This window comes from Escherichia sp. MOD1-EC4550, assembly GCF_963876935.1.
In the GTDB taxonomy this organism is placed as follows: domain Bacteria; phylum Pseudomonadota; class Gammaproteobacteria; order Enterobacterales; family Enterobacteriaceae; genus Escherichia; species Escherichia coli_F.
The window spans coordinates 461,372-514,755 of the sequence record NZ_CAWNSE010000001.1; the positions used below are offsets into that span (position 1 = coordinate 461,372).

At 52.0% G+C, this 53,384-nt stretch carries 47 protein-coding genes (1 of these 47 cut by a window edge); 27 read left to right on the forward strand and 20 right to left on the reverse strand.

Annotated features, from left to right (window positions below):
* A protein-coding gene (locus AACU19_RS02110; protein WP_032303367.1) for a YeiH family protein crosses the window boundary here: on the reverse strand, positions 1-947 show its 5' portion. The gene continues 103 nt to the left of window position 1, outside the view; only the first 947 of its 1,050 coding nucleotides appear in the window; it begins with the start codon at positions 945-947; the stop codon falls past the left edge of the window.
* A 98-nt stretch (positions 948-1,045) separates the two neighbouring features.
* Here AACU19_RS02110 and yieE point away from each other — a divergent pair, with 98 nt between their 5' ends.
* The 3 genes from yieE (at position 1,046) to cirA (ending at position 5,873) form a co-directional block, all read left to right on the forward strand.
* On the forward strand, positions 1,046-1,927 hold the full coding sequence (yieE, locus tag AACU19_RS02115; RefSeq protein ID WP_000548294.1) for a DNA-binding transcriptional regulator YeiE: 882 nt from the start codon (positions 1,046-1,048) through the stop codon (positions 1,925-1,927).
* A gap of 204 nt (positions 1,928-2,131) precedes the next feature.
* Complete coding sequence (lysP, locus tag AACU19_RS02120) at positions 2,132-3,601, forward strand: lysine-specific permease (RefSeq protein ID WP_000253276.1); 1,470 nt, start codon at positions 2,132-2,134, stop codon at positions 3,599-3,601.
* Between the two features lie 292 nt (positions 3,602-3,893).
* Positions 3,894-5,873 carry a catecholate siderophore receptor CirA gene (gene cirA / locus AACU19_RS02125; protein WP_032303366.1) on the forward strand — a complete coding sequence of 660 codons (1,980 nt, stop codon included), beginning with the start codon at positions 3,894-3,896 and terminating at the stop codon, positions 5,871-5,873.
* 30 nt (positions 5,874-5,903) lie between these two features.
* On the opposite strand, the gene yeiG is transcribed toward cirA, so the two are convergent.
* Entirely contained in the window at positions 5,904-6,740 is an 837-nt protein-coding gene (yeiG, locus tag AACU19_RS02130; protein ID WP_039020526.1) for an S-formylglutathione hydrolase, read from the reverse strand.
* A 257-nt stretch (positions 6,741-6,997) separates the two neighbouring features.
* Here yeiG and folE point away from each other — a divergent pair, with 257 nt between their 5' ends.
* From folE to mglC, 6 genes are all read left to right on the forward strand, one after another.
* Positions 6,998-7,666, forward strand: coding sequence for a GTP cyclohydrolase I FolE (gene folE / locus AACU19_RS02135; protein ID WP_001139613.1), 669 nt, complete (start codon positions 6,998-7,000; stop codon positions 7,664-7,666).
* Between the two features lie 16 nt (positions 7,667-7,682).
* Positions 7,683-8,840 (forward strand): DUF418 domain-containing protein YeiB, encoded by a 1,158-nt coding sequence (gene yeiB / locus AACU19_RS02140; RefSeq protein WP_105278017.1) that lies wholly within the window; start codon positions 7,683-7,685, stop codon positions 8,838-8,840.
* 141 nt (positions 8,841-8,981) lie between these two features.
* The gene (gene galS, locus AACU19_RS02145; protein ID WP_000628667.1) at positions 8,982-10,022 is read left to right on the forward strand and encodes an HTH-type transcriptional regulator GalS; all 1,041 of its coding nucleotides are present in this window, start codon (positions 8,982-8,984) and stop codon (positions 10,020-10,022) included.
* Between the two features lie 279 nt (positions 10,023-10,301).
* Positions 10,302-11,306 (forward strand): galactose/glucose ABC transporter substrate-binding protein MglB, encoded by a 1,005-nt coding sequence (gene mglB, locus AACU19_RS02150; protein ID WP_105278018.1) that lies wholly within the window; start codon positions 10,302-10,304, stop codon positions 11,304-11,306.
* A gap of 54 nt (positions 11,307-11,360) precedes the next feature.
* Positions 11,361-12,881 (forward strand): galactose/methyl galactoside ABC transporter ATP-binding protein MglA, encoded by a 1,521-nt coding sequence (gene mglA / locus AACU19_RS02155; protein WP_000255032.1) that lies wholly within the window; start codon positions 11,361-11,363, stop codon positions 12,879-12,881.
* Between the two features lie 15 nt (positions 12,882-12,896).
* Positions 12,897-13,907, forward strand: a complete 1,011-nt coding sequence (mglC, locus tag AACU19_RS02160) for a galactose/methyl galactoside ABC transporter permease MglC (RefSeq protein WP_001275118.1) — start codon at positions 12,897-12,899, stop codon at positions 13,905-13,907.
* Between the two features lie 70 nt (positions 13,908-13,977).
* Here the strand turns inward: mglC and preA are convergent, their stop codons facing one another.
* The 8 genes from preA to AACU19_RS02200 form a co-directional block, all read right to left on the reverse strand.
* Positions 13,978-15,213, reverse strand: coding sequence for an NAD-dependent dihydropyrimidine dehydrogenase subunit PreA (gene preA, locus AACU19_RS02165; RefSeq protein ID WP_105278019.1), 1,236 nt, complete (start codon positions 15,211-15,213; stop codon positions 13,978-13,980).
* Positions 15,207-16,445 carry an NAD-dependent dihydropyrimidine dehydrogenase subunit PreT gene (gene preT, locus AACU19_RS02170; protein WP_105278020.1) on the reverse strand — a complete coding sequence of 413 codons (1,239 nt, stop codon included), beginning with the start codon at positions 16,443-16,445 and terminating at the stop codon, positions 15,207-15,209. The genes preA and preT overlap by 7 nt, the downstream gene beginning before the upstream one ends.
* 286 nt (positions 16,446-16,731) lie before the next feature.
* Positions 16,732-16,971, reverse strand: a complete 240-nt coding sequence (locus AACU19_RS02175; RefSeq protein ID WP_000383089.1) for a DUF2542 family protein — start codon at positions 16,969-16,971, stop codon at positions 16,732-16,734.
* Between the two features lie 2 nt (positions 16,972-16,973).
* Positions 16,974-17,693, reverse strand: a complete 720-nt coding sequence (sanA, locus tag AACU19_RS02180) for an outer membrane permeability protein SanA (protein ID WP_000920073.1) — start codon at positions 17,691-17,693, stop codon at positions 16,974-16,976.
* Between the two features lie 189 nt (positions 17,694-17,882).
* Positions 17,883-18,767, reverse strand: coding sequence for a cytidine deaminase (gene cdd / locus AACU19_RS02185; RefSeq protein WP_000553553.1), 885 nt, complete (start codon positions 18,765-18,767; stop codon positions 17,883-17,885).
* A gap of 129 nt (positions 18,768-18,896) precedes the next feature.
* Positions 18,897-19,592: a CidB/LrgB family autolysis modulator gene (locus tag AACU19_RS02190; protein WP_000968208.1), complete on the reverse strand. Its 696-nt coding sequence runs from the start codon at positions 19,590-19,592 to the stop codon at positions 18,897-18,899.
* On the reverse strand, positions 19,589-19,987 hold the full coding sequence (locus AACU19_RS02195; RefSeq protein ID WP_001353095.1) for a CidA/LrgA family protein: 399 nt from the start codon (positions 19,985-19,987) through the stop codon (positions 19,589-19,591). The genes AACU19_RS02190 and AACU19_RS02195 overlap by 4 nt, the downstream gene beginning before the upstream one ends.
* A 130-nt stretch (positions 19,988-20,117) precedes the next feature.
* Positions 20,118-21,026, reverse strand: coding sequence for a LysR family transcriptional regulator (locus AACU19_RS02200; protein WP_032184600.1), 909 nt, complete (start codon positions 21,024-21,026; stop codon positions 20,118-20,120).
* Between the two features lie 126 nt (positions 21,027-21,152).
* Here AACU19_RS02200 and mhbT point away from each other — a divergent pair, with 126 nt between their 5' ends.
* From mhbT to dusC, 6 genes are all read left to right on the forward strand, one after another.
* Positions 21,153-22,511, forward strand: coding sequence for a 3-hydroxybenzoate transporter MhbT (gene mhbT, locus AACU19_RS02205; RefSeq protein WP_105278021.1), 1,359 nt, complete (start codon positions 21,153-21,155; stop codon positions 22,509-22,511).
* An 11-nt stretch (positions 22,512-22,522) separates the two neighbouring features.
* Entirely contained in the window at positions 22,523-23,551 is a 1,029-nt protein-coding gene (gene gtdA / locus AACU19_RS02210; RefSeq protein ID WP_000131613.1) for a gentisate 1,2-dioxygenase, read from the forward strand.
* Positions 23,552-23,566: 15 nt separating this feature from the next.
* On the forward strand, positions 23,567-24,268 hold the full coding sequence (locus AACU19_RS02215) for a fumarylacetoacetate hydrolase family protein (RefSeq protein WP_000196046.1): 702 nt from the start codon (positions 23,567-23,569) through the stop codon (positions 24,266-24,268).
* 8 nt (positions 24,269-24,276) lie between these two features.
* The gene (gene maiA, locus AACU19_RS02220) at positions 24,277-24,921 is read left to right on the forward strand and encodes a maleylacetoacetate isomerase (RefSeq protein ID WP_000781200.1); all 645 of its coding nucleotides are present in this window, start codon (positions 24,277-24,279) and stop codon (positions 24,919-24,921) included.
* A gap of 14 nt (positions 24,922-24,935) precedes the next feature.
* Positions 24,936-26,129, forward strand: a complete 1,194-nt coding sequence (locus AACU19_RS02225) for a 3-hydroxybenzoate 6-monooxygenase (RefSeq protein ID WP_105278022.1) — start codon at positions 24,936-24,938, stop codon at positions 26,127-26,129.
* Between the two features lie 159 nt (positions 26,130-26,288).
* Positions 26,289-27,239: a tRNA dihydrouridine(16) synthase DusC gene (gene dusC / locus AACU19_RS02230; protein WP_001264872.1), complete on the forward strand. Its 951-nt coding sequence runs from the start codon at positions 26,289-26,291 to the stop codon at positions 27,237-27,239.
* A gap of 385 nt (positions 27,240-27,624) precedes the next feature.
* On the opposite strand, the gene yohP is transcribed toward dusC, so the two are convergent.
* A complete protein-coding gene (gene yohP, locus AACU19_RS23665; RefSeq protein ID WP_000691708.1) occupies positions 27,625-27,708 on the reverse strand; it encodes a small membrane protein YohP in 84 nt (27 codons plus the stop codon).
* Positions 27,709-27,931: 223 nt separating this feature from the next.
* Between yohP and mdtQ the strand changes: the two genes are divergently transcribed.
* Both mdtQ and AACU19_RS02240 read left to right on the forward strand, forming a co-directional pair.
* Entirely contained in the window at positions 27,932-29,368 is a 1,437-nt protein-coding gene (gene mdtQ / locus AACU19_RS02235) for a multidrug resistance outer membrane protein MdtQ (protein ID WP_105278023.1), read from the forward strand.
* A gap of 52 nt (positions 29,369-29,420) precedes the next feature.
* A complete protein-coding gene (locus tag AACU19_RS02240; RefSeq protein WP_000079552.1) occupies positions 29,421-30,182 on the forward strand; it encodes an SDR family oxidoreductase in 762 nt (253 codons plus the stop codon).
* 128 nt (positions 30,183-30,310) lie between these two features.
* Here AACU19_RS02240 and AACU19_RS02245 read toward each other — a convergent pair whose 3' ends face one another.
* Complete coding sequence (locus AACU19_RS02245; RefSeq protein WP_039020538.1) at positions 30,311-30,889, reverse strand: DedA family protein; 579 nt, start codon at positions 30,887-30,889, stop codon at positions 30,311-30,313.
* Between the two features lie 169 nt (positions 30,890-31,058).
* On the opposite strand from AACU19_RS02245, the gene AACU19_RS02250 reads away from it, so the two are divergent.
* Together AACU19_RS02250 and pbpG are read left to right on the forward strand one after the other, a co-directional pair.
* Positions 31,059-31,646 (forward strand): Yip1 family protein, encoded by a 588-nt coding sequence (locus tag AACU19_RS02250; protein WP_032238975.1) that lies wholly within the window; start codon positions 31,059-31,061, stop codon positions 31,644-31,646.
* 173 nt (positions 31,647-31,819) lie between these two features.
* Positions 31,820-32,752, forward strand: a complete 933-nt coding sequence (pbpG, locus tag AACU19_RS02255) for a D-alanyl-D-alanine endopeptidase (RefSeq protein ID WP_032184587.1) — start codon at positions 31,820-31,822, stop codon at positions 32,750-32,752.
* 210 nt (positions 32,753-32,962) lie between these two features.
* On the opposite strand, the gene dld is transcribed toward pbpG, so the two are convergent.
* A complete protein-coding gene (dld, locus tag AACU19_RS02260) occupies positions 32,963-34,678 on the reverse strand; it encodes a D-lactate dehydrogenase (RefSeq protein WP_000097375.1) in 1,716 nt (571 codons plus the stop codon).
* Between the two features lie 195 nt (positions 34,679-34,873).
* On the opposite strand from dld, the gene bglX reads away from it, so the two are divergent.
* The 5 genes from bglX to yehW all read left to right on the forward strand — a co-directional run bounded on the left by bglX (position 34,874) and on the right by yehW (position 41,180).
* The gene (bglX, locus tag AACU19_RS02265) at positions 34,874-37,171 is read left to right on the forward strand and encodes a beta-glucosidase BglX (protein ID WP_000871482.1); all 2,298 of its coding nucleotides are present in this window, start codon (positions 34,874-34,876) and stop codon (positions 37,169-37,171) included.
* Positions 37,172-37,443: 272 nt separating this feature from the next.
* The gene (gene osmF, locus AACU19_RS02270; protein WP_032303355.1) at positions 37,444-38,361 is read left to right on the forward strand and encodes a glycine betaine ABC transporter substrate-binding protein OsmF; all 918 of its coding nucleotides are present in this window, start codon (positions 37,444-37,446) and stop codon (positions 38,359-38,361) included.
* 6 nt (positions 38,362-38,367) lie between these two features.
* A complete protein-coding gene (gene yehY / locus AACU19_RS02275; protein WP_032303354.1) occupies positions 38,368-39,525 on the forward strand; it encodes a glycine betaine ABC transporter permease YehY in 1,158 nt (385 codons plus the stop codon).
* Positions 39,518-40,444, forward strand: a complete 927-nt coding sequence (gene yehX, locus AACU19_RS02280; RefSeq protein WP_105278024.1) for a glycine betaine ABC transporter ATP binding protein YehX — start codon at positions 39,518-39,520, stop codon at positions 40,442-40,444. The genes yehY and yehX overlap by 8 nt, the downstream gene beginning before the upstream one ends.
* A gap of 4 nt (positions 40,445-40,448) precedes the next feature.
* Complete coding sequence (gene yehW / locus AACU19_RS02285) at positions 40,449-41,180, forward strand: glycine betaine ABC transporter permease YehW (RefSeq protein ID WP_105278025.1); 732 nt, start codon at positions 40,449-40,451, stop codon at positions 41,178-41,180.
* Here yehW and AACU19_RS02290 read toward each other — a convergent pair.
* Entirely contained in the window at positions 41,161-41,268 is a 108-nt protein-coding gene (locus AACU19_RS02290) for a protein YohO (RefSeq protein ID WP_001216963.1), read from the reverse strand. The two genes, yehW and AACU19_RS02290, sit on opposite strands and share 20 nt — an antisense overlap.
* A gap of 59 nt (positions 41,269-41,327) precedes the next feature.
* The gene (gene mlrA, locus AACU19_RS02295) at positions 41,328-42,059 is read right to left on the reverse strand and encodes an HTH-type transcriptional regulator MlrA (protein WP_001240401.1); all 732 of its coding nucleotides are present in this window, start codon (positions 42,057-42,059) and stop codon (positions 41,328-41,330) included.
* A 221-nt stretch (positions 42,060-42,280) separates the two neighbouring features.
* Here mlrA and btsS point away from each other — a divergent pair, with 221 nt between their 5' ends.
* From btsS to AACU19_RS02310, 3 genes are read left to right on the forward strand one after another with little or no spacing between them, the layout of a single operon-like run.
* On the forward strand, positions 42,281-43,966 hold the full coding sequence (gene btsS, locus AACU19_RS02300) for a two-component regulatory system sensor histidine kinase BtsS (protein WP_024212152.1): 1,686 nt from the start codon (positions 42,281-42,283) through the stop codon (positions 43,964-43,966).
* Positions 43,963-44,682, forward strand: a complete 720-nt coding sequence (btsR, locus tag AACU19_RS02305; RefSeq protein WP_001353101.1) for a two-component system response regulator BtsR — start codon at positions 43,963-43,965, stop codon at positions 44,680-44,682. Before btsS ends, btsR begins: the two co-directional genes overlap by 4 nt.
* A gap of 46 nt (positions 44,683-44,728) precedes the next feature.
* Positions 44,729-45,199: a YehS family protein gene (locus tag AACU19_RS02310; protein WP_105278026.1), complete on the forward strand. Its 471-nt coding sequence runs from the start codon at positions 44,729-44,731 to the stop codon at positions 45,197-45,199.
* A 42-nt stretch (positions 45,200-45,241) separates the two neighbouring features.
* Here the strand turns inward: AACU19_RS02310 and AACU19_RS02315 are convergent, their stop codons facing one another.
* From AACU19_RS02315 to AACU19_RS02335, 5 genes are all read right to left on the reverse strand, one after another.
* Entirely contained in the window at positions 45,242-45,703 is a 462-nt protein-coding gene (locus AACU19_RS02315; protein WP_001353103.1) for a YehR family lipoprotein, read from the reverse strand.
* Between the two features lie 131 nt (positions 45,704-45,834).
* Positions 45,835-47,826 carry an SWIM zinc finger family protein gene (locus AACU19_RS02320; protein WP_105278027.1) on the reverse strand — a complete coding sequence of 664 codons (1,992 nt, stop codon included), beginning with the start codon at positions 47,824-47,826 and terminating at the stop codon, positions 45,835-45,837.
* Complete coding sequence (locus AACU19_RS02325; RefSeq protein ID WP_105278028.1) at positions 47,823-48,959, reverse strand: VWA domain-containing protein; 1,137 nt, start codon at positions 48,957-48,959, stop codon at positions 47,823-47,825. The genes AACU19_RS02320 and AACU19_RS02325 overlap by 4 nt, the downstream gene beginning before the upstream one ends.
* Positions 48,952-51,231, reverse strand: a complete 2,280-nt coding sequence (locus AACU19_RS02330; RefSeq protein WP_105278029.1) for a DUF5682 family protein — start codon at positions 51,229-51,231, stop codon at positions 48,952-48,954. Before AACU19_RS02330 ends, AACU19_RS02325 begins: the two co-directional genes overlap by 8 nt.
* Before the next feature lie 10 nt (positions 51,232-51,241).
* Complete coding sequence (locus AACU19_RS02335) at positions 51,242-52,330, reverse strand: ATP-binding protein (RefSeq protein ID WP_000074861.1); 1,089 nt, start codon at positions 52,328-52,330, stop codon at positions 51,242-51,244.
* Between the last annotated feature and the right edge of the window lie 1,054 nt (positions 52,331-53,384).

Consider the following 53,384-nt stretch of genomic DNA (forward strand, 5'->3'; position numbering starts at 1 on the left):
TTCAGCGCGCTGACGTGAGTGGTCAGACCCAGCGCCGCCATCGCCATTGCCAGCAGGAAGGTATCCAGCGTTACCAGCATATTCACTACGCTCTGCGGTAACAGGTGGAACGAGTTAAAGATGGCAACTACGATGAACAAGATGGCAAACCACGGAATAGTGATTTTGCTTTTCTCGCCGCTGTTCGCCCCAGACAGCTGTTTAACACGCGCCGCCAGCAGGATGAGGAACGGAGCCAGCATCATCACGCGCAGCATTTTGGAAATAACTGCTGCGTTTTCTGCATCCGGGCTGATGGCATGACCTGCCGCCACCACCTGCGCCACTTCGTGCACAGTAGAACCAATGTAGATACCGAAAGTTTCCGGACTAAACCATTGAGACATCAGCGGATATATCGCCGGGTAGAGGAAAATCGCGACGGTCCCGAAGATAACAACGGTTGCAACAGCCACGGTTACTTTACTGGCTTCCGCTTTCACTACCGGCTCAGTCGCCAGTACCGCGGCAGCACCACAGATACTGCTACCGGCACCGATCAACCAGCTGGTGTGCTTATCCAGACCAAACACTTTCTGCCCCAGGAAACAAGCCAGCAGGAAGGTACTGGACAGCGTCAGCACGTCAATGATGATCCCACTGATACCGACATCGGCAATTTGCGAGAACGTCAGACGGAAGCCATAAAGAATGATACCCAGACGTAATAAATATTGCTTGGCAAACAGCACGCCACCGTCACAGCTTTTCCAGATGCGCGGATAGATGGTGTTGCCTAAAACCATCCCCAACAAGATTGCGAGGGTGAGGGCACTAAACCCGGCACCCGCAACCGCGGGAATGGAACCACCCCACAGGGCGACCCCGGTGATAACTGCACTCAGGGCTAACCCCGGAATAAAATGCCACAGTGTACGATGTTGTTTCTGTAAGGTGATATTCGTCATAACCCTCTCCTTTAACCGGGTATAAGGTTACGACTAACTGGTTTAAAAATAAAATTGATTATATATTTATAATCAATCTTTATAAGTGGTAAGCGACTATGCACATCACCCTCCGGCAGTTGGAAGTTTTTGCAGAAGTATTGAAAAGTGGATCAACCACCCAAGCGTCGGTGATGCTGGCGTTGTCGCAATCAGCAGTGAGCGCAGCCTTGACTGACCTGGAAGGGCAGCTTGGCGTGCAACTGTTTGATCGCGTGGGGAAAAGACTGGTTGTTAATGAACACGGGCGGCTGCTCTATCCGCGAGCGTTGGCACTGCTTGAACAGGCGGTTGAAATCGAACAACTGTTTCGCGAAGACAACGGCGCGATTCGTATCTATGCCAGTAGTACTATCGGTAACTACATTCTGCCTGCAGTTATCGCCCGTTATCGCCATGATTATCCGCAGTTGCCGATTGAACTTAGCGTTGGGAACAGCCAGGACGTGATGCAAGCGGTGCTGGATTTCCGCGTTGATATTGGCTTTATTGAAGGCCCGTGCCACAGCACTGAAATCATCTCTGAACCGTGGCTGGAAGACGAACTGGTGGTTTTCGCCGCGCCGACTTCGCCGTTGGCTCGTGGTCCGGTCACCTTAGAGCAGCTGGCCGCTGCGCCGTGGATCCTGCGTGAACGCGGTTCCGGCACGCGGGAGATTGTCGATTATCTGTTGCTGTCACATTTACCGAAGTTTGAGATGGCGATGGAGTTAGGTAACTCCGAGGCAATCAAACATGCGGTGCGTCATGGATTGGGAATTAGTTGCCTGTCGCGACGGGTCATTGAAGATCAATTGCAGGCAGGCACGTTAAGTGAAGTTGCGGTCCCTCTGCCGCGCTTGATGCGCACGTTGTGGCGTATCCATCATCGGCAAAAACACCTTTCCAACGCGCTTCGGCGCTTTCTGGACTATTGCGATCCCGCGAATGTACCGCGTTAAGTTGCTGTACAAGAACATGCTGGTGCTGTGTCGATTTCGTGACGCAGCGCCCGCAGCATGCATTCGCCAGAAAAGAGATTGGCTGCTTTACTTATAATCCCGGGGCGATCATGAAGGTGTCTTATAACCGTGTATTTCTGCCGGAAGGATTGCCAATCGTCTGCTACAATCGCGCCTCATTTTTAAGATGGATAGCATTTTTGTATGGTTTCCGAAACTAAAACCACAGAAGCGCCGGGCTTACGCCGTGAATTAAAGGCGCGTCACCTGACGATGATTGCCATTGGCGGTTCCATCGGTACAGGTCTTTTTGTTGCCTCTGGCGCAACGATTTCTCAGGCAGGTCCGGGCGGGGCATTGCTCTCGTATATGTTGATTGGCCTGATGGTTTACTTCCTGATGACCAGTCTCGGTGAACTGGCCGCATATATGCCGGTTTCCGGTTCGTTTGCCACTTACGGTCAGAACTATGTTGAAGAAGGCTTTGGCTTCGCGCTGGGCTGGAACTACTGGTACAACTGGGCGGTGACTATCGCCGTTGACCTGGTTGCTGCGCAGCTGGTTATGAGCTGGTGGTTCCCGGATACACCCGGTTGGATCTGGAGTGCGCTGTTCCTCGGCGTTATCTTCCTGCTGAACTACATTTCGGTCCGTGGCTTTGGTGAAGCAGAATACTGGTTCTCACTGATCAAGGTTACGACGGTTATTGTCTTTATTGTTGTCGGCGTGCTGATGATTATCGGTATCTTCAAAGGCGCACAGCCTGCGGGCTGGAGCAACTGGACAATCGGCGAAGCACCGTTTGCTGGTGGTTTTGCGGCGATGATCGGCGTAGCTATGATTGTCGGCTTCTCTTTCCAGGGAACCGAGCTGATCGGTATTGCTGCAGGCGAGTCCGAAGATCCGGCGAAAAACATTCCACGCGCGGTACGTCAGGTGTTCTGGCGAATCCTGTTGTTCTATGTGTTCGCGATCCTGATCATCAGCCTGATTATTCCGTACACCGATCCGAGCCTACTGCGTAATGATGTGAAAGACATCAGCGTCAGTCCGTTCACCCTGGTATTCCAACACGCGGGTCTGCTCTCTGCGGCGGCGGTGATGAACGCTGTTATTCTGACGGCGGTGCTGTCAGCGGGTAACTCCGGTATGTATGCGTCTACTCGTATGTTGTACACCCTGGCGTGTGACGGTAAAGCGCCGCGCATTTTCGCTAAATTGTCGCGTGGTGGCGTGCCGCGTAACGCGCTGTATGCGACGACGGTGATTGCCGGTCTGTGCTTCCTGACCTCGATGTTTGGTAACCAGACGGTATACCTGTGGTTGCTGAACACCTCTGGTATGACAGGCTTTATTGCCTGGCTGGGGATTGCGATTAGCCACTACCGCTTCCGTCGCGGTTACGTATTGCAGGGACACGACATTAACGATCTGCCGTACCGTTCAGGCTTCTTCCCACTGGGGCCGATCTTCGCATTCATTCTGTGTCTGATTATTACTTTGGGCCAGAACTACGAAGCGTTCCTGAAAGACACCATTGACTGGGGCGGCGTAGCGGCAACATATATTGGTATCCCGCTGTTCCTGATTATCTGGTTCGGATACAAGCTGATTAAAGGAACTCACTTCGTACGCTACAGCGAAATGAAGTTCCCGCAGAACGATAAGAAATAAGTTTCCTCCCTTCTTTGCTAAGCCCTCTCAACCGAGAGGGCTTTTTTAATTCTATTTCCCTGACAAATCATGCGGATATAAATTTTAACATTTGGATTGATAATTGTTATCGTTTGCATTATCGTTACGCCGAAATCAAAAAAGGCTGACAAATCAGGGGCTGTTCCGGCTTTCTGGGATGATCACCTGCATACAAATAAGTCCACCGCGATGCTGCCGTACGCAAGGGGACGTGAAGAAGATGTGAGCGATAACCCATTTTATTTTCGTAGTTACCTCATGGAGATATGGAATGTTTAGGTTTAACCCCTTCGTACGGGTCGGGCTGTGTTTGTCCGCTATTTCTTGTGCATGGCCTGTGTTAGCGGTCGATGATGATGGCGAAACGATGGTTGTCACTGCATCTTCCGTTGAGCAAAACCTTAAAGATGCACCCGCCAGTATCAGCGTCATTACCCAGGAAGACCTGCAGCGAAAACCGGTACAGAATCTGAAGGATGTCCTCAAAGAAGTGCCTGGCGTACAACTGACGAACGAAGGGGATAACCGTAAGGGCGTTAGTATTCGTGGTCTTGACAGCAGCTACACCCTGATTCTCGTCGACGGTAAACGCGTTAACTCCCGCAATGCCGTCTTCCGCCACAATGATTTCGATCTGAACTGGATCCCGGTCGATTCCATCGAACGTATTGAAGTGGTCCGTGGCCCGATGTCGTCGCTGTACGGTTCCGATGCGCTCGGCGGTGTCGTGAATATCATCACCAAAAAAATCGGTCAGAAATGGTCGGGTACCGTTACTGTCGATACCACCATTCAGGAACATCGCGATCGCGGTGATACCTATAACGGTCAGTTCTTTACCAGCGGACCATTAATTGACGGCGTGCTGGGAATGAAAGCTTACGGCAGCCTGGCAAAACGTGAAAAGGATGACCCACAAAACTCAACGACCACCGATACCGGAGAAACGCCGCGTATTGAAGGATTCTCCAGCCGCGACGGCAATGTGGAATTTGCCTGGACACCGAATCAAAATCACGATTTTACTGCCGGATACGGTTTTGACCGTCAGGATCGTGATTCCGACTCGCTGGACAAAAACCGCCTGGAACGTCAGAACTACTCCGTCAGCCATAATGGGCGTTGGGATTACGGCACCAGCGAACTGAAATACTACGGTGAGAAAGTCGAAAACAAAAACCCTGGCAACAGCAGCCCGATTACTTCCGAAAGCAATACGGTCGATGGTAAATACACGTTGCCACTGACGGCGATTAATCAGTTTGTTACGGTTGGCGGTGAATGGCGTCACGACAAACTTAGCGATGCGGTGAACCTGACCGGGGGAACCAGCTCCAAAACGTCTGCCAGCCAGTACGCGCTGTTTGTGGAAGATGAATGGCGGATCTTCGAGCCGCTGGCGCTGACGACCGGCGTACGTATGGACGATCATGAAACCTACGGTGAACACTGGAGTCCACGTGCCTACCTGGTTTATAACGCCACCGACACCGTAACGGTGAAAGGGGGCTGGGCGACGGCCTTTAAAGCACCTTCTCTGTTGCAACTTAGCCCTGACTGGACGAGCAATTCCTGCCGTGGCGCATGTAAGATTGTGGGTAGCCCGGATCTGAAACCAGAAACCAGCGAAAGTTGGGAGCTGGGGCTTTACTACATGGGTGAAGAAGGCTGGCTGGAAGGGGTTGAATCCAGCGTGACCGTTTTCCGCAACGATGTAAAAGATCGTATCAGCATCAGCCGTACGTCTGACGTCAATGCTGCTCCGGGCTACCAAAACTTTGTCGGTTTTACAGCGGACGGTGTGCCAGTATTCAGCTACTACAACGTTAACAAAGCACGTATTCAGGGCGTGGAAACCGAACTGAAAATTCCGTTCAACGATGAATGGAAACTGTCGATCAACTACACCTACAACGATGGTCGTGATGTCAGCAACGGCGAAAACAAACCGTTGTCCGATCTGCCGTTCCATACCGCTAACGGTACGCTGGACTGGAAACCGCTGGCGCTGGAAGACTGGTCATTCTATGTTTCTGGTCACTATACCGGGCAGAAACGCGCCGACAGCGCGACGGCTAAAACTCCGGGCGGTTATACCATCTGGAATACCGGCGCGGCCTGGCAGGTGACCAAAGACGTCAAACTGCGTGCGGGTGTGCTGAACCTTGGCGACAAGGATCTCAGTCGTGACGACTACAGCTATAACGAAGACGGACGTCGTTACTTTATGGCAGTGGATTATCGCTTTTGATGAGAAGATGCCCGGCGAACCGGGCAGACTTTACTTCAGTAAATACTGCGCATGGAAGCGCAGATGATCCTCTATATAAGAGGCAATAAAGTAGTAACTGTGATCATATCCCGGCTGAATACGCAGCGTCATCGGCCACGCTTTTTGACGCGCGGCTTCTGCCAGCACTGCGGGTTGTAGCTGGTCGGCAAGAAACTGATCATTATCGCCCTGATCAATCAGTGTCGGGATCGCATCCTGCGCATTACTCGCATACATCAGCGCGCAACTGTCCCATTCCATCCAGTCATTTTTATCCTCACCCAGATAAGTGCGAAACGCTTTGATTCCCCACGGGACGCTGCACGGATTCACAATCGGCGCAAAGGCAGAAACACTGGTGTATTTGCCAGGATTTTTCAGCGCCATAATCAATGCGCCGTGACCACCCATGGAATGACCGCTAATAGCGCAGCGATCGCTGACGTTAAATTGCGATTGAATGAGAGTCGGTAATTCATCGCGCAGATAATCGTACATCCTGTAATGCGTCGCCCACGGTTTTTGTGTGGCGTTGAGATAAAACCCCGCGCCTTGACCTAAATCGTAGCCGTCGTCGTTGGCTACTTGTTCGCCGCGCGGACTGGTGTCTGGCATCACCAGTACAATCCCCAGTTCCGCCGCTACGCGTTGGGCCCCCGCTTTGGTGGTGAAGTTCTCGTCATTGCAGGTTAATCCGGAGAGCCAGTACAGCACCGGCGGCGGGGTGTGATCGCGAGGCGGTGGAAGAAAGATGCTGAACGTCATCGGGCAATTTAAGGTACTGGAGTCGTGCCGCCAGCGTTGTTGCCAGCCTTCAAAACAGCGGTGCTCTTCGAGCATTTCCATGCGTGGCTCCTTGTTGTGTTGTTTGCAATTTCTTCATCATACCGTTTATTCAATGTGCTGTGAGTAACTTTCACTTCCGTATATACATAACGATGTTTTAACATCTGCTGATGAAAGGCAGCGGCAATTACAATAATTATCGCTGTGAATACTGGATTATGTGCGCCGCCTCACGCACAATAATCAGGCTGTAAATCAGCTTAATAACTTTGCCCCCACGCAGGGCGGAGGCGTCACACCTGCAGGAGAAATCATAAATGCCATCACTCAGTAAAGAAGCGGCCCTGGTTCATGAAGCGTTAGTTGCGCGAGGACTGGAAACACCGCTGCGCCCGCCCGTGCATGAAATGGATAACGAAACGCGCAAAAGCCTTATTGCTGGTCATATGACCGAAATCATGCAGCTGCTGAATCTCGACCTGGCTGATGACAGTTTGATGGAAACGCCGCATCGCATCGCTAAAATGTATGTCGATGAAATTTTCTCCGGTCTGGATTACGCCAATTTCCCGAAAATCACCCTCATTGAAAACAAAATGAAGGTTGATGAAATGGTCACCGTGCGCGATATCACCCTGACCAGCACCTGTGAACACCATTTTGTTACCATCGATGGCAAAGCGACGGTGGCTTATATCCCGAAAGATTCGGTGATCGGTCTGTCAAAAATTAACCGTATCGTGCAGTTCTTTGCCCAGCGTCCGCAGGTGCAGGAACGTCTGACGCAGCAAATTCTCATTGCGCTACAAACGCTGCTGGGCACCAATAACGTGGCTGTCTCTATCGATGCGGTACATTACTGCGTGAAGGCGCGTGGCATCCGCGATGCAACCAGTGCCACGACAACGACCTCTCTTGGTGGATTGTTCAAATCCAGTCAGAATACGCGCCACGAATTTCTGCGCGCTGTGCGTCATCACAACTGATTAAAAGGCAGGAACCATGGAGCGCAACGTCACGCTCGATTTTGTTCGCGGCGTCGCCATTCTGGGGATCCTGCTATTAAACATCAGCGCCTTTGGGTTACCAAAGGCGGCTTATCTCAATCCCGCCTGGTACGGCGCTATTACGCCGCAGGATGCATGGACCTGGGCATTACTCGATCTCATCGGTCAGGTGAAATTCCTCACGCTTTTTGCGTTGCTGTTTGGTGCTGGCCTGCAAATGTTGCTACCCCGTGGCAAACGCTGGATCCAGTCGCGGTTAACACTGTTAGTCTTGTTGGGCTTTATTCACGGTTTATTGTTCTGGGACGGCGATATTCTGTTGGCTTACGGGCTGGTGGGCTTAATCTGTTGGCGGCTGGTGCGCGATGCGCCATCGGTAAAAAGCCTGTTTAATACCGGCGTCATGCTTTATCTGGTGGGGCTTGGCGTTTTGCTGTTGTTGGGGTTGATTTCAGACAGTCAGACCAGCCGCTCCTGGACGCCGGATGCATCGGCTATTTTGTATGAAAAATACTGGAAGCTTCACGGCGGCGTTGAAGCGATCAGTAATCGTGCCGATGGTGTTGGCAACAGTTTACTGGCACTGGGCGCACAGTATGGCTGGCAACTGGCAGGGATGATGCTAATTGGCGCGGCGCTGATGCGCAGTGGCTGGCTGAAAGGGCAGTTTAGCTTGCGCCATTATCGGCGTACCGGTTTTGTGCTGGTGGCGATTGGGGTGATCATTAACCTTCCAGCGATCGCCCTGCAATGGCGGCTGGACTGGGCATATCGCTGGTGCGCCTTCTTACTTCAGATGCCGCGGGAACTGAGTGCGCCGTTTCAGGCGGTTGGCTATGCGTCGCTGTTTTATGGTTTCTGGCCGCAATTGAGCCGCTTTAAGCTGGTGCTCGCGATCGCCTGCGTCGGACGGATGGCGCTGACCAACTATCTATTGCAAACGCTGATTTGTACCACGCTTTTTTATCACCTCGGTTTGTTTATGCAGTTTGACCGTCTGGAATTGCTGGCGTTTGTTATTCCGGTATGGCTGGCGAATATTCTCTTCTCTGTTATCTGGCTGCGTTACTTCCGTCAGGGGCCGGTGGAATGGCTCTGGCGTCAGTTAACTTTGCGTGCTGCCGGACCTGCATTATCTAAAACATCAAGATAACGATCTGGATCACATTCATTAACAAAATGGTTGTAACCGTTTCCATTGCTGTGACTCGATTCACGAAGTCCTGAATTCAGTGCTGACAAAATAGCCGCCAGCAAGCAGGCATTTACTGCAATCTCATAACAGGTAGTGAATATGATCACCATTCGTGATGTAGCGCGTCAGGCTGGCGTCTCTGTGGCAACGGTTTCCCGGGTGCTCAATAACAGCACGCTGGTCAGTGCCGACACGCGTGAAGCAGTAATGAAAGCAGTGAGCGAGTTGGATTATCGGCCAAACGCCAATGCCCAGGCGCTGGCAACTCAGGTTAGCGATACCATTGGCGTGGTGGTAATGGACGTTTCTGATGCGTTTTTCGGCGCGCTGGTAAAAGCGGTGGATCTCGTCGCCCAGCAGCACCAGAAATATGTGCTAATAGGTAATAGCTATCATGAAGCGGAAAAAGAGCGTCATGCCATTGAGGTGTTAATTCGCCAGCGTTGTAACGCGTTGATTGTTCATTCAAAAGCGTTAAGCGATGATGAATTAGCGCAGTTTATGGATAACATTCCCGGTATGGTGTTAATCAACCGCGTTGTGCCAGGTTACGCCCATCGTTGCGTTTGCCTGGATAATCTCAGTGGTGCCCGAATGGCCACGCGCATGTTGCTCAATAATGGTCATCAACGTATTGGTTATCTTTCTTCCAGCCACGGCATTGAAGATGATGCCATGCGCAAAGCAGGCTGGATGAGTGCGTTGAAAGAGCAGGATATTATTCCGTCGGAAAGCTGGATTGGCACTGGCACCCCGGACATGCCAGGCGGTGAGGCGGCGATGGTTGAACTGCTGGGGCGCAATCTACAACTTACCGCTGTATTTGCATACAACGACAATATGGCCGCTGGCGCACTGACGGCATTAAAAGATAATGGTATTGCGATTCCGTTACATCTCTCAATCATCGGTTTCGATGATATTCCCATCGCTCGTTACACCGACCCACAATTAACGACCGTGCGTTATCCTATTGCTTCGATGGCAAAATTAGCTACCGAACTGGCCTTACAAGGGGCAGCAGGCAACATTGATCCTCACGCCAGCCACTGTTTTATGCCGACGTTAGTGCGTCGCCATTCTGTCGCAACGCGCCAGAATGCGGCAGCGATCACTAACTCAACAAATCAGTCGATGTAACCGCTTTCAATCTGTGAGTGATTTCACAGTATATTAACAATGCGATAGCTATGATTGCACCGTTTTAACGCTGTAACCTGTATGTAACAGTGAATCATCACTTTCACCGAGGTAATAGCGTCATAACAACAATTAAAGCCGTTTTCTGGAGCGTTACCGGGCATGGAAGAACGAATTTTAAAAAGTGAGCTTCGGCGTTCAGTAACACTTCATTAACTCTACTGCCCCGCCGAGCATTTATCTCAAGCACTACCCTGCATAAGAAAAACCGGAGATACCATGAATAAGAAGGTGTTAACCCTGTCTGCTGTAATGGCCAGTATGTTATTCGGTGCCACTGCACACGCTGCTGATACCCGTATTGGTGTAACAATCTATAAGTACGACGATAACTTTATGTCTGTTGTGCGCAAGGCTATCGAACAAGATGCGAAAGCCGCGCCAGATGTTCAGCTGCTGATGAATGATTCTCAGAATGACCAGTCCAAGCAGAACGATCAGATCGATGTATTGCTGGCGAAAGGGGTGAAGGCACTGGCGATCAACCTGGTTGACCCGGCAGCTGCGGGTACGGTGATTGAGAAAGCGCGCGGGCAAAACGTGCCGGTGGTTTTCTTCAACAAAGAACCGTCTCGTAAGGCGCTGGATAGCTACGATAAAGCCTACTATGTCGGCACTGACTCCAAAGAGTCCGGCATTATTCAGGGCGATTTGATTGCTAAGCATTGGGCGGCAAACCAGGATTGGGATCTCAACAAAGACGGTCAGATTCAATTCGTACTGCTGAAAGGTGAACCGGGCCATCCGGATGCAGAAGCACGCACCACTTACGTGATTAAAGAGCTGAACGACAAAGGCATCAAAACTGAACAGTTACAGTTAGATACCGCTATGTGGGATACCGCTCAGGCGAAAGATAAGATGGACGCCTGGCTGTCTGGCCCGAACGCCAACAAAATCGAAGTGGTTATCGCCAACAACGATGCGATGGCAATGGGCGCAGTAGAAGCACTGAAAGCACACAACAAGTCCAGCATTCCAGTGTTTGGTGTCGATGCGCTGCCAGAAGCTCTGGCACTGGTGAAATCCGGTGCACTGGCGGGCACCGTATTGAACGACGCTAACAACCAGGCGAAAGCGACTTTTGATCTGGCGAAAAACCTGGCCGATGGCAAAGGTGCGGCTGATGGTACCAACTGGAAAATCGACAACAAAGTGGTCCGCGTACCTTACGTTGGCGTAGATAAAGACAACCTGGCTGAATTCAGCAAGAAACAAGACTGATTGGGCGCAGTCGTTTACTGCGCCCTTATTGTATGGCCAACAAGGTAAAATTATATGGTCAGCTCAACGACTCCGTCTTCCGGGGAATACTTGTTGGAAATGAGCGGTATCAACAAGTCTTTTCCGGGTGTTAAGGCACTTGATAACGTTAATTTAAAAGTCCGGCCACATTCTATCCATGCATTAATGGGGGAAAACGGCGCAGGAAAATCAACATTATTAAAATGCCTGTTTGGTATTTATCAAAAAGACTCCGGCACCATTTTGTTCCAGGGTAAAGAGATCGATTTCCATTCTGCCAAAGAAGCACTGGAAAATGGTATTTCGATGGTACACCAGGAATTAAACCTGGTATTGCAACGTTCGGTGATGGACAACATGTGGCTGGGGCGATATCCCACCAAAGGCATGTTTGTCGATCAGGACAAAATGTACCGCGAAACCAAAGCAATTTTTGATGAGCTGGATATTGATATCGATCCGCGTGCGCGCGTCGGCACATTATCCGTTTCGCAAATGCAGATGATCGAAATCGCCAAAGCGTTTTCCTATAACGCGAAAATTGTGATTATGGATGAACCGACATCTTCGTTAACTGAAAAAGAGGTCAATCATCTTTTCACTATTATTCGTAAATTAAAAGAGCGCGGCTGCGGTATTGTTTATATCTCGCATAAAATGGAAGAAATCTTCCAGTTATGTGATGAAGTCACCGTATTGCGCGACGGTCAGTGGATCGCTACCGAACCGCTGGCAGGGCTAACGATGGACAAGATCATCGCCATGATGGTTGGACGCTCTCTTAACCAGCGTTTCCCTGACAAAGAAAACAAGCCGGGCGAAGTGATTCTGGAAGTGCGTAATCTGACGTCGCTGCGCCAGCCGTCGATTCGCGATGTCTCGTTTGATCTGCATAAAGGGGAGATCCTCGGTATTGCCGGTCTGGTGGGGGCGAAACGTACTGATATTGTTGAGACGTTATTTGGTATTCGCGAGAAATCGGCTGGCACCATTACGTTGCACGGCAAAAAGATCAATAACCATAACGCTAACGAAGCCATAAACCACGGATTTGCACTGGTAACTGAAGAGCGCCGCTCAACGGGAATTTATGCCTATCTGGATATTGGCTTTAACTCGTTAATTTCCAATATCCGCAACTACAAAAATAAAGTTGGCTTGCTGGATAACTCGCGGATGAAAAGCGATACCCAGTGGGTAATTGATTCGATGCGGGTAAAAACGCCGGGACATCGTACGCAAATTGGTTCACTCTCCGGCGGTAATCAGCAAAAGGTAATTATTGGGCGCTGGCTGCTAACGCAACCAGAAATATTAATGCTCGATGAACCAACGCGCGGTATTGATGTCGGAGCGAAGTTTGAAATTTATCAGTTAATTGCCGAACTGGCGAAGAAAGGCAAGGGGATTATTATTATTTCCTCCGAAATGCCAGAGTTGTTAGGGATAACAGACCGTATTCTGGTCATGAGCAATGGTCTCGTTTCCGGAATTGTCGATACAAAAACAACAACGCAAAACGAAATTCTGCGTCTTGCGTCTTTGCACCTTTAAGATTAGGGGCCTCCCATGAGTGCGTTAAATAAGAAAAGTTTTCTTACTTACCTGAAAGAGGGCGGTATTTACGTCGTTCTTTTAGTTTTGCTGGCGATTATTATTTTCCAGGACCCAACTTTTTTAAGTCTGTTGAACTTAAGTAATATTCTCACCCAGTCATCGGTGCGTATTATTATCGCGCTTGGTGTGGCAGGATTAATTGTCACCCAGGGGACCGACCTTTCTGCGGGACGTCAGGTAGGGCTGGCAGCCGTGGTGGCAGCGACGTTATTGCAGTCCATGGATAACGCTAACAAAGTATTCCCGGAAATGGCGACGATGCCGATTGCGCTGGTAATTCTGATTGTCTGTGCCATTGGCGCGGTGATCGGTTTGATCAACGGCCTGATTATCGCTTATCTCAACGTGACGCCATTCATTACCACGCTCGGCACGATGATTATCGTCTACGGCATCAACTCGCTCTATTACGACTTTGTCGGGGCGTCGCCAATTTCTGGTTTTGACAGTGGCTTCTCTACCTTTGCTCAGGGCTTTGTTGCGCTGGGGAGCTTCCGTCTCTCTTACATCACTTTCTACGCGTTGATTGCGGTGGCATTCGTCTGGGTGTTGTGGAACAAAACCCGCTTCGGCAAGAACATTTTTGCCATTGGCGGTAACCCGGAAGCGGCGAAAGTTTCTGGTGTCAACGTTGGCCTGAACCTGCTGATGATCTACGCGTTGTCTGGTGTGTTCTATGCCTTTGGCGGGATGTTAGAAGCCGGACGTATCGGCTCTGCCACCAACAACCTCGGCTTTATGTATGAGCTGGATGCTATCGCAGCGTGTGTGGTGGGCGGTGTATCGTTCAGCGGTGGTGTAGGGACGGTGATTGGTGTGGTGACCGGGGTAATTATTTTTACCGTCATCAACTATGGCCTGACGTATATCGGCGTAAACCCATACTGGCAGTACATCATCAAAGGGGCGATTATTATCTTCGCCGTAGCGCTGGATTCACTGAAATACGCGCGTAAGAAATGATGTGAATGTGGGTATTGCCGGATGCGCCGCATCCGGCAATCGGTGCCAAATGCCGGATGCGACGCTGGTTCTACAACGTTACCGGGTGTTCTTTCTCTCCCTTCTTAAACTTCACTTCCCCGAGATCAATACAACCAACCGGGCAAACATGACCACAAAGCAGACAACCCACGCACTTCTCGGTATTACAATGCGGTGTGCGCGTTTTCTCGCTCCATTCCATCGCCTGGTGACCGCCGTCGTAACAGGAAATATAACAGCGTCCACAGCCAACACATTTATCGAGATTGATATGGGGATAGACGATATAGCTACGGTCTAAATCTTCCGCCGGGACAATATTGTGATTCGCCAGACCTATCATCTCCTGCAACGAATCAAATCCCTGATCGGCGAGATAATGCGATAACCCGCTTGCCATATCTTCCACTATCCGATACCCGTACTGCATAATGCCGGTGGTCACCTGTAACGTTGCTGCGCCGAGCAATAAAAACTCTGCTGCATCTTCCCAGGTTTCAATACCGCCGATACCGCTAATCGGGAAATCGCGCAGCTCTGGATGGGTGCGCATTTGCTGAATAAAGCGTAGGGCGATCGGTTTTACCGCTTTACCGGAATATCCGGAAATACTCGATTTACCGTTAACGATCGGCATACCAATTTTCTGATTAAGATCGATATTGGTGATGGATTTAACGGTATTAATCGCCGCAATGCCATCTGCGCCGCCGCGCTTCGCAGCCAGCGCCACTTCGCACATATCACCGATATTCGGCGTCATCTTCGCCAGCATCGGCAGCGTAGAACCACGTTTCACTGCCCGACAATATTTTTCTACCAGCTCCGGGCTTTGCCCGACATCACTACCCATCGCATGAGAAGTCATTTGCGGACAGGAGAAGTTACACTCGATCATATCCGCACCAGCTTCTTGCACTAGCCGCGCCAGATCCTCCCACTGCTGTTCATTTTCGCCCATGATCGAAGCGATCAACACTTTGTCCGGATAATCTTCTTTCAGCCGACGCAGGGCGGCCAGATTCTCCTCCAGAGGATGTTCGGCAATCTGCTCCATATTTTTGAAGCCGATAAAACCGGTATCTTCTTTCACCAGATGATCAAAACGTGGTGAGACTTCGTTGGCGATAAAAAAGCCGATCGTTTTAAATACCACGCCACCCCAGCCCGTGTCGTAGGCTTTGGCGCACATCTCATAGCAATTGCCTACCGGCGAAGAAGAGAGGCAGAACGGGTTGGGAAACTTCACGCCGCAAAAGGTAATCGAAAGATCTTTCGTTAACATGAGCAAGCTCCCTCTAAATAGTGATGAATTGCCTCAGCGGCTTCTTTCCCGGTTTTCACGGCATAGACCACGGTTTTGTCACCCTCAACAATATCGCCAGCAGCAAAGACTTGCGGGTCGCGGGTCTGGTAATTTTGTGTTTTGATGGTGTTACGCTGCGGCTCTAACTCCGCAAAGGCATCCAGTCTGGCATGCTGACCGACGGCGAGAATAATTTTATCTGCCGCCATCGTCAGTTCGCCCGGTAAGCGTACATGCTTAAACGTGACTTTATTGCCTTCCACGGCCACTGGTGTGAATCCATCGATGATCGAAACGCCCAACTCCCGGGCGCTGGCAAACTCTTTTTCGCTTGCCGGAAACTCATCTAACTCTTCACGCGCTACGCAAGTTACCGCCTGACAGCCGAGAACTTTCAGCGTGCTGGCTACGTCCATCGCGACATCACCGCCGCCGATAATTAATGCGCTTTGTGGAATGCTGATATCGCCTTGCGCCTGGCGTGCACGTTGCAGGAAGTCGACGGCAATCTCAACGTCGCTATGCTCAAACAGCGGTAGCCCCGAACCGCTCGATAACCCCACGGTGACCAGTACCGCGCGGTTTTCCGCTTTCAGTTGCTCCAGGGTGAGTACTTTACCGATTTCGTTATTGCACTTAATGGTCACCCCCATTTTTTCGATACGGGCGATCTCTGCATCCAGCACGGATTGCGGCAAACGAAATTGCGGAATACCGTTACACAGCCAGCCACCGGGTTGCGCTTCTTTTTCATAAATAGTGACGTCGTACCCCATATTTGTCAGCGTCACGCTGGCCTGCAATCCAGCAGGACCTGCGCCAATAATGGCGACTTTGCCGAGCGTTTTAGTACCAGGCTGATAAATTTCCATCCCGGTTTGTTGTTCAAAATCAGTGATAAAACGCTGTAAGCGACCGATATCAATGGGAGCATCAACACCGGCACGGGTACAACCGCTTTGACATAATTTCTCCGTTGGGCAAACTCTGGCGCATACAGCACCTAAGGCATTATTTTCGCGAATTGTCTCGGCAGCGCCTTTAAAATTACGAAAGTAGATTGAGCGTATAAATTTCCCCGGATCGGTTTGTGCCGGGCAAGCCTGACTACAGGGAGCGTCGTGACATAATAAACAGCGAGAGGCTTCTTTAATCGCCAGTAAAGGCGTAAAAGCCGGAGTGAGTTCATCCAGATAATTTTGTTGCGGCATGTGATCTTCCTTAATGCTATGAGTAATTAAGGCGAACGCTAAATATACTCGTCATACTTCAAGTTGCATGTGCTGCGTCTGCGTTAGCTCACCCCAGTCACTTGTCGCCTTCCTGCAACTCGAATTATTTAGAGCATAAATATTGCTTGCTGATATTAAGGCTAAGCGTGTGGGGAAATTTAAACTGTGAAAGAATTCACAAATAGCTGTGGTTCAGAATGTTATATCCGCAGCTTATTGACTGAAGTAATAATTATTCTCAATAATTAACAGGGGAGGGACAATATTAACGATAGAAAATAAGATAAATAATCATACCAATAGATAAAATTCCGAAGCCACTATATGCCACTATATAAGCAAAGAAAAGTCCTGGATTTTTTGCTCGCCAGACATACACCGGTTCCGCTGCATTTTTAACCCGTTTATCAATCGCGCCTGCACGCCAGCCTTTCCATGCTTCGCGAAAACAAAATATCGGGATAAGGAAAAAAACGGCAACCACAAAAAACTGCTGTACATCCATAACTACTTTCCTTGTTTCTTTTGCAATTCAAGTAACTGTTCGGGCGTGACGGCGGGATACCCCTGCGCATCTTCCGGCACCTGGTGCATAGCCGGAATAGGCACAAGCGGCCCTAAAAAACGCGGTTCACGTTTAAAAATATAAAGGTCGGCCAGCGCACCGAAACGGGCGGCAAATTCGCGAATACGTACTGACAGCATATCTTTCGGCGACGGTACGGCATAACACTGGGCCTGAATCCCCATATGTAGCGCTATAAATAATGCCCGCTCACAGTGGAAACGTTGGGTGATAATAATGAAATCATTAGTATCAAAAACTTTGCGTGTACGCACGATGGAATCCAGCGTACGAAAACCTGCGTAATCGAGGACAATATCTGATGGGTCGACACCTGCGGCGATTAAATCTTTGCGCATGGTCTTTGGCTCATTATAACTTTGCAAAGCATTATCGCCGCTCAGTAATAGATAATTTACCTTGCCGCTGTTATAGGCATTAATCGCTCCTTGAATACGGTAGCGATAATACTGATTAATTACGCCAGTACGATAATATTTTGCTGTGCCGAGCACCACGCCGACCTGGCGGTAGGGGAGATCCTGCAATTCGTCGTAGATATAAGGTGCGGTTTTCCAGCTCATCCAGCGATCGAGGCCGAGCACAGTCAACAGCAGCAAGCCGATCAGGACTAACAGGCTGTAGAACACGCGCTTTAACATGCAGGAGACTCGATCTAAGGAAAATTTCCATCAGGCTACTTTACCCGCTGGTTTTGCGCAAGAAACGGCAAACTGTTTGCCGGGATTTTCGACACCGGGAGAGAGCAGGCAAGTATGATGCGACGTTTATCAGTGTGTCAGACCTGAAGGCGGCCGGATAAGGCGTTCACGCCACATCCGGCACCAGTCTTAAGCGAGAAGCACGCGGTCGATATTGTGACAACCGAGAGCTTTCAGCGTTGCGGAGGTGGCATCCCACTGAATCAACGGCGCATCGGCTTTTTCTGCCAGAACCGCGCGCTGGATATCCGGGTAATCATAACCCTTGAGATTCAACAAAATTAACGCCCCCTGCAACGGTGGTAGAGTCGGGTTAAATGCGGCGTTTTCAGCGTAGCTGCCGCTGAAAATACGACCGTCTTTACATTCCAGCGCAACACCGCTTGGCGACTTACTGTAAGGCATGTGTGAACGATTTGCCGCTGCAATCGCCGCCTGAGAAAGCGCATCACCAGTCAGCGCATAGCCGTGATCCTGCTCGTCCATCAGCAGCGTTTTAATCTCCAGATCCTTCGGCCCAAAGGCATCCGGCAGATAGTCACGCAGCGCGTGTGCCTCGCGGCCCGGCAGATGAATACGCAGATCCAGACCGCTGTTCAGTTCATTCATAAACTGACGGCAGTGACCACAAGGCGTGTAGTTAACGGTGATGGCTGCGAGCGCTTTTTCACCACTCAACCAGGCGTGGCTGATCGCGCTTTGTTCGGCATGAACGGTTTGCTGCATTGTCGCACCAATAAATTCCATATTGGCACCGAAATACCAGGTTCCGCTCACACCGCGCGCAATTGCGCCAACATTAAAATTCGACAATGGCGTACGCGCACAGGCCGCCGCCAGCGGGAGTAGTGCGAATGCCAGCGCGTCTTCGTCCAGCCCCGTTGCGCTCTTCAGCGATGAGACTTGCTCCCCGGTCAACAAAGCGGGGAAGTACTTGTCTGCCAGAATAGGTTCCAGTGCAGATTGCAAGTTATCCGCAAGTTGGGCAAAAGCGGTTTGAAAACGTGGATGCATGGCGTTGCCTCATAATCATGTAATGGGATAACAGTTTACGAACCCGTTATGGCTTTATATGTGATCTGAATCTCATTAATTGTGCAACGAATGAAACTTACATCAAAAATGCGCGACGCATCGCAAATTTTAGCCCATTACTGCCAGAATAATCGGGAAAAGGAACGGTGCGATCAGCGAAGTAATAATCCCGCATAACACCAGCGCCAGCGAACTAAATGCACCTTCCTGATAATCCAGCTCAGCACAGCGTGCCGTACCGAGGGCGTGCGAGGCTGTCCCCATCGCCAGACCGCGCGCTGCTTTGGTGCGAATACGCATCGCATTAAGTAACGTATGACCAAACACTGCGCCCAGAATACCGACGAAAATCACGCAAACTGCGCTGATTGCCGGAATACCGCCAATACTGCCGCCAACCGCCATTGCAATAGGCGTGGTGACTGATTTCGGCAGGATTGACGCGGCGATTTCCGGTGAAGCGCCCATCAACAATGCCACGGAAGTCCCCGTCACCATCGCAACCACGCTGCCGATAAAACAGATGGTGATGATCGATTTCCAGCGCGCGCGGATCTGGTGCAGCTGCTCATATAAAGGATAGGCCAGTGCGACAACCGCCGGTTGCAGCAGATCGTTTAGCACTTCGCTACCTTTAAAGTAGCTGTCGTAAGAGATGCCGGTCAGCATTAAAAAAGGAATGATCACCACCATTGCAACCAGCAATGGGTTAAGCAAGGGAAACTTATACCGCGCCGCCAGTTTGCGGGCGGCAAAAAAGACAATTAACGTTAGCGGCAATGACCACCAGATATTTGCCATCATTCTTCTGATCCTTTCTGACCTACGACTTTACGTTCACCGTGCACCAGTTGCGAACTCCAGCTCACCACCAGAAAAACCACCAGCGTACTGACTGCACAGGAAACCACTACCGGACCAAACTGTGCGCGGAGCAAATCAAAATATTGCATGACGCCTACGCCAATCGGCACAAACAATAGCGCCATATAGCGAATCAGTACGTAGCACCCCGGATTGACCCACTTTGCCGGAAGAATTTGCAAGGCCAGCAGGACAAACAAGATCAGCATCCCGATGATGCTGCCCGGAATGGTTACCGGTAGCAGGGAAGCAATGAAAATGCCTGCATACAGGCAGGCATAAATCAGGATAAAAGCGCGTAAATATTGCCAGATAATGTTCAGTGTCTTACTCATAATCAACACCCCAGATGAGATGGATTCATCATACAATTAATTCGTAAAACGTGCTACCGATCACATTAAGAATTCTCAGCATAGTTGAATTACAGGGAAGTAACATCGGGCGAGTGCCCAGTTCAGCACACTAATTCTGCTGTAAAAAGTGCAGAAACTGACTTAAAGCATAAGAAGGCGTTTCGTTATTACGCCAAAACACACCGACGCTGCCTTTCTGTTCAATCTTTGGCAGGTTGAGGATCACCAGTTGCCCCTGGCTGGCATAACGTTGCGCCAGGCGTAATGACAAAATAGAGATCATATTGCTGCTTTGTAACAGGTTGGTACTGACGTTCATCGACGCCGACTCAATCGTGTTTTCTGGCAGCATCACGCCGTGGTCTACCAGCGCATTATCAATGCTGATGCGGATGGGGGTACCTGTCGGCCAGACTATCCACCGCCAGTTAGCAAGATCATTCCAGCTGAGGGTGGCGTATTTCGCCAGTGGATGCTCAGGACGGGCGACAAAGCATACCGGCTCGGTGTAGAGCACGCGATAATTCAGCGGCAGCTGCAACGCGCGACCGCCAATTCGCCCAACCACCACATCGACAGAACCTGCCAACAGATCTTGCAGCAATGGGGTCATCACCTTCTCTTCGATATTCAGGTGTAGAGTTGGCATCTCCTTGAGCAAATGCAAAATCGCCTGGGATACGCAGTCAGTGGCGACGGGAGAACAGCCAATTTTCAGACTGCCGACCAGTCCACCTTGTTTAAAGCGAGCCAGTTCATATTGCGATCTTTCCATGTCATTGATTAACCGTTGGGCATGTTGCAATAACAATTTGCCGCCTTCGGTCGGACGAAGCCCTTTGCTGTGCCGCTCAAAAAGTGTGAGTCCGATCTCATCTTCCAGTTGTGACAACCATTTCGAAAGCGCGGGTTGGGTGATATTCATCATCCGTGCGACATGGGTCAGATTACCCTGTTCACCCAGCGCCACCAGCATTTGCAGGTGATGTAGTTTTAGTTTTTGCGCCCAGTTCGCCATTTGCCATAACCTCCAGGTTATCTCTCTGCCCGAAATGCCATTGTACATCTCATCTCTTTAATCACATTATCGCAACATATACAAAACAAAAGAAACATCTACCTTACCTGCACTGAGGCATTTACTATGACTCAACGACGTGATTTACAAGCACTGATCGATGCTGCTCCGGTCGGCAAGATGCAGTGGCGCGTTATCATCTGCTGTTTTCTGGTGGTAATGCTCGATGGTTTTGACACCGCGGCTATCGGCTTTATCGCCCCTGATATCCGTACTTACTGGCAGCTCACCGCAGGCGATCTCGCCCCGCTTTTTGGCGCGGGTCTGCTGGGATTAACCGCAGGCGCACTGCTTTGTGGCCCGTTGTCCGATCGCTTTGGTCGCAAGCGGGTGATTGAGCTGTGCGTCTTTTTGTTTGGCGCGTTAAGCCTCGCCTCGGCTTTCTCACCGGATCTGCAAACGCTGGTCTTCCTGCGCTTTCTCACCGGCCTGGGTCTGGGCGGCGCGATGCCGAACACCATCACCATGACCTCGGAGTATTTGCCTGCCCGCCGCCGCGGCGCGCTGGTGACGCTGATGTTTTGCGGCTTTACGCTGGGTTCGGCGTTTGGCGGGATTGTCAGTGCGCAGCTGGTGCCGGTGATTGGCTGGCACGGCATTCTGGTGTTGGGGGGCGTGTTACCGCTGATGCTGTTTGTCGCACTGCTGGTAGTTCTGCCGGAATCGCCACGCTGGCAGGTGCGCCGCCAGCTACCGCAGGCGGTGATTGCGAAAACCGTCAGCGCCATCACCCGCGAGCGTTATGTCGATACCCACTTTTATCTCATTGAATCAGCCTCCGTTACAAAAGGCAGCATTCGTCAACTGTTTATGGGACGTCAGTTACCCATTACGTTGATGCTTTGGGTGGTGTTCTTTATGAGCCTGCTGATTATTTACCTGCTCTCAAGCTGGATGCCGACGCTACTGAACCATCGCGGCATAGACCTGCAACACGCGTCCTGGGTCACCGCCGCGTTCCAGATTGGCGGTACGTTGGGCGCGCTGGCGCTGGGCGTGCTGATGGATAAGTTCAATCCTTTCCGCGTGCTGGCGCTGAGCTATGCCGTAGGCGCTGTATGCATCGTGATGATTGGCTTAAGCCAGGATGGATTATGGCTGATGGCGCTGGCGATTTTCGGCACTGGCATTGGCATTAGCGGATCGCAGGTGGGGCTGAATGCGCTGACCGCAACACTTTATCCAACACAAAGTCGCGCTACGGGCGTGAGCTGGTCAAATGCTATCGGCCGCTGCGGCGCGATTGTTGGTTCGCTGTCTGGCGGCGTGATGATGGCGATGAATTTCTCTTTCGACACCCTGTTTTTCATTATCGCTGTGCCTGCGGCGATCAGTGCGGTGATGTTAACCCTGCTGATTACCGTGGTTCGCCAGTCGACCTCTGTCCCTGACTCACTGCCTCGCGCAGGCGTTGTGAACGAATAAGGAGCATCCCAATGACTGATAACAATCAAAAAAGCCGCGAGCAATTTTATCAGCATATTTCCGGGCAAAACCTGTCCCCGCTGTGGGAGTCACTGCACCATCTGGTGCCGAAAACGCCCAACGCTAACTGTGCGCCAGCGTACTGGAATTATCAGGAGATCCGCCCGCTGCTGCTGGAGAGCGGCAGCCTGATTGGCGCGAAAGAGGCGGTGCGCCGCGTGCTGGTACTGGAAAACCCGGCGCTGCGAGGGCAGTCTTCCATCACCGCGACTTTATATGCCGGTTTGCAACTGATCATGCCGGGCGAAGTGGCACCGAGTCATCATCATAGCCAGTCGGCGCTGCGTTTTATTGTTGAAGGCAAAGGGGCATTTACCGCCGTTGACGGCGAACGCACGCCAATGAATGAGGGCGATTTTATCCTGACCCCGCAGTGGCGCTGGCACGATCACGGCAACCCTGGCGACGAACCGGTTATCTGGCTCGATGGGTTGGATCTGCCATTAGTGAACACTCTGGGCTGCGGTTTTGCCGAAGATTACCCGGAAGATCAACAACCGGTAACGCGTAAAGAGGGCGATTACCTGCCGCGTTACGCTGCCAATATGTTGCCGCTGCGCCATCAGACGGGGAACTCCTCGCCGATCTTTAACTATCGTTATGACCGCAGCCGCGAAGTGCTGCACGATTTAACCCGCATGGGCGATGCCGACGAATGGGATGGCTACAAAATGCGCTACGTCAACCCGGTCACCGGCGGCTATCCGATGCCGTCGATGGGCGCTTTCCTGCAACTGCTACCGAAAGGGTTCTCCTCCCGCGTGGCGCGCACCACTGACAGCACTATCTACCATGTAGTGGAAGGTAGCGGACAAGTCACCATCGGCAATGAAATCTTCACCTTTAGTGCAAAAGATATCTTTGTGGTGCCGACCTGGCACGGCGTGTCATTCCAGACTACGCAAGATACCGTTTTATTCAGTTTTTCGGACAGACCGGTACAGGAAGCCCTGGGGCTGTTCCGCGAAGCGCGTTATTAATTTGGGAGAGAGAAAATGACTCAATATGTATTCGAACCACAAGCGCCCGTTACCGTACCGGTTGTTGGCAGTGATAAACAATTCCCCGTGCGTCGCGTTTACTGCGTCGGGCGTAACTATGCCGCCCACGCCCGCGAAATGGGCTTTGATCCAGATCGTGAACCACCCTTCTTCTTCTGCAAACCAGCAGATGCCGTTGTTCCGGTCGCCGCTGGCGAAACGCTGGCGCTGCCATATCCGGCGCAGACCGATAACTATCATTACGAAATTGAACTGGTGGTGGCGATTGGTAAAAAAGGCAGCGATGTCCCACTGGAAAAGGCCCATGAATATGTCTGGGGTTATGCCACAGGCCTTGATATGACGCGCCGTGACCGTCAAATGGAAATGCGCCAGATGGGCCGTCCGTGGGAAATCGGCAAAGCCTTTGATCTCTCGGCCCCCATCGCACCGCTGCACAAAGCCAGCGAAACCGGCGGTATTGATAACGCACCAATCTGGTTACAGGTTAACGGCGAAGATCATCAGCGCAGCGATATTCGCCATCTCATCTGGTCGGTGAATGAAACCATCAGCTACCTGTCAGGCTTCTTTGAGCTGCAACCGGGCGATCTGATCTTCACCGGTACGCCGGAAGGAGTTGGCCCGGTAGTGAAAGGTGATGTGATCACGGGCAACGTCGAGGGCTTAACCCCTATCGCGGTGAAGATTGTCTGAGGTGCATGATGAAGCTGTACAGTTTTTTTAATAGTTCAGCATCGTACCGGGTACGCATTGCGCTGGCGCTGAAAGGCATTAATTACCAGACCGAAGGGGTGAATATCCGCATTGGTCAGCAAAATGAACTGGCCTATCGGCGGATGAATCCGGTCGGGCTGGTGCCGACGCTGCTGACTGACGAGGGCGAATCACTCGGACAATCGCTGGCGATTATTGACTGGCTGGAGAGGCACTACCCGCAAGTTCCGCTGGTGCCGCAGGAAGAACCGGCCCGCAACAAGGTGCTGGAAATTGTCTATGCCATCGCTTGTGATATTCATCCATTGAATAACTTGCGCGTGCTGCGCTACCTGACCGAAGAACTGAACGTCAGTGAAGAAGAAAAAAAACGTTGGTATGCGCACTGGATCCGGCAAGGGTTAAGCGCGGTGGAACAACTGTTGCGCCAGAACCAGTCGGGGCAATTTTGTGTGGGCGAGACGCCGACGCTGGCAGATTGCTGCCTTGTCCCGCAGTGGGCAAACGCGCTACGCATGAACTGCGATTTGAGCGGGTATCCACGCTGCAAAGCGGTGTACGACGCCTGCACACAGCTGCCAGCGTTCATTGCCGCAGCGCCAGAAAATCAACAAGATAAAATTTCAGCCTGACCAGGAGAACTATAATGACGAAAGTGACACGCGCAGTAATTGTGGGAGGCGGGATCGGCGGTGCGGCAACTGCGCTGTCACTGGCCCGCCTGGGGATCAAAGTGGTGCTGCTGGAAAAGGCGCATGAGATCGGTGAGATTGGCGCGGGCATCCAGTTGGGGCCAAATGCGTTTTCGGCGCTGGACAGCCTCGGCGTCGGCGAAGTTGCCCGCCAGCGCGCGGTGTTTACCGATCACATTACCATGATGGATGCGGTGAACGCCGAAGAAGTGGTGCGCATTGAAACCGGGCAGGCCTTTCGTGACCATTTCGGCGGTCCTTACGCGGTGATCCACCGGGTTGATATTCACGCCTCGGTGTGGGAAGCGGTACTGACGCATCCGGACGTGGAATATCACACCTCCACCAACGTCGTGGATATTCGCGAGACGGAAGACGATGTCACCGTGTTTGACGATCGCGGCAATAGCTGGACCGGCGATATTCTGATTGGCTGTGACGGCGTGAAGTCAGTGGTACGCCAGAGCTTATTGGGCGATGCGCCGCGTGTCACCGGACATGTTGTCTACCGTGCGGTTATCGATTGTGCCGATATGCCGGAAGATTTGCGCATTAACGCACCGGTACTGTGGGCGGGGCCGCACTGTCACCTGGTGCATTACCCTTTGCGCGGCGGCACGCAGTATAACCTGGTGGTGACATTCCACAGCCGCCAGCAGGAAGAGTGGGGCGTGAAGGATGGCAGTAAAGAGGAAGTGCTCTCTTACTTTGAGGGGATTCACCCGCGTCCGCGCCAGATGCTGGATAAACCGACTTCATGGCGACGCTGGTCAACTGCCGATCGTGAACCGGTAGGGAAATGGGGGACTAACCGCATTACGCTGGTGGGCGATGCGGCCCATCCGGTGGCGCAGTATATGGCACAAGGTGCCTGTATGGCGCTGGAAGATGCAGTAACGCTGGGTAAGGCGCTGGCGCAGTGTGAGGGTGATGCGGCGCAAGCTTTTGCGCTGTATGAGTCGGTACGTATTCCGCGTACCGCGCGCATCGTCTGGTCGACCCGTGAAATGGGGCGGGTTTATCACGCCGCAGGGGTAGAACGTCAGGTACGTAACCTGCTGTGGAAAGGGAAATCGCAGGCAGAGTTTTATCGCGGCATGGAGTGGCTGTACGGCTGGAAAGAAGATAACTGTCTGCAACCACGCTGAGTACTTCTTACCCAATCAGGTGCACGGACGGTCCCCTCGCCCCTTTGGGGAGAGGGTCAGGGTGAGGGGAAAAATCTTGCCCGAATTAATCAGTAAGTCAGTTTGTCTGCAAACACCAGAGGCGCTAACATAGCGCCTCATTTTTTTGCGGGTGATGATATGCGTGTGTTACTGGCGCCGATGGAGGGTGTACTCGACTCTCTGGTGCGTGAATTGCTGACCGAAGTTAACGACTACGATCTGTGCATCACCGAGTTTGTCCGCGTGGTGGATCAACTGCTGCCGGTAAAAGTTTTTCATCGCATTTGCCCGGAGCTACAAAACGCCAGCCGAACGCCATCCGGTACGCTGGTGCGCGTGCAATTGCTGGGTCAGTTCCCACAATGGCTGGCAGAGAACGCCGCCCGTGCGGTGGAGTTAGGTTCCTGGGGTGTGGATCTTAATTGCGGCTGTCCGTCGAAAACGGTTAACGGTAGCGGCGGCGGGGCGACACTACTCAAAGATCCTGAACTCATCTACCAGGGTGCAAAAGCGATGCGTGAAGCTGTACCGGCGCATTTGCCCGTCAGTGTGAAAGTGCGTCTGGGCTGGGACAGCGGTGAGAAGAAATTTGAAATCGCCGATGCGGTTCAACAGGCTGGCGCTACGGAGTTGGTGGTGCATGGGCGGACAAAAGAGCAGGGGTACCGCGCGGAGCATATTGACTGGCAGGCGATTGGCGAGATTCGCCAACGGCTGAATATTCCGGTGATTGCCAACGGTGAAATCTGGGACTGGCAGAGCGCGCAACAGTGTATGGCGATCAGCGGCTGTGACGCGGTGATGATTGGTCGCGGAGCGCTCAATATTCCCAATCTGAGCCGAGTGGTAAAATATAACGAACCGCGAATGCCGTGGCCGGAGGTGGTTGCTTTGCTACAAAAATATACCCGTCTGGAAAAGCAGGGCGATACTGGGTTATATCACGTTGCGCGGATTAAACAGTGGTTGAGTTATTTGCGTAAAGAATACGATGAAGCAACGGAATTATTTCAGCATGTTCGGGTGTTGAATAATTCCCCTGATATTGCAAGGGCTATTCAGGCAATTGATATCGATAAGCTGCGATAATAGTGGAATCGCAGCTTACCAGAGACAATGAATCGCTTATTCAGCTTCATCATCTTGTTGCGCTCCTTTCATGAGCTAAGCCATATATTGCCACTGGCGCAAGGCGCGCGCAGGGGGAGGACAATCGCCTCCTCCCCCTGCATCCCCGGGCTCTGGCGAACAAAATCGCCGTTGCGCGGTACCTTCAGCTTATCCCCTTCGTCTACCGTGTCGTGCGCAAGTTAACGTCCCTGTAAAACGCGCCCTCAGCCCACCTTCATGTGGGCTGTCCCGGCCTTCGGGGACGCTTCAGCGATTTTGACGCCACCAACACCGGAGCGTTTGCAAATCAAGTACACAAAATATCGAGTTCCTGACCTGACAACTTATATGCCATATCTGATTTTTAAAATATCATCTTAAATACGCCAGTCACCACCAGTAGTCCAATCAGGAAAATAATCAATACAGCCCAGAGTATAATTTTCATTGGCGTTCCTTTATTTGTGAGTGTCGAATAAGTATAGGAAAAAACGAAGCCCTTTGCCGTTACTCATAAGTGATTAAGATAAATCGGAGAATATCATTCACTTACTGTATATTTTTCTGAATATGTCGTTTTATTGCCACTGATGTATTGCCACGCGAAACTAAAAAATATATTGCATCACACGGTAATCTCCGCGCACCTTTTCTTACCTGACTATTCCTCCATGAATCGTGATTCCTTTTACCCAGCCATCGCCTGTTTTCCTCTGTTACTGATGCTGGCCGGGTGTGCGCCTATGCATGAAACCCGCCAGGCGTTAAGCCAGCAAACACCCGCTGCGCAAGTTGACACCGCATTACCCACGGCGCTGAAAAATGGTTGGCCAGACAGCCAATGGTGGCTGGAGTATCACGATAATCAACTCACTTCATTAATTAACTATGCACTGCAGAACGCACCGGATATGCAGGTGGCTGAACAGCGCATTCAGCTGGCTGAAGCCCAGGCGAAGGCAGTTGCCACTCAGGATGGCCCTCAGATCGATTTTTCTGCGGATATGGAGCGGCAAAAAATGTCGGCAGAAGGGCTAATGGGGCCGTTTGCTCTGAACGATCCTGCCGCAGGTACGACCGGTCCGTGGTACACCAATGGTACTTTTGGCTTAACGGCGGGCTGGCATCTTGATATTTGGGGAAAGAATCGGGCGGAGGTTACTGCTCGCCTGGGTACAGTTAAAGCACGGGCGGCGGAACGCGAGCAAACCCGCCAATTGCTGGCTGGCAGCGTTGCCCGCCTTTACTGGGAGTGGCAAACCCAGGCAGCGTTAAACACTGTTTTGCAGCAAATCGAAAAAGAGCAGAACACCATTATCGCGACCGATCGCCAGCTATATCAGAACGGGATTATTTCTTCAGTTGAAGGTGTGGAAACCGATATTAATGCCAGCAAGACTCGGCAGCAGCTCAACGATGTCGTGGGAAAAATGAAAATTATTGAGGCACGGTTAAGCGCACTTACAAATCACCAGATAAAGTCATTGAAGCTTAAACCGGTTGAGTTGCCGAAAGTGGCAAGTCAGCTTCCTGATGAACTGGGGTATTCATTGCTGGCACGGCGGGCAGATTTGCAGGCAGCGCATTGGTACGTTGAGTCATCGTTAAGCACCATTGATGCGGCAAAAGCGGCATTTTATCCTGACATCAACCTGATGGCCTTCCTGCAACAGGATGCGTTGCACTTAAGCGATTTGTTCCGTCATTCCGCGCAGCAAATGGGCGTTACGGCAGGCCTGACGCTACCCATTTTCGATAGTGGTCGTCTTAACGCCAACCTCGATATTGCAAAAGCCGAAAGCAACTTGTCGATCGCCAGCTACAACAAAGCGGTGGTTGAAGCGGTGAATGATGTGGCGCGGGCTGCCAGTCAGGTTCAGACATTGGCCGAGAAAAACCTGCATCAGGCGCAAATTGAACGCGATGCCTTACGTGTGGTAGGTCTTGCACAGGCGCGCTTTAACGCGGGTATCATTGCTGGTTCCCGCGTCAGCGAAGCCAGAATCCCGGCGCTGCGTGAGCGTGCCAATGGCCTGTTATTGCAAGGGCAGTTGCTGGATGCCTCCGTTCAACTCACCGGGGCGCTGGGCGGGGGGTACAAACGTTGATGATATGCGCCTTCTATACTTAACGTTTATTCAGCGTTAAGTGGAGAACTCGATGGCACAGGTCGCGATTATTACCGCTTCCGATTCGGGGATCGGCAAAGAGTGCGCGTTATTACTGGCGCAGCAGGGTTTTGATATTGGTATTACCTGGCACTCAGATGAAGAAGGGGCAAAAGATACCGCGCGTGAGGTGGTTAGCCACGGCGTACGTGCGGAGATGGTGCAGCTCGATCTCGGTAAACTGCCAGAGGGGGCACTGGCGCTGGAGAAACTTATTCAACGGCTGGGGCGCATCGATGTGCTCGTGAATAATGCGGGCACAATGACCAAAGCACCGTTTCTTGATATGGCTTTCGATGAGTGGCGCAAGATTTTTACCGTTGATGTTGATGGTGCATTTTTATGCTCGCAAATTGCGGCCCGCCAGATGGTGAAACAAGGGCAGGGCGGTCGCATCATCAACATTACGTCGGTACATGAGCATACGCCGCTGCCGGATGCCAGCGCCTATACAGCCGCTAAACATGCACTCGGTGGGCTAACCAAAGCGATGGCGCTTGAGCTGGTCAGGCATAAGATTTTGGTGAATGCAGTCGCGCCTGGGGCTATCGCCACACCAATGAATGGCATGGATGACGGCGACGTGAAGCCCGACGCGGAGCCTTCGATTCCCCTGCGGCGTTTCGGCGCAACGCATGAGATTGCCAGCCTGGTGGCGTGGTTATGCTCTGAAGGCGCAAATTACACCACCGGGCAGTCGTTAATTGTCGATGGTGGCTTTATGCTGGCGAATCCGCAGTTCAACCCAGAATAGCGCAGTGAGGTGCGTGGTTATTTCAATGGGTAATATTTGGTAGGCATGATAAGACGTGCAAGCGTCGCATCAGGCATGGTGCGACGGATGTCGGATGCGGCGCAAACGCCTTATTCTAGGCAATGGTTTTACGCCTGATTATCCGGCTTTTTCTTCCCGCGTCGTTTCAGCCACCAGCGCACGCCAACCACCAGAACCACGACCAGAATCAACCAGACCCAGTGCTTCAAATGCTGGTCGAGATTGTGCAACCACGGCGCAATCACCTGACCACCAGCATAACCGATAGTGGTAAAAATCAACGCCCAGGCAAATGCGCCGAGAATATTCAGCGGCAGAAAGATTTTCGGCGGCAGCTGGCTGGCACCAATCAGCGTCGGGCCAATGACCCGAAAGCCATACATAAAACGCGTACCAATGACAAACAGATACGGATGGCGCTGGATAAGTTTCTGCGCCCGCTCAATTTTATCCTGATGCTTAGAGAAGCGGCGTAACAGCTTGCCACCAAACCGCCGCCCGCACAGATAAAGCACCTGGTCGCCAATCATGCCGCCAAGCGCTACAGAAAGTACCACCAGCGGGAACTTTAATAACCCCTGATGTGCCGCAACGCCTCCCAGCAACGTCACGGTTTCACCTTCCGCCAGACTTCCGAGCACCAGCGCGGCATAACCATATTGTGAGATGAGTGTATTGAGATCCATAGGCCCGTCTGTCTCCCTTTGGTTGCTTGTAAGCATACACCCTGTGAATCATTCACGCTGAAAAAGGACGCTCATCAGACGGTGCAAATTCTATGAATGCACAAAAAATAATCACAAGCTGACTTATACTTGAACTGTCAGGTTCATGAACTCACAACAAGGGGGCGGTATGAGCCATGTCTGGGGACTGTTTTCCCATCCCGATCGTGAAATGCAGGTGATTAATCGCGAAAACGAAACGATTTCTCACCATTACACCCACCACGTTTTGCTGATGGCGGCGATTCCGGTGATTTGCGCCTTCATTGGCACCACACAAATTGGCTGGAATTTTGGCGATGGCACCATCCTGAAGTTATCCTGGTTTACCGGACTGGCGCTGGCTGTCTTGTTTTATGGCGTTATGCTGGCTGGGGTCGCGGTGATGGGGCGGATCATCTGGTGGATGGCGCGCAATTATCCGCAGCGTCCGTCGCTTGCGCACTGTATGGTCTTCGCGGGTTACGTTGCGACGCCGCTGTTTTTAAGCGGTCTGGTGGCGCTTTACCCGCTGGTCTGGTTGTGTGCGCTGGTCGGCACGGTGGCGCTGTTTTACACCGGCTACCTGCTTTATCTCGGTATTCCAAGCTTCCTGAATATCAACAAAGAGGAAGGCCTTAGCTTCTCCAGTTCGACGCTGGCGATTGGCGTGCTGGTACTGGAAGTGCTGCTCGCCCTTACCGTTATACTATGGGGTTACGGTTATCGTTTGTTCTAGAAAGTTCTTTTGTGTTGCATTGCTGGCGTAAATGTCAGCAATGCAGCATTTCCTCACGATTCTCCTTTGACGATCGCACTTTTTGCTCGTTATGATGGCGTCGCTAGCCTCAGTAAATCCTTACTCCGGCGGTGCGCAACCTGTGCGCGTGAACCACTATCTGAATGCTCATCATGCCGAAATTTCGAGTTTCTTTATTTAGCCTGGCCCTGATGCTGGCTGTGCCTTTTGCACCGCAGGCCGTTGCGAAAACGGCAGCCGCTACCACCGCTTCACAGCCGGAAATTGCCTCCGGTAGCGCGATGATTGTTGATCTGAATACCAACAAAGTGATCTATTCGAACCACCCGGATTTGGTGCGTCCGATTGCGTCTATCAGTAAATTAATGACCGCGATGGTTGTGCTGGATGCACGATTGCCGCTGGATGAAAAACTAAAAGTGGATATCAGCCAGACGCCGGAGATGAAAGGGGTCTATTCGCGCGTACGACTGAACAGCGAAATCAGCCGTAAAGAGATGCTGTTGCTGGCGCTGATGTCTTCAGAAAACCGCGCGGCGGCAAGCCTTGCGCACCATTATCCCGGTGGTTACAAAGCATTTATTAAGGCGATGAATGCGAAAGCGAAATCGCTCGGAATGAACAACACGCGCTTTGTTGAACCGACCGGATTGTCGGTGCATAACGTTTCAACTGCCCGTGACTTAACCAAACTGCTTATTGCCAGCAAACAATATCCATTGATCGGGCAGTTAAGTACTACCCGGGAAGATATGGCAACCTTCTCTAACCCGACGTATACGCTGCCGTTCCGCAATACTAATCATCTGGTGTATCGCGATAACTGGAATATTCAGTTAACCAAAACCGGCTTTACCAATGCGGCGGGCCATTGTCTGGTGATGCGCACGGTTATCAATAATAAACCGGTGGCGCTGGTAGTGATGGACGCGTTTGGCAAATATACCCATTTCGCCGATGCCAGCCGCCTGCGTACCTGGATTGAAACCGGTAAAGTGATGCCTGTTCCGGCAGCAGCGTTGAGCTATAAAAAACAAAAAGCCGCCCAGATGGCGGCGGCGGGGCAGACGGCGCAGAACGATTAAGGGTAGGCAGGATAAGGCGTTTACGCCGCATCCGGCATTCGGAGCACAATGCCTGATGCGATGCTTGCGCATCTTATCAGGCCTACAAACGTGACGCGTCCGTAGGCAGGATAAGGCGTTCACGCCGCATCCGGCATTCGGAGCACGATGCCTGATGCGATGCTTGCGCATCTTATCAGGCCTACGTCTGCATCAGGCATCCAGCCGTATTTACTCCACTTCCTGCCAGTTTTTCCGCTTACTGGTTTTACCGATCCCCGGATTCATGCTGTTGGTCGGATCGTTCTCGCGATAGAACTTCTGCAACGTCTCCGGTGCTTTATACAAATGACCGACGTTATGCTCGGCAGGGTATTGCGCGCCGCGCTGCTGTAGCAGTTCCAGCATCTGTTCTTTCAACGCATGCACATCCACGCCTTTTTTAACGATGTAATCCTGATGGAAGACATAGCACATAAAATGGCCGTAATAGAGCTTGTGCACCAGCTGGCAGTCGATCTCCGGCGGTAAATGCTCATACCACTCGGTGTCGTTACGCCGCAGAGCGATATCCAGTGCCAGAATGTCTTCGACTTCATCGGAATGCACCGCCTGATAACGAATTGCTGCGCCCGCAGCGGCGAAACGGTGTAAAAACGCTTTGCTGCCTTCTTCCGGCGTACAGACAAAGAAATCGCCCTCGGCCTGTTTGAAATAATCCACCAGCCACGATTTAGCTTCGCCGACGCCATCGCCCGCCATTTTTAACAGCAGATGATGTTCATATTTATCGCGCCAGCTTTTCATGCGCGGTGGTAAATGGCTGGGGAACAAGTGACCGAATTTTTGCATCGCACGGTCGGTAAAATGCGGACGGAAGAATTTCACTTTCTCCAGCATCGCATCGGTGCGTCCCTTGAGATTAAAGAAGAACGGCATCTTGTCGGTGCCTAACTTATCAATCATCAGGAAGGTGTCTTTGCCGTATTTTTCCGCAATATCGTAGATATCCCGGTGCATATATTCCCCGGCAACCGGCAGGTTCTCGAAATTAGCCAGGATATGGCGGCGGATTTCGGTCAGTACTTCCGGCTGGTTGGTGCCGATATAAAACACCTGCTGATTTTTTTCTGCTTCGAAGGTATCAAGACGTACCGCAAAGACGGCCAGTTTTCCGGCGCAACCGGAGGATTCAAACAGGCGATCCGGGTCGGCGTTATAACGTGCGGGTGTGTCGGCTTCAATATCCCGAACGCGGTGAACATAGTCATAATCGTGGGCGTGACGACCATCGTGGCGCACATCGTCATCTTTGATGCGATCGTCATCCAGCTTGCTAAGGATCTGCTCCGGCGTTTCGCCGAGATCAATCCCCAGATGGTTCACCAGCGTCAGTTTGCCGTCTTCATTTATACGCGCGAATAACGACATTTCGGTATACGCCGGGCCACGCTGCACCAGCGAGCCTCCGGAGTTGTTACAAATACCGCCGATGACCGATGCGCCTATACACGATGAGCCAATCACCGAGTGCGGTTCGCGTCCCAGCGGTTTGAGGGCTTTTTCCAGCGAATAAAGCGTGGTGCCCGGATAGGCCAGCACCTGTTCGCCCTTGCCAAGAACGTGCAGCTTGTCGAGACGCAGGGTGCTGATGATCACGATATCGCGATCATAGTCGTTACCGTTTGGCGTCGAGCCTTCGGTCAGACCTGTATTGGCAGCCTGCATCAGAATAATTTTGTCGGCGGTGACGCAGGCTTTCAGCACCCGCCACAATTCCAGTAGTGAGCCAGGGAAAACGACAGCCAGCGCGTCGCCCTGACCAGAACGGAAGCCCTTGCGATAGCGGGCCGTTTTTGCGGGATCGGTGAGCAGGTGTGAATGACCGACCAGACGGGCAAGTTCATTCAAAAAGGCTTTATTATCAGTTGTTGTCATGGAAGACATTTTCCACTCCTTGTGGTGGCGAAAAAATATCACAAACTAGAATAGCGCCTTGTATGACAATTCAGCGAGTGAATATTTTGAAAATTCAGACAATAAACTGAGCATTCTTTTTCTCTCTCCATCATGCTTATGGCAAACTACGGTTTTTGCACCATTTTCGCTGCCTCGTCGGGCAACAGAGGAAGAATAATCCATATGAAATGGCTATGTTCAGTAGGTATCGCAGTGAGTCTGGCCCTGCAACCAGCACTGGCGGATGATTTATTCGGTAACCATCCATTAACGCCTGAAGCGCGGGATGCGTTCGTCACCGAACTGCTCAAGAAAATGACAGTTGATGAGAAAATTGGTCAGCTGCGCTTAATCAGCGTCGGCCCGGATAACCCGAAAGAGGCGATCCGCGAGATGATCAAAGACGGGCAGGTTGGAGCGATTTTCAACACCGTAACCCGTCAGGATATCCGCGCCATGCAGGATCAGGTGATGGAACTGAGCCGCCTGAAAATTCCTCTCTTCTTTGCTTACGATGTGCTGCACGGTCAACGCACGGTTTTCCCGATTAGCCTCGGTCTGGCCTCGTCTTTTAACCTCGATGCGGTGAAAACGGTCGGGCGTGTCTCTGCTTATGAAGCCGCAGATGATGGCCTGAACATGACCTGGGCACCGATGGTCGATGTCTCGCGCGATCCGCGCTGGGGACGTGCTTCCGAAGGTTTTGGCGAAGATACGTATCTCACTTCGATTATGGGTAAGACCATGGTGGAAGCGATGCAGGGTAAAAGCCCGGCAGATCGCTACTCGGTGATGACCAGCGTCAAACACTTTGCCGCTTACGGCGCGGTAGAAGGTGGTAAAGAGTACAACACCGTCGATATGAGTCCGCAGCGCCTGTTTAACGACTATATGCCGCCGTACAAAGCGGGGCTGGATGCAGGCAGCGGTGCGGTAATGGTGGCTCTGAACTCGCTGAACGGCACGCCAGCCACCTCCGACTCCTGGCTGCTGAAAGATGTTCTGCGCGACCAGTGGGGCTTTAAAGGCATCACCGTTTCCGATCACGGTGCAATCAAAGAGCTGATTAAACATGGCACAGCGGCAGACCCGGAAGATGCGGTGCGCGTGGCGCTGAAATCCGGGATCAACATGAGTATGAGCGACGAGTACTACTCGAAGTATCTGCCCGGTTTGATCAAATCCGGCAAAGTGACGATGGCAGAGCTGGACGACGCTGCCCGCCACGTGCTGAACGTCAAATATGATATGGGGCTGTTCAACGACCCATACAGCCACCTTGGACCGAAAGAGTCTGACCCGGTGGATACCAATGCTGAAAGCCGCCTGCACCGCAAAGAAGCGCGTGAAGTGGCGCGCGAAAGCCTGGTATTGCTGAAAAACCGCCTTGAAACGCTGCCGCTGAAAAAATCGGCAACCATTGCGGTGGTAGGGCCACTGGCGGACAGCAAACGTGACGTGATGGGCAGCTGGTCCGCAGCCGGTGTTGCCGATCAATCTGTGACCGTACTGACCGGGATTAAAAACGCCGTCGGTGAAAACGGCAAGGTGCTGTATGCCAAAGGTGCGAACGTTACCAGTGACAAAGGCATTATCGATTTCCTGAATCAGTATGAAGAAGCGGTCAAAGTCGATCCGCGCTCGCCCCAAGAGATGATTGATGAAGCGGTGCAGACTGCAAAACAATCTGATGTGGTGGTGGCTGTGGTCGGTGAAGCTCAGGGGATGGCGCACGAAGCCTCCAGCCGTACCGATATCACTATTCCACAAAGCCAACGTGACTTGATTGCGGCGCTGAAAGCCACCGGTAAACCGCTGGTGCTGGTGCTGATGAACGGACGTCCACTGGCGCTGGTGAAAGAAGATCAGCAGGCTGATGCGATTCTGGAAACCTGGTTTGCGGGGACTGAAGGCGGTAATGCGATTGCCGATGTGTTGTTTGGCGATTACAACCCGTCGGGCAAGCTGCCGATGTCCTTCCCGCGTTCTGTCGGGCAGATCCCGGTGTACTACAGCCATCTGAATACCGGTCGGCCGTATAATGCCGACAAGCCGAACAAATACACTTCGCGTTATTTTGATGAAGCTAACGGGGCGCTGTATCCGTTCGGCTATGGTCTGAGCTATACCACCTTCACCGTCTCTGATGTGAAACTTTCTGCGCCGACCATGAAGCGTGACGGCAAAGTGACCGCCAGTGTGCAGGTGACGAACACCGGTAAGCGCGAAGGGGCGACGGTAGTGCAGATGTACTTGCAGGATGTGACGGCTTCCATGAGTCGCCCGGTGAAGCAGCTGAAAGGCTTTGAGAAAATCACCCTGAAACCGGGCGAAACTCAGACTGTTAGCTTCCCGATCGATATTGAGGCGCTGAAGTTCTGGAATCAACAGATGAAATATGACGCCGAGCCTGGCAAATTCAATGTCTTCATCGGCACTGATTCCGCGCGCGTTAAGAAAGGTGAGTTTGAGTTGCTGTAATGCTTTAGTAAGGGCGAGACGTCTGCGCCCTTTGCCTGATGCGTTGCGCTTATCAGGCCTTCAGGGGTTTTTAACCTCTTGAATTTTCGCTGTTTGTAGGCCGGATAAGGCGTTTACGCCGCATCCGGCAAGAAACGCCGGGCAAAATATGCCCTTTAAGTATTTATCTGATTCTGCAACTGAATCCTTCCGCTCAGGCTAACCCCGCCATTATCAACTATGCTTTTCTCTTAATTCGCTGAAAACAACAGTAAAAGAATGAGGAAAGCATCATGCCACTCTCAAAGCTCTGGGCAGGTTCACTGGTTTTGTTGGCAGCCGTGAGCCTGCCGCTACAGGCGGCTTCAGCCGTTAAAGTCGGTTCGAAAATCGATACCGAAGGCGCGCTGCTCGGCAATATCATTTTGCAGGTGCTGGAAAGTCACGGCGTACCAACGGTCAATAAAGTGCAACTGGGAACGACTCCCGTGGTGCGCGGGGCGATTACTTCCGGTGAACTGGATATCTATCCGGAATATACTGGCAATGGCGCGTTTTTCTTTAAAGATGAAAACGATGCAGCGTGGAAAAATGCCGGGCAGGGCTACGAGAAAGTCAAAAAACTCGATGCAGAGCAAAACAAGTTAATCTGGCTGACGCCCGCGCCTGCAAATAACACCTGGACCATCGCCGTGCGTCAGGATGTTGCAGAGAAAAACAAACTCACTTCGCTTGCCGACCTGAGTCGTTATCTGAAAGACGGTGGCACCTTCAAACTGGCGGCTTCGGCAGAGTTTATCGAACGCGCTGATGCGTTACCTGCATTTGAAAAAGCCTATGGCTTTAAGCTCGGTCAGGATCAGTTGCTGTCACTGGCCGGTGGCGACACGGCGGTGACAATCAAAGCCGCTGCCCAGCAAACCTCTGGCGTTAATGCCGCTATGGCTTACGGTACCGACGGCCCCGTAGCGGCGCTGGGGCTGCAAACCTTAAGCGATCCGCAAGGCGTTCAGCCTATCTACGCGCCTGCACCAGTGGTGCGTGAATCGGTGTTGAAGGAGTATCCGCAAATGGCACAGTGGCTACAGCCAGTCTTCGCCAGCCTCGATGCAAAAACATTGCAGCAACTGAATGCCAGCATTGCTGTGGAAGGACTGGATGCCAAAAAAGTGGCTGCCGACTACCTGAAACAAAAAGGGTGGACGAAGTAATTTCCCGTGACTTATTTCCGTATTAATCCTGTTCTGGCGCTGCTGCTGTTGCTGACGGCAATCGCAGCGGCGCTGCCGTTTATCAGTTACGCGCCTAATCGTTTAGTCTCGGGTGAGGGGCGTCATCTCTGGCAGCTGTGGCCGCAAACGATCTGGATGCTGGTGGGCGTTGGTTGCGCCTGGCTGACCGCCTGTTTTATTCCCGGTAAAAAAGGCAGCATTTTTGCACTCATTCTGGCGCAATTCATCTTCATATTGCTGGTGTGGGGCGCGGGAAAGGCGGCGACACAACTGGCGCAAAATGGCAGTGCGCTGGCGCGTACCAGCCTCGGCAGTGGTTTCTGGCTGGCTGCGGCTCTGGCATTGCTGGCCTGTAGCGATGCCATCCGCCGAATCTCCACGCATCCGCTGTGGCGCTGGTTGTTGCATATGCAGATTGCCATTATTCCGCTGTGGTTGCTGTATTCCGGCGCGCTTAACGATCTCTCGCTAATGAAAGAATACGCCAACCGTCAGGATGTGTTTGATGATGCGCTGGCACAGCATCTGACCCTGCTGTTTGGTGCGGTGCTGCCTGCGTTAGTGATTGGCGTGCCGCTGGGCGTCTGGTGCTACTTTTCCACTGCGCGGCAGGGGGCGATTTTTTCTCTGCTGAATGTCATTCAGACCGTGCCTTCGGTGGCGCTCTTTGGCCTGTTGATTGCGCCGCTTGCCGGACTGGTTACGGCCTTTCCGTGGCTGGGAACGCTCGGCGTAGCAGGAACCGGAATGACACCCGCACTGATTGCGCTGGTGCTCTATGCCTTGCTGCCGCTGGTGCGCGGTGTGGTAGTCGGCTTGAACCAGATCCCGCACGATGTGCTGGAGAGCGCCACAGCGATGGGCTTGAACGGAGCACAGCGATTCCTGCATGTGCAGTTACCGCTGGCGTTACCGGTATTTCTGCGCAGCCTGCGGGTGGTGATGGTGCAAACCGTCGGCATGGCGGTGATTGCGGCGTTAATCGGCGCAGGCGGTTTTGGTGCGCTGGTTTTCCAGGGGCTGCTAAGCAGTGCCATTGATTTAGTGTTGCTGGGGGTGATCCCGGTAATCGTACTGGCGGTGCTGATCGACGCACTGTTCGATCTGGTTATCGCACTGCTGAAGGTGAAAAGTAATGATTGAATTTAGCCATGTCAGCAAACTGTTCGGCACACAAAAAGCCGTTAACGATCTCAATCTCAATTTTCAGGAAGGGAGTTTCTCGGTGCTGATTGGTACATCAGGCTCCGGTAAATCCACCACATTGAAAATGATCAACCGTCTGGTAGAGCATGACAGCGGAGTGATCCGCTTTGCCGGAGAAGAAATTCGCTCGCTGCCAGTGCTGGAGTTGCGCCGCCGGATGGGCTATGCCATTCAATCTATTGGCCTGTTTCCCCACTGGAGCGTGGCGCAAAACATTGCTACTGTGCCGCAATTACAAAAATGGCCGCGGGCGCGGATCGACGACCGTATTGACGAATTAATGGCGCTACTGGGGCTGGAGCCGAATTTGCGTGAGCGTTATCCGCATCAGCTTTCCGGCGGTCAGCAGCAACGTGTGGGAGTGGCCCGCGCACTGGCTGCCGATCCGCAAGTCTTACTGATGGATGAACCTTTTGGCGCACTGGACCCGGTAACGCGCGGCGCGTTGCAACAAGAGATGACGCGTATTCACCGTTTGTTGGGGCGTACCATTGTGCTGGTCACTCATGATATTGATGAGGCGCTACGGCTGGCAGAACATCTGGTATTGATGGATCACGGTGAAGTGGTGCAGCAGGGCAATCCGCTGACGATGCTGACTCGTCCGGCGAATGATTTCGTCCGCCAGTTTTTTGGGCATAGTGAACTGGGGGTCCGCCTGCTTTCGTTACGTAGCGTGGCGGATTACGTGCGTCGCGAAGAACGGGCAGAAGGTGAGGCACTGGCAGAAGAGATGACGCTACGCGATGCGCTCTCCCTGTTTGTCGCGCGGGGTTGTGAAGTGCTGCCGGTGGTGAACACGCAGGGCCAGCCTTGCGGTACGCTGCATTTTCAGGATCTGCTGGTGGAGGCGTAAGCGTATGAAGATGTTGCGCGATCCGCTGTTCTGGCTCATTGCTTTGTTTGTGGCACTGATTTTCTGGCTGCCTTACAGCCAGCCGCTGTTTTCTGCCTTGTTCCCACAACTGCCACGCCCCGTTTATCAGCAAGAAAGTTTTGCTGCTCTGGCACTGGCTCATTTCTGGCTGGTGGGAATTTCGAGTTTGTTTGCGGTGATCATTGGCACAGGTGCCGGAATTATTGTTACTCGCCCGTGGGGCGCGGAATTTCGCCCACTGGTGGAAACTATTGCCGCCGTTGGGCAGACTTTTCCGCCCGTTGCGGTGCTGGCGATTGCCGTTCCGGTGATTGGGTTTGGTCTGCAACCGGCGATTATCGCCTTGATCCTGTACGGTGTGCTGCCCGTCCTGCAGGCGACACTTGCCGGGCTGGGAGCGATTGATGTCAGCGTGACAGAAGTTGCGAAAGGTATGGGAATGAGCCGTGGACAGCGACTGCGTAAGGTTGAGCTACCGCTGGCAGCTCCGGTGATTCTGGCGGGTGTACGAACTTCGGTGATTATCAACATTGGCACGGCGACGATCGCCTCAACGGTAGGGGCCAACACGCTGGGTACGCCCATCATCATCGGGCTTAGCGGATTTAATACTGCGTATGTGATCCAGGGGGCGTTACTGGTGGCACTGGCGGCGATCATCGCAGACCGCCTGTTTGAAAGGCTGGTGCAGGCGCTTAGCCAGCACGCAAAATAAAGGTATAACCTGCGAGCATGACGCCACCAATTCCGCCTAACGCCATAAAAAGGAACAGGGCGATGACCCCAATTTTAGCTATGCGCATAATGCACTCCTTATGTTAACGAAAGGATTGTACAGTAAAGCGCATTTGTTAACGAATCATTAAATGCCGAGTGGGAAAATATCATGGCCTTGTTCCTGCCAACTGGTAAGTTGCTGCTGTTGGGCAGAGGTTCGATTTTCACCGCACCACACCAGCAATGTACGGCCTTCGAACAGTTCAGGGCGTAGTTGATTGAGCGAGTGGGCGAGGACATCAATGCGCCATCCTTGTTGACTGGCAATCCAGCCCTCTAGCCACAGACGGGTGGTATCCTGAATATTCCAGCCAACCACCAGCGCATCTTTACCCTGTTTTTTACGTGCCGAAGCCAGACAAATGGCGATGTAGTTGATCAGTACGCCGTCGAGGATCGCCAGCAGCGCCTGGAGAGTCGGTTGTTGGCACTGAAGCCGTCGGCGCAGAGGAATAAACAGGTGCGTGGTGAGTGTCTGGGCGGGGTAATCCTGACCGCGCTCTTTGATCCACGTTCGCAGGCTATGCAGATTGCCGCTTTGCAGGTAAGTCAGTAATGTTTCTTGCTGATCGCGCCAGCCGTTCTGCACATCAACATTTTCATTACTGAGCAGCATTTTAACTTTGCTGACCTGCACGCCGTTGTCGATCCAGCGTTTGATCTCGCGGATCCGGTCAATATCGGCATCATTGAACAGCCGATGACCGCCGTCTGTCCGTTGCGGTTTCAGCAATCCGTAACGCCTCTGCCACGCGCGTAACGTGACAGGGTTAATATCACAAAGCAACGCCACTTCACCAATTGTGTAAAGCGCCATCGTCTCACCCTTGCTCGCGAGGTCCCAGTTTAACTTTAGACGCAGTTTTGCGAACCAGGTAGTTTTGCCCGTTTTTTGTTCATCTATAGGGTGATTTTATTTTTGCCAGGCGATTTTGAGTGATCGTACTCACGAATTCTCATTTTTCTGCAAGAGTTCAAAGAAAGTTAAACGCAGGCAATGTATGTTACGCGTTTTAAAGGGAAGTGTGGTTTGCGGGTATGTACGATTTTAATCTGGTGTTGCTGCTGCTTCAGCAGATGTGCGTTTTTTTAGTCATTGCGTGGTTAATGAGTAAAACGCCATTATTCATACCGTTAATGCAGGTCACGGTTCGTCTGCCGCATAAATTTCTCTGCTACATCGTCTTTTCCATCTTCTGCATCATGGGCACCTGGTTTGGGCTGCACATTGACGATTCTATTGCCAATACCCGTGCGATTGGTGCGGTAATGGGCGGCTTACTCGGCGGTCCGGTCGTCGGTGGGCTGGTTGGTCTGACCGGCGGGTTACATCGATATTCGATGGGGGGCATGACCGCGCTAAGTTGCATGATCTCGACCATCGTTGAAGGATTGCTCGGCGGCCTGGTACACAGCATCCTGATCCGTCGCGGGCGCACTGATAAAGTCTTTAATCCCATTACCGCGGGTGCCGTCACGTTCGTCGCTGAAATGGTGCAAATGTTGATCATCCTGGCGATCGCCCGACCTTATGAAGATGCGGTGCGTCTGGTGAGTAATATTGCTGCGCCAATGATGGTCACCAATACCGTCGGCGCGGCGCTGTTTATGCGTATATTGCTCGATAAACGCGCGATGTTTGAAAAATACACTTCGGCTTTTTCTGCTACTGCGCTGAAAGTGGCGGCCTCGACGGAAGGCATTTTGCGCCAGGGGTTTAACGAAGTGAACAGCATGAAAGTGGCACAGGTGCTGTATCAGGAGCTGGATATTGGTGCAGTCGCGATTACCGATCGAGAGAAATTGCTGGCCTTTACCGGAATTGGTGACGACCACCATTTACCTGGTAAACCGATTTCTTCGACTTACACCTTAAAAGCGATTGAAACCGGTGAAGTGGTCTACGCCGATGGCAACGAAGTGCCTTACCGTTGCTCGTTGCATCCGCAATGCAAACTGGGGTCGACGCTGGTAATTCCGTTGCGTGGTGAAAATCAGCGGGTGATGGGTACCATCAAATTGTATGAAGCCAAAAACCGTTTATTCAGTTCAATCAACCGCACGCTGGGCGAGGGGATTGCGCAACTGCTTTCGGCGCAGATCCTCGCTGGGCAATATGAGCGGCAAAAAGCGATGCTCACCCAGTCAGAGATCAAACTGCTTCACGCCCAGGTGAACCCCCATTTTTTGTTTAATGCGCTTAACACCATTAAAGCGGTGATCCGCCGCGACAGCGAACAGGCCAGCCAGCTGGTGCAGTATCTTTCCACTTTTTTCCGCAAAAACTTAAAGCGGCCTTCGGAGTTTGTTACTCTCGCCGACGAAATTGAACATGTGAACGCTTATCTGCAAATTGAAAAGGCGCGCTTCCAGTCGCGGTTGCAGGTCAATATTGCTATTCCGCAAGAATTATCCCAGCAGCAATTGCCCGCGTTTACCCTGCAACCGATTGTGGAAAACGCCATTAAACATGGGACATCACAACTGCTGGATACAGGGCGAGTAGCAATCAGCGCCCGACGTGAGGGGCAACATTTGATGCTGGAGATCGAAGACAATGCTGGCTTGTATCAACCGGTAACCAATGCCAGCGGGCTGGGGATGAATCTGGTGGATAAGCGTTTACGTGAACGGTTTGGCGATGACTATGGGATAAGCGTCGCCTGTGAACCTGATAATTACACCCGAATAACGTTACGACTGCCATGGAGGGACGAGGCATGATTAAAGTCTTAATTGTCGATGACGAACCGTTAGCACGGGAGAACCTGCGCGTATTTTTGCAGGAGCAGAGCGATATTGAAATCGTTGGTGAGTGTTCAAACGCCGTAGAAGGGATCGGCGCGGTGCATAAACTGCGCCCGGACGTGCTGTTTCTCGATATCCAGATGCCGCGTATTAGCGGTCTGGAAATGGTGGGGATGCTCGACCCGGAACATCGTCCGTATATCGTTTTTCTCACCGCGTTTGACGAATACGCCATTAAAGCCTTTGAAGAACATGCATTTGATTATCTCCTGAAGCCAATTGATGAAGCGCGGCTGGAGAAAACGCTGGCGCGTTTGCGTCAGGAGCGCAGCAAGCAGGATGTTTCGCTGTTACCGGAAAATCAACAGGCGCTGAAATTTATCCCTTGTACGGGGCATAGTCGGATTTATTTGCTGCAAATGAGAGATGTAGCATTTGTCAGCAGTCGGATGAGCGGTGTCTACGTTACCAGCCACGAAGGGAAAGAAGGTTTTACCGAACTGACTTTGCGCACCCTGGAGAGCCGTACACCACTACTGCGCTGCCATCGTCAGTACCTGGTTAACCTCGCGCATTTACAGGAGATTCGTCTGGAAGATAACGGCCAGGCCGAGTTGATTTTACGTAATGGCTTAACTGTTCCGGTCAGCCGCCGCTATCTGAAAAGTTTAAAAGAGGCGATTGGCCTGTAAAAGACTGCTAAAATGGTTTTTTGCCTCATCAACACCTGAAGGCCTCATGCTAAGTAACGATATTCTGCGCAGCGTGCGCTACATTTTGAAAGCCAATAATAACGACCTGGTGCGCATTCTGGCGCTGGGTAATGTCGAAGCCACTGCGGAACAGATCGCCGTCTGGCTACGCAAAGAAGACGAAGAAGGGTTTCAGCGTTGTCCGGACATTGTTCTGTCTTCATTCCTGAATGGCCTGATTTATGAAAAACGTGGCAAGGATGAGTCAGCGCCGGCACTGGAGCCGGAACGTCGCATTAATAACAACATCGTGCTGAAAAAATTACGTATCGCGTTTTCGCTGAAAACTGATGATATTCTGGCGATCCTTACCAAACAGCAGTTCCGCGTTTCGATGCCGGAAATTACGGCGATGATGCGTGCACCGGATCATAAAAACTTCCGCGAATGCGGCGATCAATTTTTACGTTATTTTTTGCGTGGACTGGCAGCGCGCCAGCATGTGAAGAAAAGCTAAGACGGGCATGGCGGCCATGCGAAAAACATGGCCGCTGACAGATTATTTCACTTCTTTAAAACCAGCGGCTTTCATCACCAGTTCCATTTGCGCCATAGTGATACCTTTTTTGGCATCTTCAGCAGAAACGTTGATACCTGAAATACCCTGCAGGGCTTTAAAATCAACTTTTTCCATATCGATAGTCACGTTTTCCTGAGCATAAGTATCGGTAAAGGTTAATTTTTCTTCAACGCCAGGGATGTTTTTATATTTGGCACTTAACGGCTCAAGTGTCTTGGCAGCATCTTCTTTGGTGGTTGCACCAATGGAGGCAAATTGAATTTTGGTTTCAGAAGATTGCTTAAGAACCTTGTCACCTTTGTAGACATAGGTAATAGCAATTTCAGTACCGTTCAGATTAGCGCTAAATTTCTTCGATTCTTCTTTGTCACCGCAGCCAGCAAGAGAGAAAACCAGAACAGATGCAACAACAAGGGAAAACAGCTTATTGAAAGCCTTCATGTAAAACTCCATTTTATTTAATCAAGGAACTGGTGACCACACCAGGGGCCATATAGGATATGCCTAATACCTTGGCGTGAGCAGTCCGGAACTGGAGTAGAACTCTTTGTAAAAAGCACTATTTGTCCTTGTTACTCAAGCAAGGTTAATAATTGTTCGCAAAGCAAAACGCAGTTATTCATTGCTTCTCCCCGTGCCTCGCCTTCTGTATTACGAAATTGTCCCAACACATGTGCCAGCCGATAAAAACCCATCGCGGTGAGTTCATTGACCAGCAACTCTGACTGACTAATGGCACTCTGTTCCTGATAGCGCCAGCCATTATGGAGCAGTTGAATAAGCAACGCCTGACAGCGCATCAGTAACTGATGAGTGGTAGACGGTACAGGCAGAACGCTGGTAGAAGGTAGCGGTGCCACAGGCGCAGTTTCTGCGTCCAGTGCCCAGGCGCGGGTTTGCGTCATCATTACTCGTGGTTCCAGTGTCAATTGCCCCTCAGCAAAATTGATAAACCCAGAAACCAGACTAACGGGATCTTCTGTTTGTTGTAACAGAGCTGCCATGCGTTCAACAGCAAAGGGCGCATTGGCTGAAGCTGGCAGTGATAACGTCAGCACATTATCGTCACCTTCGCCACTGATTACCTGCGCATCCAGTGTCTGCCGACTGCTGTCCCAACCGAGTGAAATGCACTCTTCTACTGGCAGAATAAATAAGTTATCGACCTGGTTAAGCGGTCGTATGGCGGCTGGCGGACGTTGGCGTAAATATTCCCGCAAAGCCACAATGCCCGGCTGGCGCAGTGGTGCGCTCAACATTTGCCAGGCATCAGGCGACAGCGGAACAACACTGCTTAAGCGGTTGCGGGTAGCTAATAGCAACTCGCCATCAGCACTGCGTTTTGCTGCTTGTGAAACAATTTGCCCACCCGCCAGCGCGCCAGCCTGAAAACTAAACAGCCGCCGTTTTGCCGCTGGAGAGTTATCCTGTTCACTTCTCGGCCAACTGCGCGAAAGATGCAAAATACTGCCGGTGTCGGGATCGGTGAACCAGATGCGTAAACCATACCGCTCATTATCCTGCCAGCAACGCATACCTAGTGACACCAGCCGCAAATGATCAAGCTTTGCTTCGCCAGCAATGCCTGCGCCAACGACCGTGCGCCACGGTATGGGCGGTACTTCACCGACACTGTCACGTCGCGCCATCTCTTGTGCACTGTTCAAGCGACTGGTTAACGCCGCAAGCTGGCACAAGCATTTTCCGGCATGATAGTGGCTGGCGCGGGCGTGGAAGGCATCAACGCTTGCCCGTAGCTGTCGTAGTGATTCACTTACCCAACGCCAGTTGCAGCGTTCCGCCGCTTGCTGCGCGCGGCTGAAAGCGGCCTCGTAGTGGATTGACGGTTGGCTGATGCCGCCCAGCCATAATGCCTGACTTAATTGCTGAACATATTGACGACATGCTTTACCTTCGTCGCTGGAAAACGGATCGTCAGATGATGTGACGTGTTCACTGTGCATCTGCCAGATCAAATGAGTAAATTCTGCTTGTTGATTTTTGGCCTCGACGAAGGCCTGCACAGCCAGTACGACATGTTCACACAGCGTGCCTTCAATACAATCACAGCGTGCGAAACGAATGCTGCTGCGGGAATAAAAACGCACATCGCTCATCGGTAAGCGGGCAGAGGGAATTTCGCCCGGGGTGCAGAACAACTCAATGGTGATGCCTTTAGCGACCAGCGCCTGCGCGCGTTTGCGCGTGGTATTGGGCAGGGTAGCCAGTTCTTCCTGCCAGATTGCCGGATCCCACTCTTCTTCTTTTGCCGTAGGCTGGGCAGTGGCACAAAGTCGTTGATAACTTAACACCAGCATCACGCGATGACGGCACATGCCGCTGGCCCCGCAGCTGCATTGAGCCTCTTTCAGTGCCTGACTGTTCGCCAGCCGGGTACGGACACCGTCACTGAACGTGGCGATTAAAGCGCCGTTCTCATGGCAGATTTCCGGGACATTGCCATTTTCCAGTTCCTTAAGGCTGCGCTTCACAAAACCAGCATTGCTTAACGCCGTCAAAGCTTGTGGTGTCAGTTCTAATAATTCCGGACGTAGTGAATTCATGACTGAAGATTCTCCGCAAGCCAGGTCGCCAGTTCGCCCGGTGTCATGGCAGCTATTTGTGCGCCGACATTAACCAGCGCCTGGGCCATATCGCGGTCATAGCAAGGTGTTGCGGTGCTATCGAGCGCCGCCAGTCCCAGCACTTTGATGCCGCTCTGGACACACTTTTTCACCTGATGCGTCAGCAATGATGATGAACCCCCTTCATAGAAATCGCTCACGAGGATAATGACGCTTTTCGCTGGTCGTTCAATAAGTTGCCGACCATACTCCACGGCACTGGCGATATTGGTCCCGCCGCCCAGTTGTACTTTCATTAATAACTCTACCGGATCGGCAACGTCGGCAGTGAGATCGACGACGTTAGTGTCAAAAGCGACCAGATGGGTACGAATGCCGGGTAACTGCCATAAACAGGCCGCCATCACCGCTGAGTGGATCACCGAATCGACCATTGATCCGCTTTGATCAACCAGTAACACCAGCTGCCATTGTTCGCTATGGCGCTTAATGCGACTGTTAAAGCGGGGGGATTCGATATACAACTTGCCGTGTTGCGGATGCCAGTGTTGCAGGTTGGCACGCAGGGTACTTTTGAAATCGAAATTACGCGCCAGTGGAATAAATGAGCGGCGACGACGATCGCGGACACCAGAAAAAGCCTGACGAACTTCCTTTGCCAGTCGCGCCATAATTTCTTCAACAACCTGGCGCACTATCCGGCGGGCGGCAGCCAGCACTTCGGGATTCATCAGATGTTTGGTGTGCAAAACGGCGCGTAACAGGCTTTCAGAGGGCTGCATACGCTCCAGCACGTCGAGATTCGTCACCACATCTTCAATGCCGTAGCGCAGCACGGCATCGCTTTCCAGCCGCTCAATCACCTGCTGCGGAAACAGCGTGTGAATACTGTTGATCCACTCAGGGGTGGTGAGATTTGAGTCACCTAATCCACCGGAGCGTTCACCACGCTGGAGCCGTTCAGGATCGCGCCCGTACAGCCACTCCAGCGCGTGGTCTATCCGCCGGGCGTTGTCATCCAGCCCACAAAGCGTCGTTTCTGCCGCTTCGCCAAGAATTAATCGCCAGCGTTGTAGCTCACGAGTGGTCAGAAGATCGTTCAGTTCAGACATGGAAAACTCCCCAGTGTTGCAGTGATGCCAGTGCCTGCTGTTCGAGTTGTTGATGATGTGCAATGGCTTGCGGTGGGCAATGCAACGGCATTTGCAACGCCGAAACGGGAAGCTGAGCGAGCTGGTAATGCTCAAGCACCTGATGCGCCAGCGTCCCGCGTTCTCGTGGCGGTAGCCAGGCCATCGCCGCGCGTAAATCGGGCAGGGCGTTAATAAAATCGGCGTCACTCAGTTGATTCAAATGGCTGCTGAAACCGGCGATAAATGCAGGCTGACTGGCCAGTTGATGGCGGGCCAGCGCCAGCAAACCGTGCAGCGCCTCGCCAGATTGTGCCGGGGATAATTGTGCCAGCATCGTCAGTGCCGCTTCGGCACTGGCGTTGGGATGTTCCAGACGGATCAGCGCGCCAAGGGCCGCACCGCGATCCAGCGCTGGGGCATGAATCGCCTGACTGCGACGTTCCAGTAAGGCTACCGCCGCAGAAAGCGAAACGCCGGGTAAATTAACGCCGCTATTTAGATCGCGCAGGATATGGCAAAGCGCCTGCCAGCTATGCAGGTGAGCGTGAAACTCCTTCTCATCCGGCCTGCCGTTGGATTCACATAGCCACAGTGTGCGATCGATAGCCGCGTATAACGTCGTCTGTAATATCTGCGCGCCTTGCATACCGCTGATTTCATCGAGCTGCCACAAGGCGTAAAGCACTTCCAGCGCCTGGCCCATTTCGGCAAACTGATTTTCCTGGGCGATTAATAATGTGAGTTGTTCCAGTAATTGCTGACTGAAGGACGCCAGACCCGCTAACGCTGCCTGGCTAAGACATGTGGTGATGCCGCTGATTCCACCCGCGTCCAGCATATCGGCTTCTAATTTATTGCGTGCGGCCTCCTGGAGGGTGGCACCAAAGCATGCGGCTTCAATCAATGCCGCATGTTGGCTAAGTGGCTGGGTTAATGTCCAGCGTTCTTCACCGTTGCCCGCCAGCGTCAGTGTACTTCCTTGCTCGCGCACAATGCCGGGAATCTCCAGTATTGCCAATTGATGTAGCACCTGACTTTGCGCCAGTCCATCGGGGGGAAAGCGATTTAAGGTAAGCTCCGCCGGAAGAGAGATTCCGGTACGTTCCAGTTCGCAGGTGACATCTTTTGGCAGAGGTGGCTGTGGCGTCGAGGGGGCAAGTTTACCGAATCCGTCACCTGCTAATGTGTCTATCAACGTTAGCAGAATCGGATCGGTATCGGGATGAATAACGCCGCGATAGCTCCACGGCAACGGCGCATTCAAGGCTTCTTTAATCAGCGAGCCTGCTATGGCATCCAGCCAGTCAGTGCGTAACGGTAGTGTATGACCGCGCAACTGTGCCAGTGCCATCGCATGCAGATGAGCGGCAGCCATATCCGCTGTTGAAGCAGGCAAGTGGTGCTGGCGCAAACGGGTAAGAACCGTTTTTAGTAGTTGTTCACCTGCCTGCTGCAAGCCCCACCGCCAGCACCAGTTTTGCCAGACCGGGGCAGGCATTCCTGAAAGGTATCCTGCCAGCACATCAAGGCGCTTTTCACTGTATGGCGTGAGATAGCAACCTGTAACGGCATCATCCTGTGAGAGCAATTCTGGCTTGTTAATTTCTTGCGGGCATTCGCGCCACATTTTTGCCAGTGCCGGAGCGTGCCAGCCTCCGCAGACGACTAATACGTCGCCATTGTTTTGCTGCATCGCCCATGCAATGCAGTGGGCCATAAAGGCTTCGCGCTGACGATTGAGCGCATCGCCGGAGGCGTCGCCCCGCAGTTGGGCAAAATAGTGCGCCAGTGCAGAGGGTAATATAGTTTGCTGGCTTTCATCTTCGAACAAGTGATCCCACAGGGTATCGCTGTTATCCATGCGGGTGGCACGCAGCAGCAAGGCCTGGCTTTCCTCTTGCATATCAGGCGAATCATCCTCTTCTTCACTTTGTGCCCAGCAAGGCAAATCGATGAAGTAAGTTTGTGCCTGAATACGACGTGCGGCTTGTAGCGCCTGCCACTCCGGCGAAAATTCAGCAAATGGCGTCCAGGCACCACGCCCGGGGGCCGCACCGTCCTGATACTGGCAATAACTGTAAATAGCTACCGGAAGCTGGTGGGCTAACAACAGTTCGTCTACCCGGTCATTAAAATCAGCCGGGCCTTCAATCAACACGTATCGTGGCCGCTGGCTTTCGATTAACGATTTCACCAGCCGGGCGCAGGCCGGACTATGATGCCGGATGCCGACAATTAACGGCTCGCTCATGGATCTTTCCTCACGGCAGGCGGTGGCGAGCTTGATAATAAGCCTGCCAGTGAGCTTCTTTATGTGTAGCGACACGTTGTTCGAAGTAACGGCGCAGACGTGCGCGATCTTCTTCGTTATCTTTGACGATGGTTCCGGCAATACAGTCCACCAGGTCGGCTGGCTCCCCCGCGCGATTCGCTAAAAACCAGGCGCGGACGCCCACAGCGTGGGCCACGTTCACGGCTTCAGCGGTGGACATAATCGCTGTCAGTGTATCCATTGACGTTTTCTTTTCGCCGTTGGCACGCAGATCGCGGAAGGTGCGTACCAGTAACTCAAGTACCGCGTCAGGCACTTTATGCGGAATACCGCTATGGGCCAACAAACGCGCCGAAGCACTGGCGACCAGTTCCAGCTCCTGGGCGAAATCCATAATCGGAAAAACCGTTTCAAAATCGAAGCGACGCTTTAGCGCAGCGCTCATTTCATTGACGCCGCGATCGCGGGTATTGGCAGTGGCAATAATATTAAAGCCTTCTCGCGCATAGAGCTGACTGGCTTCACCAGTGAGTTCCGGCACCGTCATTACCCTGTCAGAAAGCATACCTAACAGACAGTCTTGTACTTCCAGCGGTGTACGCGTTATCTCTTCAAAACGGACAATTTTGCCGTCGCGCATTCCCTGGTAAAGTGGGGCAGGGACCAGCGCTTCCGTTGACGGGCCATGGTTGATAAGCAGGGCGTAGTTCCAGCCGTACTTGATTTGATCTTCGGTGGTAGATGCGCCGCCCTGGATGGTTAACCCAGCATCGCCGCTAATAGCGGTTGCCAGTAATTCAGACAGGAGAGATTTTGCGGTGCCAGGTTCCCCCACCAACATCAAACCGCGCCCGGTAGCAAGAGTGACTAACATGCGTTCGACAGCGGAGGGACTAATCACGACTTTACGGCTGATATTTTGCGCGCTATCGCCAAGAATAAAAGAACGGGCCGCAGGCAAACTTAACTGCCAACCGGGCGGGCAAGGTGCGTTATCATTTTGCTTTAATTTTGCCAGTTCATCGGCGTATAACACAGCGGCAGGCGGACGCTGCAGATGATTATTCTGCGGTGACATATATTCATCCCTGAAATGTATTAATCAAATAAACGATATTTTACGCGCAATAAATGTTTGGCGCATTAGTTGTTTGAGCGGAAAATATCTGGAAAGCAGATCACAGTAAATAAAAAAACCTGCTGGTGAGGCAGGTTCTTTTATTTACTACTTTCAGGCCTAACACCACGGCCTGTGCAACATCGTGTTCCAACGAACGAATTATAACCATCGGTGGACCCCGTTGCAATTAAGATAATGAGATTTATAATCCTGACTGTTGGGACGTTGCGCCGGATCGAACCCATTTCAAGTCCTGGCTACCGGACGGGTGGTGCCGCAGGTAGTGCCCTGATCCGGAGTGCAACATCGTGGTCCAACATACGTAAACCAGTATCGACAGGCAGTGTAAGGGTAAGATGCTGGTGTTGCGCTCCTTAATAAGGAGAGCGGATGGACACGCTGACACAAAAGTTAACCGTGCTCATTGCCGTACTGGAGTTATTAGTGGCTCTGTTACGGCTGATTGATTTGTTGAAGTAACGGGCAAATTGAAACGCATCTAAGGGGGAAAATACCGCTTCCCCCTTTAATAAAATGATTATTGCTTCCATTAATTCACCCGATAACTTTTTTCTTATTTATAAATTCATCGATTTTATAATGAACGTACATTTGACCGGGATGTGAGTATTTATGGTGGATTATGGGCAAAAATATCTGGAAAGCAGATCGCAGAAAATAAAAAAACCTGCTGGTGAGGCAGATTCTTTTATTTACAACTTTGACGTTAAGTTACTGATTATGCAACATGGCGCCCCAACGAACGAATTATAACGACCTACGGACCCCGTTGCAATTAAGATAATGAGATTTATAATCCTGACTGTTGGGAAGTTGCGCCGGATCGAACCAATTTCAAGTCCTGGCTACCGGACGGGTGGTGCCGCAGGTGGTGCTCTGATCCGGAGTGCAACATGGCGACTCAACATACGTAAACCAGTATCGACAGGCAGTGTAAGGGTAAGGTCCTGGTGTTGCGCTCCTTAATAAGGAGAGCGGATGGACACGCTGA

Coding starts and splice junctions, on each gene's coding strand:
- AACU19_RS02320 (WP_105278027.1), bottom strand. CDS start 47,826: ATGAATTCACTACGTCCGGAATTATTAGAACTGACACCACAAGCTTTG.
- AACU19_RS02330 (WP_105278029.1), bottom strand. CDS start 51,231: ATGAGCGAGCCGTTAATTGTCGGCATCCGGCATCATAGTCCGGCCTGC.
- mlrA (WP_001240401.1), bottom strand. CDS start 42,059: ATGGCGCTTTACACAATTGGTGAAGTGGCGTTGCTTTGTGATATTAAC.
- AACU19_RS02290 (WP_001216963.1), bottom strand. CDS start 41,268: ATGCGCATAGCTAAAATTGGGGTCATCGCCCTGTTCCTTTTTATGGCG.
- mglA (WP_000255032.1), top strand. CDS start 11,361: ATGGTCAGCTCAACGACTCCGTCTTCCGGGGAATACTTGTTGGAAATG.
- gtdA (WP_000131613.1), top strand. CDS start 22,523: ATGACTGATAACAATCAAAAAAGCCGCGAGCAATTTTATCAGCATATT.
- dusC (WP_001264872.1), top strand. CDS start 26,289: ATGCGTGTGTTACTGGCGCCGATGGAGGGTGTACTCGACTCTCTGGTG.
- yehW (WP_105278025.1), top strand. CDS start 40,449: ATGAAGATGTTGCGCGATCCGCTGTTCTGGCTCATTGCTTTGTTTGTG.
- yeiG (WP_039020526.1), bottom strand. CDS start 6,740: ATGGAAATGCTCGAAGAGCACCGCTGTTTTGAAGGCTGGCAACAACGC.
- AACU19_RS02245 (WP_039020538.1), bottom strand. CDS start 30,889: ATGGATCTCAATACACTCATCTCACAATATGGTTATGCCGCGCTGGTG.
- dld (WP_000097375.1), bottom strand. CDS start 34,678: ATGTCTTCCATGACAACAACTGATAATAAAGCCTTTTTGAATGAACTT.
- preA (WP_105278019.1), bottom strand. CDS start 15,213: ATGTTAACGAAAGATCTTTCGATTACCTTTTGCGGCGTGAAGTTTCCC.
- cdd (WP_000553553.1), bottom strand. CDS start 18,767: ATGCATCCACGTTTTCAAACCGCTTTTGCCCAACTTGCGGATAACTTG.
- sanA (WP_000920073.1), bottom strand. CDS start 17,693: ATGTTAAAGCGCGTGTTCTACAGCCTGTTAGTCCTGATCGGCTTGCTG.
- mdtQ (WP_105278023.1), top strand. CDS start 27,932: ATGAATCGTGATTCCTTTTACCCAGCCATCGCCTGTTTTCCTCTGTTA.
- mglB (WP_105278018.1), top strand. CDS start 10,302: ATGAATAAGAAGGTGTTAACCCTGTCTGCTGTAATGGCCAGTATGTTA.
- mglC (WP_001275118.1), top strand. CDS start 12,897: ATGAGTGCGTTAAATAAGAAAAGTTTTCTTACTTACCTGAAAGAGGGC.
- AACU19_RS02175 (WP_000383089.1), bottom strand. CDS start 16,971: ATGGATGTACAGCAGTTTTTTGTGGTTGCCGTTTTTTTCCTTATCCCG.
- lysP (WP_000253276.1), top strand. CDS start 2,132: ATGGTTTCCGAAACTAAAACCACAGAAGCGCCGGGCTTACGCCGTGAA.
- btsR (WP_001353101.1), top strand. CDS start 43,963: ATGATTAAAGTCTTAATTGTCGATGACGAACCGTTAGCACGGGAGAAC.
- bglX (WP_000871482.1), top strand. CDS start 34,874: ATGAAATGGCTATGTTCAGTAGGTATCGCAGTGAGTCTGGCCCTGCAA.
- yeiB (WP_105278017.1), top strand. CDS start 7,683: ATGGAGCGCAACGTCACGCTCGATTTTGTTCGCGGCGTCGCCATTCTG.
- osmF (WP_032303355.1), top strand. CDS start 37,444: ATGCCACTCTCAAAGCTCTGGGCAGGTTCACTGGTTTTGTTGGCAGCC.
- AACU19_RS02335 (WP_000074861.1), bottom strand. CDS start 52,330: ATGTCACCGCAGAATAATCATCTGCAGCGTCCGCCTGCCGCTGTGTTA.
- AACU19_RS02250 (WP_032238975.1), top strand. CDS start 31,059: ATGAGCCATGTCTGGGGACTGTTTTCCCATCCCGATCGTGAAATGCAG.
- AACU19_RS02190 (WP_000968208.1), bottom strand. CDS start 19,592: ATGATGGCAAATATCTGGTGGTCATTGCCGCTAACGTTAATTGTCTTT.
- yehX (WP_105278024.1), top strand. CDS start 39,518: ATGATTGAATTTAGCCATGTCAGCAAACTGTTCGGCACACAAAAAGCC.
- AACU19_RS02310 (WP_105278026.1), top strand. CDS start 44,729: ATGCTAAGTAACGATATTCTGCGCAGCGTGCGCTACATTTTGAAAGCC.
- AACU19_RS02325 (WP_105278028.1), bottom strand. CDS start 48,959: ATGTCTGAACTGAACGATCTTCTGACCACTCGTGAGCTACAACGCTGG.
- maiA (WP_000781200.1), top strand. CDS start 24,277: ATGAAGCTGTACAGTTTTTTTAATAGTTCAGCATCGTACCGGGTACGC.
- pbpG (WP_032184587.1), top strand. CDS start 31,820: ATGCCGAAATTTCGAGTTTCTTTATTTAGCCTGGCCCTGATGCTGGCT.
- AACU19_RS02195 (WP_001353095.1), bottom strand. CDS start 19,987: ATGAGTAAGACACTGAACATTATCTGGCAATATTTACGCGCTTTTATC.
- galS (WP_000628667.1), top strand. CDS start 8,982: ATGATCACCATTCGTGATGTAGCGCGTCAGGCTGGCGTCTCTGTGGCA.
- AACU19_RS02200 (WP_032184600.1), bottom strand. CDS start 21,026: ATGGCGAACTGGGCGCAAAAACTAAAACTACATCACCTGCAAATGCTG.
- yieE (WP_000548294.1), top strand. CDS start 1,046: ATGCACATCACCCTCCGGCAGTTGGAAGTTTTTGCAGAAGTATTGAAA.
- AACU19_RS02240 (WP_000079552.1), top strand. CDS start 29,421: ATGGCACAGGTCGCGATTATTACCGCTTCCGATTCGGGGATCGGCAAA.
- yohP (WP_000691708.1), bottom strand. CDS start 27,708: ATGAAAATTATACTCTGGGCTGTATTGATTATTTTCCTGATTGGACTA.
- folE (WP_001139613.1), top strand. CDS start 6,998: ATGCCATCACTCAGTAAAGAAGCGGCCCTGGTTCATGAAGCGTTAGTT.
- preT (WP_105278020.1), bottom strand. CDS start 16,445: ATGCCGCAACAAAATTATCTGGATGAACTCACTCCGGCTTTTACGCCT.
- btsS (WP_024212152.1), top strand. CDS start 42,281: ATGTACGATTTTAATCTGGTGTTGCTGCTGCTTCAGCAGATGTGCGTT.
- AACU19_RS02215 (WP_000196046.1), top strand. CDS start 23,567: ATGACTCAATATGTATTCGAACCACAAGCGCCCGTTACCGTACCGGTT.
- AACU19_RS02315 (WP_001353103.1), bottom strand. CDS start 45,703: ATGAAGGCTTTCAATAAGCTGTTTTCCCTTGTTGTTGCATCTGTTCTG.
- mhbT (WP_105278021.1), top strand. CDS start 21,153: ATGACTCAACGACGTGATTTACAAGCACTGATCGATGCTGCTCCGGTC.
- cirA (WP_032303366.1), top strand. CDS start 3,894: ATGTTTAGGTTTAACCCCTTCGTACGGGTCGGGCTGTGTTTGTCCGCT.
- AACU19_RS02225 (WP_105278022.1), top strand. CDS start 24,936: ATGACGAAAGTGACACGCGCAGTAATTGTGGGAGGCGGGATCGGCGGT.